At 63.9% G+C, this 57,671-nt stretch carries 47 protein-coding genes and 1 pseudogene (2 of these 48 cut by a window edge); 20 read left to right on the top strand and 28 right to left on the bottom strand.

The window, feature by feature from the left end; genetic code table 11:
* Both BLT86_RS23795 and BLT86_RS23790 read left to right on the top strand, forming a co-directional pair.
* Nucleotides 1–638, top strand: the 3' portion of a protein-coding gene (locus BLT86_RS23795) for an ABC transporter ATP-binding protein (protein WP_017678894.1). Its footprint begins 337 nt before the window's first position; only the last 638 of its 975 coding nucleotides appear in the window; the start codon falls outside the window, past its left edge; the stop codon is at nucleotides 636–638.
* Entirely contained in the window at nucleotides 638–1,609 is a 972-nt protein-coding gene (locus tag BLT86_RS23790; protein ID WP_017678893.1) for a peptide ABC transporter ATP-binding protein, read from the top strand. The genes BLT86_RS23795 and BLT86_RS23790 overlap by 1 nt, the downstream gene beginning before the upstream one ends.
* Before the next feature lie 229 nt (nucleotides 1,610–1,838).
* On the opposite strand, the gene BLT86_RS23785 is transcribed toward BLT86_RS23790, so the two are convergent.
* The gene (locus BLT86_RS23785) at nucleotides 1,839–3,011 is read right to left on the bottom strand and encodes an HD domain-containing phosphohydrolase (protein WP_017678892.1); all 1,173 of its coding nucleotides are present in this window, start codon (nucleotides 3,009–3,011) and stop codon (nucleotides 1,839–1,841) included.
* 171 nt (nucleotides 3,012–3,182) lie between these two features.
* Here BLT86_RS23785 and ada point away from each other — a divergent pair, with 171 nt between their 5' ends.
* Nucleotides 3,183–4,211 (top strand): bifunctional DNA-binding transcriptional regulator/O6-methylguanine-DNA methyltransferase Ada, encoded by a 1,029-nt coding sequence (gene ada / locus BLT86_RS23780; RefSeq protein ID WP_026088766.1) that lies wholly within the window; start codon nucleotides 3,183–3,185, stop codon nucleotides 4,209–4,211.
* Between the two features lie 156 nt (nucleotides 4,212–4,367).
* On the opposite strand, the gene BLT86_RS23775 is transcribed toward ada, so the two are convergent.
* Nucleotides 4,368–4,919, bottom strand: a complete 552-nt coding sequence (locus BLT86_RS23775) for a DJ-1 family glyoxalase III (protein WP_017678890.1) — start codon at nucleotides 4,917–4,919, stop codon at nucleotides 4,368–4,370.
* Nucleotides 4,920–5,118: 199 nt separating this feature from the next.
* On the opposite strand from BLT86_RS23775, the gene BLT86_RS23770 reads away from it, so the two are divergent.
* Nucleotides 5,119–6,411 (top strand): NCS2 family permease, encoded by a 1,293-nt coding sequence (locus BLT86_RS23770; protein ID WP_045734107.1) that lies wholly within the window; start codon nucleotides 5,119–5,121, stop codon nucleotides 6,409–6,411.
* Nucleotides 6,412–6,737: 326 nt separating this feature from the next.
* Nucleotides 6,738–7,826 carry a tRNA (uridine(54)-C5)-methyltransferase TrmA gene (gene trmA / locus BLT86_RS23765; protein ID WP_092380014.1) on the top strand — a complete coding sequence of 363 codons (1,089 nt, stop codon included), beginning with the start codon at nucleotides 6,738–6,740 and terminating at the stop codon, nucleotides 7,824–7,826.
* Nucleotides 7,827–7,874: 48 nt separating this feature from the next.
* On the opposite strand, the gene BLT86_RS23760 is transcribed toward trmA, so the two are convergent.
* Complete coding sequence (locus BLT86_RS23760; RefSeq protein WP_017678887.1) at nucleotides 7,875–8,258, bottom strand: DUF4345 family protein; 384 nt, start codon at nucleotides 8,256–8,258, stop codon at nucleotides 7,875–7,877.
* A gap of 131 nt (nucleotides 8,259–8,389) precedes the next feature.
* Here BLT86_RS23760 and BLT86_RS23755 point away from each other — a divergent pair, with 131 nt between their 5' ends.
* Both BLT86_RS23755 and ypfJ read left to right on the top strand, forming a co-directional pair.
* A complete protein-coding gene (locus tag BLT86_RS23755; RefSeq protein ID WP_017678886.1) occupies nucleotides 8,390–8,824 on the top strand; it encodes a DUF411 domain-containing protein in 435 nt (144 codons plus the stop codon).
* 53 nt (nucleotides 8,825–8,877) lie between these two features.
* Entirely contained in the window at nucleotides 8,878–9,738 is an 861-nt protein-coding gene (ypfJ, locus tag BLT86_RS23750) for a KPN_02809 family neutral zinc metallopeptidase (protein WP_017678885.1), read from the top strand.
* A gap of 9 nt (nucleotides 9,739–9,747) precedes the next feature.
* Here ypfJ and BLT86_RS23745 read toward each other — a convergent pair whose 3' ends face one another.
* The 3 genes and pseudogenes from BLT86_RS23745 to BLT86_RS23735 form a co-directional block, all read right to left on the bottom strand.
* A complete protein-coding gene (locus BLT86_RS23745; RefSeq protein WP_092380012.1) occupies nucleotides 9,748–10,917 on the bottom strand; it encodes a multidrug effflux MFS transporter in 1,170 nt (389 codons plus the stop codon).
* A 90-nt stretch (nucleotides 10,918–11,007) separates the two neighbouring features.
* A pseudogene (locus BLT86_RS23740) lies at nucleotides 11,008–13,876 on the bottom strand (efflux RND transporter permease subunit).
* 5 nt (nucleotides 13,877–13,881) lie between these two features.
* Nucleotides 13,882–15,033 (bottom strand): efflux RND transporter periplasmic adaptor subunit, encoded by a 1,152-nt coding sequence (locus BLT86_RS23735; protein WP_092380010.1) that lies wholly within the window; start codon nucleotides 15,031–15,033, stop codon nucleotides 13,882–13,884.
* Nucleotides 15,034–15,157: 124 nt separating this feature from the next.
* On the opposite strand from BLT86_RS23735, the gene BLT86_RS23730 reads away from it, so the two are divergent.
* A complete protein-coding gene (locus BLT86_RS23730; RefSeq protein ID WP_075745545.1) occupies nucleotides 15,158–15,778 on the top strand; it encodes a TetR family transcriptional regulator in 621 nt (206 codons plus the stop codon).
* Nucleotides 15,779–15,790: 12 nt separating this feature from the next.
* On the opposite strand, the gene BLT86_RS23725 is transcribed toward BLT86_RS23730, so the two are convergent.
* Nucleotides 15,791–15,988: a heavy-metal-associated domain-containing protein gene (locus BLT86_RS23725; protein ID WP_004424888.1), complete on the bottom strand. Its 198-nt coding sequence runs from the start codon at nucleotides 15,986–15,988 to the stop codon at nucleotides 15,791–15,793.
* Nucleotides 15,989–16,101: 113 nt separating this feature from the next.
* On the opposite strand from BLT86_RS23725, the gene BLT86_RS23720 reads away from it, so the two are divergent.
* The 8 genes from BLT86_RS23720 (at nucleotide 16,102) to cueR (ending at nucleotide 26,301) form a co-directional block, all read left to right on the top strand.
* Nucleotides 16,102–16,494 (top strand): hypothetical protein, encoded by a 393-nt coding sequence (locus BLT86_RS23720; protein WP_017678879.1) that lies wholly within the window; start codon nucleotides 16,102–16,104, stop codon nucleotides 16,492–16,494.
* Nucleotides 16,495–16,558: 64 nt separating this feature from the next.
* The gene (locus BLT86_RS23715; protein ID WP_017678878.1) at nucleotides 16,559–18,931 is read left to right on the top strand and encodes a heavy metal translocating P-type ATPase; all 2,373 of its coding nucleotides are present in this window, start codon (nucleotides 16,559–16,561) and stop codon (nucleotides 18,929–18,931) included.
* A gap of 108 nt (nucleotides 18,932–19,039) precedes the next feature.
* Nucleotides 19,040–21,124, top strand: a complete 2,085-nt coding sequence (locus tag BLT86_RS23710) for a type VI secretion system Vgr family protein (RefSeq protein WP_092380008.1) — start codon at nucleotides 19,040–19,042, stop codon at nucleotides 21,122–21,124.
* 58 nt (nucleotides 21,125–21,182) lie between these two features.
* Entirely contained in the window at nucleotides 21,183–22,052 is an 870-nt protein-coding gene (locus tag BLT86_RS23705; RefSeq protein ID WP_017678876.1) for a DUF4123 domain-containing protein, read from the top strand.
* Nucleotides 22,053–22,054: 2 nt separating this feature from the next.
* Nucleotides 22,055–22,798, top strand: coding sequence for a hypothetical protein (locus BLT86_RS23700; protein ID WP_017678875.1), 744 nt, complete (start codon nucleotides 22,055–22,057; stop codon nucleotides 22,796–22,798).
* 7 nt (nucleotides 22,799–22,805) lie between these two features.
* Nucleotides 22,806–23,552, top strand: coding sequence for a hypothetical protein (locus BLT86_RS23695; protein WP_092380006.1), 747 nt, complete (start codon nucleotides 22,806–22,808; stop codon nucleotides 23,550–23,552).
* A gap of 414 nt (nucleotides 23,553–23,966) precedes the next feature.
* Complete coding sequence (locus tag BLT86_RS23685) at nucleotides 23,967–25,721, top strand: lipase family protein (RefSeq protein WP_017678872.1); 1,755 nt, start codon at nucleotides 23,967–23,969, stop codon at nucleotides 25,719–25,721.
* A gap of 148 nt (nucleotides 25,722–25,869) precedes the next feature.
* The gene (gene cueR, locus BLT86_RS23680; protein WP_092380004.1) at nucleotides 25,870–26,301 is read left to right on the top strand and encodes a Cu(I)-responsive transcriptional regulator; all 432 of its coding nucleotides are present in this window, start codon (nucleotides 25,870–25,872) and stop codon (nucleotides 26,299–26,301) included.
* A gap of 152 nt (nucleotides 26,302–26,453) precedes the next feature.
* Here cueR and BLT86_RS23675 read toward each other — a convergent pair whose 3' ends face one another.
* Together BLT86_RS23675 and BLT86_RS23670 are read right to left on the bottom strand one after the other, a co-directional pair.
* Entirely contained in the window at nucleotides 26,454–27,341 is an 888-nt protein-coding gene (locus BLT86_RS23675) for a PA4780 family RIO1-like protein kinase (RefSeq protein WP_017678870.1), read from the bottom strand.
* Between the two features lie 87 nt (nucleotides 27,342–27,428).
* Nucleotides 27,429–28,316 carry a LysR family transcriptional regulator gene (locus BLT86_RS23670; protein WP_021488027.1) on the bottom strand — a complete coding sequence of 296 codons (888 nt, stop codon included), beginning with the start codon at nucleotides 28,314–28,316 and terminating at the stop codon, nucleotides 27,429–27,431.
* 100 nt (nucleotides 28,317–28,416) lie between these two features.
* Between BLT86_RS23670 and BLT86_RS23665 the strand changes: the two genes are divergently transcribed.
* Together BLT86_RS23665 and BLT86_RS23660 are read left to right on the top strand one after the other, a co-directional pair.
* Nucleotides 28,417–29,058 (top strand): NAD(P)-dependent oxidoreductase, encoded by a 642-nt coding sequence (locus tag BLT86_RS23665; protein ID WP_092380002.1) that lies wholly within the window; start codon nucleotides 28,417–28,419, stop codon nucleotides 29,056–29,058.
* Between the two features lie 63 nt (nucleotides 29,059–29,121).
* The gene (locus BLT86_RS23660; protein WP_092380000.1) at nucleotides 29,122–29,412 is read left to right on the top strand and encodes a DUF2218 domain-containing protein; all 291 of its coding nucleotides are present in this window, start codon (nucleotides 29,122–29,124) and stop codon (nucleotides 29,410–29,412) included.
* Between the two features lie 4 nt (nucleotides 29,413–29,416).
* On the opposite strand, the gene BLT86_RS23655 is transcribed toward BLT86_RS23660, so the two are convergent.
* The gene (locus tag BLT86_RS23655; protein ID WP_092379998.1) at nucleotides 29,417–30,160 is read right to left on the bottom strand and encodes a 5-oxoprolinase subunit PxpA; all 744 of its coding nucleotides are present in this window, start codon (nucleotides 30,158–30,160) and stop codon (nucleotides 29,417–29,419) included.
* Between the two features lie 228 nt (nucleotides 30,161–30,388).
* Between BLT86_RS23655 and BLT86_RS23650 the strand changes: the two genes are divergently transcribed.
* Nucleotides 30,389–32,635 (top strand): TonB-dependent receptor domain-containing protein, encoded by a 2,247-nt coding sequence (locus BLT86_RS23650; protein ID WP_092379996.1) that lies wholly within the window; start codon nucleotides 30,389–30,391, stop codon nucleotides 32,633–32,635.
* A 186-nt stretch (nucleotides 32,636–32,821) separates the two neighbouring features.
* On the opposite strand, the gene BLT86_RS23645 is transcribed toward BLT86_RS23650, so the two are convergent.
* The 11 genes from BLT86_RS23645 to BLT86_RS23595 form a co-directional block, all read right to left on the bottom strand.
* Nucleotides 32,822–33,934 (bottom strand): alpha-hydroxy acid oxidase, encoded by a 1,113-nt coding sequence (locus BLT86_RS23645; RefSeq protein ID WP_197676083.1) that lies wholly within the window; start codon nucleotides 33,932–33,934, stop codon nucleotides 32,822–32,824.
* A gap of 57 nt (nucleotides 33,935–33,991) precedes the next feature.
* On the bottom strand, nucleotides 33,992–34,660 hold the full coding sequence (locus tag BLT86_RS23640; protein WP_011920963.1) for a Fe2+-dependent dioxygenase: 669 nt from the start codon (nucleotides 34,658–34,660) through the stop codon (nucleotides 33,992–33,994).
* A gap of 135 nt (nucleotides 34,661–34,795) precedes the next feature.
* Nucleotides 34,796–37,090, bottom strand: coding sequence for a TonB-dependent receptor (locus BLT86_RS23635; RefSeq protein WP_092379994.1), 2,295 nt, complete (start codon nucleotides 37,088–37,090; stop codon nucleotides 34,796–34,798).
* Between the two features lie 287 nt (nucleotides 37,091–37,377).
* Nucleotides 37,378–38,541, bottom strand: coding sequence for a type III PLP-dependent enzyme (locus BLT86_RS23630; RefSeq protein ID WP_017678861.1), 1,164 nt, complete (start codon nucleotides 38,539–38,541; stop codon nucleotides 37,378–37,380).
* A gap of 382 nt (nucleotides 38,542–38,923) precedes the next feature.
* Complete coding sequence (locus tag BLT86_RS23625) at nucleotides 38,924–39,988, bottom strand: DUF2218 domain-containing protein (RefSeq protein ID WP_092379992.1); 1,065 nt, start codon at nucleotides 39,986–39,988, stop codon at nucleotides 38,924–38,926.
* A complete protein-coding gene (locus tag BLT86_RS23620; protein WP_231976559.1) occupies nucleotides 39,985–41,031 on the bottom strand; it encodes a FecCD family ABC transporter permease in 1,047 nt (348 codons plus the stop codon). The genes BLT86_RS23625 and BLT86_RS23620 overlap by 4 nt, the downstream gene beginning before the upstream one ends.
* A complete protein-coding gene (locus BLT86_RS23615; RefSeq protein ID WP_092379990.1) occupies nucleotides 41,028–42,131 on the bottom strand; it encodes an ABC transporter substrate-binding protein in 1,104 nt (367 codons plus the stop codon). Before BLT86_RS23615 ends, BLT86_RS23620 begins: the two co-directional genes overlap by 4 nt.
* A complete protein-coding gene (locus tag BLT86_RS23610; protein ID WP_092379988.1) occupies nucleotides 42,131–44,080 on the bottom strand; it encodes a TonB-dependent receptor domain-containing protein in 1,950 nt (649 codons plus the stop codon). The genes BLT86_RS23615 and BLT86_RS23610 overlap by 1 nt, the downstream gene beginning before the upstream one ends.
* An 88-nt stretch (nucleotides 44,081–44,168) precedes the next feature.
* Nucleotides 44,169–45,503, bottom strand: a complete 1,335-nt coding sequence (locus tag BLT86_RS23605) for a sensor histidine kinase (RefSeq protein ID WP_092379987.1) — start codon at nucleotides 45,501–45,503, stop codon at nucleotides 44,169–44,171.
* Nucleotides 45,500–46,198 (bottom strand): response regulator transcription factor, encoded by a 699-nt coding sequence (locus BLT86_RS23600; protein ID WP_092379985.1) that lies wholly within the window; start codon nucleotides 46,196–46,198, stop codon nucleotides 45,500–45,502. Before BLT86_RS23600 ends, BLT86_RS23605 begins: the two co-directional genes overlap by 4 nt.
* Nucleotides 46,199–46,289: 91 nt before the next feature.
* Nucleotides 46,290–48,821 carry a PepSY domain-containing protein gene (locus tag BLT86_RS23595; RefSeq protein WP_197676082.1) on the bottom strand — a complete coding sequence of 844 codons (2,532 nt, stop codon included), beginning with the start codon at nucleotides 48,819–48,821 and terminating at the stop codon, nucleotides 46,290–46,292.
* A gap of 236 nt (nucleotides 48,822–49,057) precedes the next feature.
* Between BLT86_RS23595 and BLT86_RS23590 the strand changes: the two genes are divergently transcribed.
* On the top strand, nucleotides 49,058–50,641 hold the full coding sequence (locus BLT86_RS23590; RefSeq protein ID WP_092379981.1) for a peptide chain release factor 3: 1,584 nt from the start codon (nucleotides 49,058–49,060) through the stop codon (nucleotides 50,639–50,641).
* A gap of 82 nt (nucleotides 50,642–50,723) precedes the next feature.
* Here BLT86_RS23590 and BLT86_RS23585 read toward each other — a convergent pair whose 3' ends face one another.
* The 7 genes from BLT86_RS23585 to urtC form a co-directional block, all read right to left on the bottom strand.
* Nucleotides 50,724–51,758 (bottom strand): AAA family ATPase, encoded by a 1,035-nt coding sequence (locus BLT86_RS23585; RefSeq protein ID WP_092379979.1) that lies wholly within the window; start codon nucleotides 51,756–51,758, stop codon nucleotides 50,724–50,726.
* A 94-nt stretch (nucleotides 51,759–51,852) separates the two neighbouring features.
* The gene (locus BLT86_RS23580) at nucleotides 51,853–52,893 is read right to left on the bottom strand and encodes an aliphatic amidase (protein WP_092379976.1); all 1,041 of its coding nucleotides are present in this window, start codon (nucleotides 52,891–52,893) and stop codon (nucleotides 51,853–51,855) included.
* A 205-nt stretch (nucleotides 52,894–53,098) separates the two neighbouring features.
* A complete protein-coding gene (locus BLT86_RS23575; protein WP_092379974.1) occupies nucleotides 53,099–53,446 on the bottom strand; it encodes an FmdB family zinc ribbon protein in 348 nt (115 codons plus the stop codon).
* A gap of 96 nt (nucleotides 53,447–53,542) precedes the next feature.
* The gene (gene fmdA / locus BLT86_RS23570; protein ID WP_092379972.1) at nucleotides 53,543–54,772 is read right to left on the bottom strand and encodes a formamidase; all 1,230 of its coding nucleotides are present in this window, start codon (nucleotides 54,770–54,772) and stop codon (nucleotides 53,543–53,545) included.
* A 276-nt stretch (nucleotides 54,773–55,048) separates the two neighbouring features.
* Entirely contained in the window at nucleotides 55,049–55,738 is a 690-nt protein-coding gene (urtE, locus tag BLT86_RS23565) for an urea ABC transporter ATP-binding subunit UrtE (RefSeq protein ID WP_017678854.1), read from the bottom strand.
* 240 nt (nucleotides 55,739–55,978) lie between these two features.
* Nucleotides 55,979–56,740 carry an urea ABC transporter ATP-binding protein UrtD gene (gene urtD / locus BLT86_RS23560; protein ID WP_092379970.1) on the bottom strand — a complete coding sequence of 254 codons (762 nt, stop codon included), beginning with the start codon at nucleotides 56,738–56,740 and terminating at the stop codon, nucleotides 55,979–55,981.
* Nucleotides 56,737–57,671, bottom strand: partial view of an urea ABC transporter permease subunit UrtC gene (gene urtC, locus BLT86_RS23555; protein ID WP_092379968.1) — the 3' portion only. Its footprint extends 235 nt past the window's final position; the window shows 935 of its 1,170 coding nt (coding positions 236–1,170); its start codon lies off the right edge, out of view; the stop codon is at nucleotides 56,737–56,739. The genes urtD and urtC overlap by 4 nt, the downstream gene beginning before the upstream one ends.

Raw genomic sequence — 57,671 nt, 5'->3', positions numbered from 1 at the left:
AAGTGTTGCATCAGCACCTCGGCCTGAAAGGCAAAGCGGCGCGCGCTCGCGCCCTGGAGCTGCTCGAAAGGGTCGAGATACCCGGCGCCGCCAGTCGCCTCGATGCCTACCCGCATCAGCTCTCCGGTGGCATGAGCCAGCGCGTGGCAATCGCCATGGCGATTGCCGCCGAGCCCAAGCTGCTGATCGCCGACGAACCCACCACCGCGCTGGACGTGACCATCCAGGCGCAGATCATGGAGCTGCTGCTGGATCTGCAGCGCGACCAGGGCATGGCCCTGGTGCTGATCACCCACGACCTGGCCGTGGTGGCTGAAACCGCTCAGCGCGTCTGCGTGATGTACGCCGGGCAAGCGGTGGAGCTGGGCCAGGTGCCGGCTCTGTTCGACGCCCCCAGTCATCCCTATACCGAAGCCTTGCTCAAGGCGATCCCCGAACACAGCGCCGGCGCCCACCGCCTGGCGACCCTGCCCGGTATCGTGCCCGGCCGTTATGACCGCCCACAGGGCTGCCTGCTGTCGCCACGCTGCCCGTACGTGCAGCCGCGTTGCCGCGACGAGCGCCCAACCCTGGACGCACACGAGCGAGGCGCCGCGCGCTGCTTCTTTCCTCTTGTACCCGCGGCGGAGGTGGCCTGATGAGCACCGTACTTCAAGCCCGTGAGCTGACCCGCCACTACAGCGTCTCGCGCGGCCTGTTCAAACCGGCAGCCTTGGTGCAGGCGCTCAACGGCGTGTCGTTCACGCTGGAGTCAGGCAGGACCCTGGCGGTGGTTGGCGAGTCCGGCTGCGGCAAGTCCACCCTGGCCCGCGCCCTGACCCTGATCGAAGAGCCCAGCGCCGGTAGCCTGCAGATCGCCGGACGGGAAGTGGCCGGCGCCAGCCATGCCGAGCGCAAACAACTGCGCCGCGACGTGCAGATGGTGTTCCAGAACCCCTACGCCTCGCTCAACCCGAGGCAGAAGATCGGTGACCAACTGGCCGAACCGCTGCTGATCAACACCAACCTGTCGCGTGCCGAACGCCGTGAGAAGGTGCAGGCGATGATGCAGCAGGTGGGGCTGCGCCCCGAGCACTACCAGCGCTACCCGCACATGTTCTCCGGCGGTCAGCGCCAGCGCATCGCCCTGGCCCGCGCCATGATGCTGCAGCCCAAGGTGCTGGTGGCGGACGAACCGACCTCGGCGCTGGACGTGTCGATCCAGGCGCAGGTGCTCAACCTGTTCATGGACCTGCAGGAGCAGTACCAGACCGGCTACGTGTTCATCTCGCACAACCTCGCCGTGGTGCGTCATGTCGCCGACGACGTGCTGGTGATGTACCTCGGCCGCCCGGTGGAGATGGGCGCGGCCGAGGCGCTCTACGCCCGCCCGCTGCACCCCTACACCCGTGCCCTGCTGTCGGCGACGCCGGCGATTCATCCCGATCCGGACAAGCCTCGGATGAAGATCAGCGGCGAGTTGCCCAATCCGCTGAACCCGCCATCCGGCTGCGCCTTCCACAAGCGCTGCCCGCATGCCGACGAACGCTGCCGCGGCGAACGCCCTGAGCTGCGCCTGATCGATGCGCGGCAGGTGGCCTGTCATCATGTGGAGCGGATCATCGATTGACCCCTGCAAGGGCCACGCAGGTCGCTAGTGTCTCGTCAACCATGGAGTATCGGTTCAGCGTCCGGCTTTCGTGGGAGGGGCTTTAGCCGCGAGCGACTTTGAATGCGCCAAAAGCGTCGCGGCTGAAGCCCCTCCCACGGTTCAAGGCAGCGACAGATCATCCGTGTCGCGACACTAGGGTGCCGTGGGTCGAATCGGTCGTGCACGGCAGACGTGGTGCAGCGGTGCGTCAGGAGGTCGGCGGCAGCGTCAACTCGATGCTTTCGGCCAGCGAGTCCTCCAGCCGCTGCAACTCCACGCCGACCGCGGCGGCGTCGTCGGCCAGGGTTTCGGCGATATGCAGGAACTCCGTCGTGGCTTCGACGAAGGCTAGCACCACCATGGGGTCGAAGCGTGTACCGCTGGCCGCGCTGATCTGCGCCACCGCCTGCGCCGGGCTGATGGGCGGCAGGTAGGGATGCCGGCAGCTCAGCTCTTCGAAGTGCCCCACCAGCGCCATCAGCCGCGCCGAAAGCGGAATCTGCTCGCCGAGCAGCCCCTGTGGATAGCCTTTGCCGTCCCAGCGCTCATGCTGGCCGTAGACGATATCCTTGGCATCGGAGAGAAAGTTGGTGACGCTGCCCAGCTTGCGCTCGGCTCGCTCCAATGCATCCCGGCCGGCGATCACCCCCTCGCTCAGCAGGCGCAGGTCATTTTCATCCGGCTCGCCATGGTTGAGCAGCACGCGATCCGGCAGGGTCAGTCGGTCGATCACATGCAGCATGGCCGACTTGCCCAACTGGGCGATGCGCTCCTCGTTCAGAGACTCCGACAAGGCCGGCTGCTGCCGCGCTAACGCAGCGGTCAGACAGGTCATGTAGCGTTCGATACGCTCCAGGCGACGACTGCTCGGGTTGTCACGCATGACGGCAACGCTGGCCATGGCCTCGATGGTGACATCCTGCAGATTCTGGATATCGCGCGTACGGCGCTTGACCTCGAGTTCCAGATACTCGCTCTTGTCACGCAGGTAATCGGTGGCCGCCTTGAGCTGCAGCTGCGCTCGAACACGCGCGAGCACGATGGGCGCACTGACCGGTTTGGTGATGTAGTCGGCAGCGCCGAGGTCGAAGCCCAACTGCTCGTCGGCGGCATCGCTGCGGCCGGTGACCAGGATCAGCGGGATATGGCGGGTCTGCGGATCGGTCCTGAGCCCGCGACAGAGCGCGTAGTCGTCCTGCCAGCCCAGCAGAATCAGGTCTGGCTGCGGTCGCGACCTGGCAGCGTGCAGCGCCTCCTCGCTGCCAACCAGCCTTACCTGGTAGCGGTCGGCCAACAGCGCGCCGAGGCGCTGGCGCGCGTCGACTGCATCCTCCACAACCAGAATCAGTTCCTGCTCCGGCCTATCGAGCATCCCGCGCATGGCGATCTCCGTTGGCACTTGCCTATCCATCATTAAAGGCGCTGGGCCGCATTTGCGCTCAGGCCGTCGTACAAATGACCTCGACAGGGCTTTGAAAGTGCAATGCGGATTGGCAGAGCGGTGAACGCAGTCGACAATCGTCAGCAAGATCGTCAGCAGAAGGGCTGCTCCATGCTTGACCAGGAACGCTGTTGGCAGGCCGTCTGCGAACGTGATGAGGCGTTCGACGGGCGCTTCGTTTTCACCGTACGCAGCACCGGCATTTACTGCCGGCCGAACTGCCCTGCGCGGCGGCCACGGCGCGACAACGTCAGCTTCCATGCCGATGCAGCCAGTGCCGAGGCTGCCGGCTTTCGCCCGTGCAAGCGCTGCTCACCGCAGGGGCAAAGCCCAGCGCAGCAACTCGACGCGCTGGTCGCGGCCGCCTGTGCACTTCTAAGTGGCGAGCAACGCCTGACGCTGCCACAGCTGGCGGCACGCATCGGCCTGTCGCCATCGCATCTGGCCCGGGCGTTCAAGGCGCGCACCGGGATGACGCCCAATGCCTGGGCCGCTGCGCAGCGCCGCCAACGCCTGGATGCTCAATTGCCAGAGGCAGACAACGTGCTCGAGGCCGCCCTGGCTGCTGGCTATTCCGGCACCCGCGCGCTGTATGAAAAGCCCCAGGCCATGAGCCCCGCTCAGCGCCGTCAACGTGGCGCCGGCGAGCGCCTGCGTTACAGCATCGCCCCCTGCCCGCTCGGCCAGGTGCTGCTGGCCACCAGCGACAAGGGCGTTTGCGCTCTGCTGTTTGGCGATGAGCCGGCAGCACTACGTAGCGAGCTGCAACAGCGCTTCGCCGCCGCCCAGCTCGAAGAAGATGAACAGGGTCTGCGCAGCTGGCTGCAGCAGGTGCTGGAGCAACTCGAAGAACCCGAGCGAGCCGCCCATCTGCCCCTGGACATTCGCGGCACGGCCTTTCAGCAACGGGTCTGGCAGGCGCTGCAGAACATTCCCAGCGGCGAGACCCGCAGCTACGCCTATCTGGCCGGACAACTGCACAGTCACCCAAGGGCGATTGCCCGTGCCTGCGCCAACAATGCCATCGGCCTGCTGCTGCCCTGTCATCGGGTGGTGGCCAGCGATGGTAGCCTCAGCGGCTACCGCTGGGGACTGCAGCGCAAACGGCGGTTGCTGGAGCAGGAAAGCCGGGAGACGTAGCCCGTGCGGGCGCTTCAGCTCGTGGGGTGGGTCGGGCGGCGATCCGCTTTAGCCCACGAGTCTTGGCCGGCGCTTTGCGTAGCCCGGATGCAATCCGGGGAAAATTATGGCCAGCGCCCCGGATTTCATCCGGGCTACAGAGTCAGGCCGCGCCCTCTACACCAGCATCGCCTTGGCCACCTCGGTGCGCGTGCCGCGCCCGACCAACTGCTCCACCAGGGTCAGGGCAAACGCCAACGCCGTTCCCGGGCCCTGACTGGTAATGCAGTTGCCATCTACCACCACAGCCTCATCGACGAAGGTGCAACCGCTCAGTCGATCACTGAACGCCGGATAGCAGGTCATGCGCCGCTGCCTGAGCACCCCGTAGCTTTGCAAGGCCAACGCGGGCGCAGCGCAGATCGCGGCGAACAGCTCGCCCGCCTTGGCCTGCTTGCGTACGCGCTCGGCCAGCGGTTCGAAGTCAGCCAGATGCTGTGCACCCGGCATGCCTCCGGGCAGGACGATCAGGTCGAAGTCCTGCGCCAGCACGTCCACCAGCATGGCGTCTGCAGTCAGACGCGTACCGCGGGCGCAGGTGATCATCCTGCGCTCTTCGATACTCGCTACCAGTACCTCGATATCGGCGCGGCGCAGCACGTCGATCAGCGTCACGCATTCGAGATCTTCGACACCATCGGCGACTGCAATCAGTGCTCGCTTGCTCATCTCACCACTCCTTCAGACAGAAAATGAAACTGTCCACCTGGTCATAAAAAGACACGACAGACCGTAAATTCACCCGGCAAAACCTTGCTGGTATGATGCGCGGCTTTTGCCAGATCGAGCAATTTTCCGGCCTGCATGGACGGATGTGCTTTGCTTTGTGCAGATCAATTTCGGCGCGCTCGCGCCTCGGGGAGCCACCATGCTGGAAAGACTGTTCCAACTCAAAGCCCATAACACCACGGTGCGCACCGAGGTACTGGCCGGGATCACCACCTTCCTGACCATGGCCTACATCCTCTTCGTCAACCCGGAAATGCTCGCCAAGACCGGCATGGACCACGGCGCGGTGTTCGTCGCCACCTGCCTGGCTGGCGCCATCGGCTCGCTGATCATGGGCCTGCTGGCCAACTACCCGATCGCCCTGGCGCCAGGCATGGGCCTCAACGCCTTCTTCACCTACACCGTGGTGATGACCATGGGCTACAGCTGGCAGACCGCTCTGGGCGCAGTGTTCCTCTCCGGCGCGATCTTCTTCCTGCTGTCGATCTTCAAGATCCGCGAGTGGATCATCAACAGCATCCCCCTGGCGCTACGCGCCGGTATCGCCGCCGGCATCGGCCTGTTCCTGGCGATCATCGCACTGAAGAACGCCGGCATCGTGGTCGATCACCCGGCCACCCTGGTCGGCCTCGGCGACATGAGCAAGGGCGGCGCATTGCTGGCCTGCCTGGGCTTCTTCGTCATCGCCGCGCTGGCCTATCGCAAGGTCACCGGCGCGGTGATGATCGGCATTCTGCTGGTCACCGGCCTGTCCATCGTGCTCGGCCTGTCCGAGCTGCAGGGCGTGGTGTCGATGCCACCGTCGCTGATGCCGACCCTGCTGCAGCTGGACATTGCCGGCGCGCTGGATATCGGCCTGATCAGCGTGATTTTCGCCTTCCTCTTCGTCGACCTGTTCGACACCTCCGGCACCCTGGTCGGCGTGGCACAAAAGGCCGACCTGCTGGACAAGGACGGCAAGATGCCGCGCCTGGGCCGCGCGTTGATGGCCGACAGCACCGCGACCATGGCCGGCGCCGCGCTGGGCACCAGCACCACCACCAGCTACATCGAATCGGCTGCCGGCATCAGTGCCGGCGGGCGTACCGGCCTGACTGCCTGCGTGGTCGCCGCGCTGTTCCTCCTGGCCCTGTTCTTCGCGCCACTGGCTGGCGCCGTGCCGGCCTATGCCACCGCGCCTGCGCTGCTGTTCGTCGCCGTGCTGATGATGAGCAGCCTGGCGCAGATCGACTGGGACGACCTGACCGTCGCCGCCCCGGTGGTGGTCGCCGCCCTGGCCATGCCGCTGACCTTCTCCATCGCCAACGGCATCGCGTTCGGCTTCATCGCCTGGACCGCGGTCAAGGTACTGGCCGGGCGCTGGCGCGAACTGAACCCGGCGATGTGGGTGCTCTCGGCCCTGTTCGTGGTCAAGCTGGCCTACTTCGCCTGATCAACCCTGACGGCGTACTGCTTCGCGAGTACGCCCTACGCCGTGCTGGCTCTGTTCTGAAGTGTTATCGGTGGGCTGAAGCCCACCCTACGCGGCTGCTTCGCAAGTACGTCCTACGCCGCGCCCTGGATACTCTGCGCAGGGTGGGCCGGGCGGCGTTCCGCTTCAGCCCACCGTCGGCGCTCATCATGATCGTTCCCACGCTCCGCGTGGGAACGTCTCCCCGGGACGCTCTGCGTCCAGCGCCACCAATGATCGACGACAACGGCACGCCAGCAACGGAATCGCTACAATGGCGCCCCGTTTTCCTGCCCCATGAGTGACCGATGAGCCGCCCCGCATTCGACCCCGCCACCTACGACGCCCAACTCGCCGAGAAGAGGGCCCGCCTGGTCGAACTGCTGGCACCCTTCGCCGCGCCGGAGCCTGTGGTGTTCGACTCGCCTCGCGAGCACTACCGCATGCGCGCCGAGTTCCGCCTGTGGCGTGAAGACGGCCAGCGCCACTACGCGATGTTCGCGCCGGGCGACAAACACACGCCGATCCTGCTCGACGACTTCCCCATCGCCAGCCTGCGCATCAACGAGCTGATGCCACGTCTGCGTGCCGCCTGGCAGGCCAGCGAAGCGCTGTCGTTCAAGCTGTTCCAGGTGGAATTTCTCACCACCCTGGCCGGCGATGCCCTGATCACCCTGGCCTACCACCGCCCGCTGGACGAGGCCTGGCAGGCGGAGGCGGAAAAGCTGGCGGCCGAGCTGAACGTCAGCCTGGTCGGCCGCTCCCGTGGCCAGCGTCTGGTGATCGGCCGCGATTACGTGGAAGAAGAACTGAACGTGGCCGGACGCAGCTTTCGCTATCGCCAGCCGGAAGGCGCCTTCACTCAGCCCAACGGCCGGGTCTGCGAGAAGATGCTGGGTTGGGCCTATGACGTACTCGGCGAGCGCGACGACGACCTGCTGGAACTGTACTGCGGCAATGGCAACTTCACCCTGCCGCTGGCCACCCGCGTGCGCCGCGTGCTGGCCACCGAAATCAGCAAGACCTCAGTGAACGCCGCCCTGGCCAACCTGGCTGACAACGGTGTGGACAACGTCGAGCTGGTGCGCCTGTCCGCCGAAGAGCTGACCCAGGCGCTGAATGAGGTGCGCCCGTTCCGCCGCCTGGCCGGTGTCGACCTGAAGAGCTATGAGTTCGGCAGCGTCTTCGTCGACCCACCGCGCGCCGGCATGGACCCGGACACGTGCGAGCTGACTCGCCGTTTCGAGCGCATCCTCTATATCTCCTGCAACCCGGAGACCCTGGCCGCCAACATCGCCCAGCTGAACGACACCCACAAGGTGACGCGCAGCGCCCTGTTCGACCAGTTCCCCTACACCCACCATATGGAAGCGGGTGTGTTGCTGGAGCGGCGCTGAACCGCCCCTCGTAGCCCGGATGCAATCCGGGTTTGCCTGCTGAACGGCTCAGCGTGACAGGCCGCGCAACGCCCACCAGGCCAGCCCGGCCGACACCACTTCGAGCAGCAGCGCGTAGAGGTTGAAGGTCTGCTGTGCGCCGCCGTCCAGCCACAGCCCGGCAATACGTGCCAACGCCAGCGAGCTGTACAGCAGCACCAGCAAAAGTAGCGCCGGGCGCAGCAAATCCATACGCAGCAGCGCCATCGCCAGATAAGCCGCCAGGCCCAGTTGCAGGCCGCCGTAATAGGCGCGCACTTCGGTCACCGCCGCATTACCCATCAGCAACGCGCCGCTGAGGCTGGTCATTTCTTCGGGGCGGATGAAATAGGCCAGCCCCAACACGAGCAGGGCAGCGATCTGGATCGACAGGACGATTCGGGCGAACAGCATGGGCGGGTTCCAGACAATGAGTGGCTGCAGCCAGCATAGGCCGCCACTGGTCGCGACGCATAGCCGCAATGGCTTGGGCAGCGTCCGCCGCGGCGCTATGCTGGGCGCTCTCGTTCATCCGGAGTCCAGTCATGCGTCGTTCCCTGCTCGCCCTCTGCCTCTTCACCAGCCTGGCCCACGCCAGCGAGCCACTGACCATCGATGTACATCGCGATGCCAACTGCGGTTGCTGCAAGGCCTGGATCGACCATCTGCAGGACAACGGCTTCACCGTCAACGACCATGTCGAGGCCGACATGAGTGCGGTCAAGCAGCGACTCGGCGTGCCGCCGCGCCTGGCTTCCTGTCACACCGGCGTGATCGACGGCAAGTTCGTCGAGGGCCATGTACCGGCCGCCGACATTCTCAAACTGCGTGAGCGCGTGGACCTGATCGGCGCTGCCGTACCCGGCATGCCCGTGGGCTCGCCTGGTATGGAGTATGGCGACCGTGTCGATGCCTATCAGGTCATCGGCCTGGATCGCGAGCGCAAGGATCAGTTGCTCAGTGACTACCCGGCCAACTGAGTCGGGCACGGGCGCAGCTACACTGCAGCGATCAGCAACCAGGGAGTGCCGCCATGCGCTGGCAACGCGGTAGACGTAGTGACAACGTGGTGGATGCGCGCGGCCGTTCCGGCAGGCGCCTCGGCGGCGGCCTGAGCCTCGGCGGGGTGGCGGTGATCGTCATCGTCGGCCTGCTGATGGGCCAGGACCCGCTGCAGATTCTCGGTCAGATCGCCGGCCAGGCCACCCAGCCGCAGGTTACCCAGACGCAGAGCGCGCCAGCGGCGAACGACGAACAGAGCGAGTTCGTCCGCGCCATCCTCGGCGATACCGAAGACACCTGGCGCGAGCTGTTCCAGCAGGCTGGCCAGCAGTATCGCGATCCGCAACTGGTGCTGTTCTCTGGCGGCGTCAATTCCGCCTGCGGTTTCGCCAGCTCGGCAGTTGGCCCCTTCTACTGCCCCGGTGATCAGCGCGTGTATCTGGACATGGCGTTTTTCCGCGAGATGGAGCAACGCTTCTCCGCTGCCGGCGACTTCGCCCAGGCCTATGTGATCGCCCATGAAGTCGGCCATCACGTACAGACCCTGTTGGGCGTATCGGCCAAGGTCAACGCGGCGCGCCAGCGCGGTGAACGCGTCGAGGGCGACGGCGGCCTGCTGGTACGCCAGGAACTGCAGGCCGACTGCCTGGCCGGGGTCTGGGCCCATCACGCGCAACGCCGGCATGACTGGCTGGAGGCCGGCGACCTGGAAGAAGCCCTCAACGCCGCCAGCGCCATCGGTGATGACCGCCTGCAGAAGCAGTCGCGCGGTCAGGTGGTGCCGGACGCCTTCACCCATGGCACCTCGCAGCAGCGCGTACGCTGGTTCAGTACCGGCTTCGAGAGTGGTCAGCCGGGGCGTTGCGACACCTTCAAGGTCGCGCGACTGTAACCCGCCGGCTCACACCACGAAGCGCTTGCTCCACCAGGCAAAGCCGCAGGCAGCAGCGCCGCACAGGGCGATCACCAGCGCCATGGGCATGGCCGAACCATCGTGCAGGAAGGCCACCAGCGCCGAAGCGCTGGCCGCCACGCTGAACTGCATGCTACCCAGCAGCCCGGAAGCGCTGCCGGCATGCCGGCCCTGCCCGGCCATGGCGCAAGCCGTGGCATTGGGCAGCACGCAACCGAGGCTGGCGACGCAGATGAACAACGGAATCAGCAGCGGCCACAGCTGCGCCGGTTGCCACAGCGCCAACGCCAGCAGGCACAGGCCGCTGGCCAGGTATACCAGCACCATGCGCCGCAGCCACAGCGCCGGGCCGCCGCGCAGCACCAGACGCGCATTGACCTGCGCCATGATCACGAAGCCTGCCGCGTTGCTGCCGAACAGCCAGCCATAGTGCTCGGCCGGCACGCCGTACAACTCGATGAACACGAAGGGCGAACCGGCGATGTAGGCGAACATGCCGGCCATCGCCACACCGCCGGCCAGGCTGTAGCCCATGAACGGTGCATTGCCCAACAACGCGCGGTACTGGCCGAAGGCGCCGCTCAGCGGCGCCGGCTGCAGATGCTGCGGACGGGTCTCCGGCAACCACAACAGCACGGCCAGCAGGCACAGGCCGGAGAAAATCGCCAGGCTATGGAAGATCCAAGGCCAGCCCAGGGTGCCCAGCAGCAGCCCGCCCCCCAGGGGCGCGAGAATCGGCGCCAGGCCCATCACCAGCACCAGTTGCGAGAACACCTTGGCCGAAGCCAGTGGATCGCACAGGTCGCGCACCACCGCACGGGTGATCACCATCCCGGCGCAGCCGCCGAGGGCCTGGACGAAGCGTGCCGTCACCAGCCATTCCAGGTTCGGTGCCAGGGCACAAGCCAGCGATGCCACGGTGAACAATGCTACCCCGACCAGCAGTGGCACGCGGCGACCGAAACGATCCGCCAACGGCCCGTAGAACAGCTGGCCAATGGCGATGCCGACGAAATAGGCCGCCAGCGACAGTTGAACATGTTCGACGTCGGTGCCGAACTGCTGGGCCAGCGTGGGGAAACTTGGCAGGTAGAAATCGATGGCCAAAGGGCCAAAGGCGCACAGCGCGCCCAGGATCAGCAGGGTTCGCAGATTCATGAACATTCCGGAAAATTGTTAGCCGGCTAATCATCTCACCGACCAGGGCGCAGATGAAAGCGCGGATCGCCGAACGACGGTTCGCGCTTATCAATGCGGCGGCTGTTCTTCCCTGGCCTTGCCGCGCTGGCTCACCCGCTGCGCCGCCGATTCCACCAGCAGGTAGAACATCGGGATGAGGAAAGTGGCCAACAGCGTGGCCGCGAGCATGCCGCCGATCACCCCGGTGCCGATGGAGTGGCGACTGGCCGAGCCCGCACCGGAGCTGATGGCCAGCGGCACGCAACCGAGAATGAACGCCAGCGAAGTCATCACGATGGGGCGAAAACGCAGCTTGGCCGCCTCCAGCGCCGAGTCGAAGATGCCCTTGCCCTCGGCGCGCAGCAGCACGGCGAACTCGACGATGAGGATGGCATTCTTCGCCGCCAGGCCGATCAGGGTGACCAGGCCGACCTGGAAGTACACGTCGTTCTGAATGCCGCGCAGCCACACCGCGAGTATCGCCCCGAACACCGCAAACGGCACGGCGGTGACCACCGCCAGTGGCAGCGTCCAGCGCTCGTACTGCGCGGCAAGAATCAGGAAGACCAGAATCAGGCCGAAGACGAAGGCCTGGGTGCCCGACCCCTGAGTCGCCAGTTCCTGGTAGGCCGAGCCGATCCAGCCCAGGCTGTAGTCCTCGCCCAGCACCTCATCGGCCACTTCCTGCATCGCCGCCAGTGCCTGCCCGGAGCTGTAGCCCGGCGCCGGGCCACCGAGGACCTTGGCCGAGGGATAGACGTTGAAACGGTCATAGGAGTCCGGCCCGAGGATGCGCCGCACACGCAACAGGGTCGATAGCGGCACCAGATCACCACTGCTGGAGCGTACGTAGACCTGGCCAAGATCTTCCGGCTTGCGGCGGAACTCCGATTCCGACTGCAGGCTGACCTGCCAGGTGCGCCCGTAGAGGGTGAAGTCGTTGACGTAGTAACTGCCGAAGGTCGCCTGCATCGCGGTGAACACGTCACTGACGCTGACGCCCAGTGCCCGCGTCTTGGTCCGGTCCAGATCAATGTAGTACTGCGGTACGTTGGCGCTGAAGGTGCTCTGAATGCCGGCCAGCTCCGGCCGTTTGCTGGCGGCCTCGACGAAGGCCTGGACCTTCTCGCCGAGCTGCTCGACGCTGCCACCGGAACGATCCTGAATGAAGGATTCGAAGCCACCGGTGGTGCTCATGCCGGTGATCGGCGGCGGGTTGAACGACAACACCAGGCCATCCTTCTGCGCAGCGCCCATGCCCATGAACTCGCGCGTCAGATTGCGCGCATCGAGCTCGGGCGTGGTGCGCTCGCTCCAGTCCTTGAGCGGCACGAAAGACACCCCGGCGTTGCTGCGCACGCCGAAGGTAAGCACGTCGAAACCGGCGAAGGTCACTACGTCTTCGACTGCCGGATGCTCCATCAGCTGCTGACTCACCGCCCCACTCAGCGCCTCGGTGCGATTGAGCGAAGCGGCTGGCGGCAGGTAGTAGGCGTTGATCACGTAGCCCTGATCCTCATCGGGCACCAGCGAGCCGGGCACCCGTGAGAACAGCAGCATGATCAGCGCAATCATGCCGCCGAACAGTAGCAGGCCGACCAGCGAACGCTTGAGAAAGAAACGCACCCCGGCGCCGTAGCCCTCTGTGGCCTTGTCGAAGAAGCGGTTGAAGGCGCGAAACGGCGCCGCCGGTTCATTGTGGCCGGGCTTGAGCAGCAGCGCACAGAGTGCGGGAGAAAGGGTCAGGGCGACGATGCCGGAAATCACCACCGACACCGCGATGGTGATCGCGAACTGCTTGTACATCTGCCCCGCCAGGCCGCCAAGAAAACCCACCGGTACGAACACCGCGCAAAGCACCAGGACGATGGCGATGATCGGCCCGGTGACCTCCTCCATCGCCTTGATCGAGGCCTCGCGCGCATTCAGCCCCTGAGTGCGCATCACCCGCTCGACGTTCTCGATCACCACGATGGCATCGTCCACCACGATGCCGATGGCCAGCACCATGCCGAACAGGGTCAGCAGGTTGATGGAGAAACCCAGCATGTACATGCCGGCAAAGGTGCCAACCAGCGACACCGGAATGGCCAGCACCGGAATCAGCGTGGCGCGCCAGTTCTGCAGGAAGATGAACACCACCAGCACCACCAGCACCACCAGCACCATCGTCGGTACGCAGAATGACGCTCTCGAACTCCTTCGGGTCGGTGAAACGTCCTTGCGTGGTGACCGTATAAGTGAAGTCCTGCGGCTCCTTCAGCGGCTGCTGGCCGAAGCTGCCGGCGGCGAACTGCGAATTCTGCTCGCGAATGGCGTTGACCACATCGGTCGGTGTCAAGTTGTACTGCGCCAGCTTGTCCGGGCGCAGCCAGATGCGCATGGAATAGTCCTTGGACCCGAACTGACTGGCATCACCCACGCCCTTGAGGCGCTTGAGTTCGTCGATGACGTTGATCAGCGCGTAGTTGCTGATGAAGATCGGGTCGCGCGAATCATCCGGCGAATAGAGAGTGATCACCTGAAGAATGTCGGACGACTTCTTCTCCACCTTCACGCCCTGGCGGCGCACTTCCTCGGGCAACTTGGCCAGCGCCGCCTGCACCTTGTTGTTGACGTTGATGGTGGCCTGGTCCGGGTCGGTGCCGACCGCGAAGTACACCGTCAGACTCATCGCCCCGCTGCTGGAAGAGTTGGACAGCTGGTAGATCATGTTCTCGACGCCATTGATCTCCTGTTCCAGCGGCGCCGCCACGGTTTCAGCGATGACCTGCGAACTGGCGCCAGGGTATGCGGCGCTCACCGACACCTGCGGCGGCAGGATTTCCGGGTACTGGGCAATGGGCAACGCGCGCATCGCAGCCAGGCCGGCGAGCACGATGACGATGGAGATGACGGTGGCGAATACCGGACGGTCGATGAAAAAGCGCGAGATCATGGTCGTTACTCCTGCGCCGGGCTGGCTGGCGTGGCTGCCTTCGCCTCCTCGACCTGCACCGGGCTGTCCGGTCGTACCTTGGCCAGACCGTCGACTATCACCCGCTCACCATCGCTGACGCCGGCCAGAATCACCCAGCGGCCGCCGGCCGTATCGCCCGTGGTGACCTGGCGCATGCGCGCGACACTCTGCTCGTCCACCACATAGACGAAGGTGCCACGCGGCCCCTGAGCCACGGAGCGCTCCGGTACGGTGATGGCGTTGGGACGGGTCAGGCCCTTGACCTGCACGCGCACGAACTGCCCGGGCAGCAGTTTCTGCTCGGGGTTCGGCACCACGCCACGGGCGCTGACGGTACCGGTACCACGGTCGATCAGGCTGTCGGTGAAATCCACCTCGCCCGCTGTCGGATAGGCCGAGCCATCACCGAAATACACTTCCACGCTGAGTTTGCCGCTGCTCGGTGGCACCAGGCTGCCTTCGGACAATTCGCGGCGCAGGCGCTCGGCCTCGGCGTCCGGGTAGGCGAAGTTGACGAAGATCGGGTCGAGCTGGGTGATCTGCGTCAGCAGGCTGGCACTGGGATCACCGGCGACGATCAGGCTGCCTTCGGAGACGCTTTCCTTGCTGGTGATGCCGGTGATCGGCGCCTTGACCGTGGTGTAGTCGAGGTCGATCTGGCGCGACTGCACCTCGGCCTGGGCCGCCTCGATATTGGCCTTGCTCTGTTCGAAGTTGGAGATGGCATTGTCCAGCTCACTCTCGCTGGCAAAGCCCTTCTTCTGCAGTTCACGGATGCGCTTGAGGTCGCGATCGGTCTGGCGAAAACGCGCCTGCTCCTGTGCCAGGGTACCCTTGGCACGGGCCAGGGCGGCCTCGTAAGGGCGCGGATCAATACGAAACAGCACCTGATCCTTCTGTACCCGACTACCCTCCTGATAGGTGCGCTCCTGCAGGATGCCGCCGACCTGGGCGCGAACCTGCACCTCGCGGTAACCGGCAGTTCGCGCTGGATATTCCAGCACGATGGGCAGTTCGCCGGCCTTGATCTGCTCGACCGTCACCGCTGACGGTGGCGCATCGGCGGCCTCGACGCTCGCGGCCAGCAGGACCAGGCTGAAGGGCAGGCAGACACCGACCAGACGAACGAAGGGCATGAGGCATTCCTCTCCTTGGCTAGACACGGGGCAGAAGCAGGACAACCAAGCCCGCCACCAGCAGGCGGGGCAAAATCGGTAAACTCGGCACAATCTGAGCCTAGTTCCAATTAACCGGATCGCCATGCGTAGAACCAAAGAAGATGCGGAGAAAACCCGCTGCGCCATCCTCGCTGCTGCGGAACAGTTGTTCCTCGAGCGTGGGGTCGCCCATACCAGCCTCGAGCAGATCGCCCGGCATGCCGGGGTTACGCGCGGTGCGGTTTATTGGCACTTCCAGAACAAGGCCCACCTGTTCCACGAAATGCTCAACCAGGTACGTCTGCCGCTGGAGCCGCTGGCCCAGCAACTGGCGGCGGTCGATGGCCTGTCATCGCTGCAGCTGCTGCGCGATCTGTGCATAGAGGCCATGGCCAATCTGGTGCTCGACGAGCAACGCCGGCGCATCCTCACCGTACTACTGCGGCGCTGCGAGTTCACCGAGGAGCTGCGCGAGGCCGAGGAGCGTCACGAGACCTTCGTCAATCAGTTCATTGACCTGTGCGAACAGCAGTTCGCCTTGCCGGCTGTGCAACCATACCTGCAGCCAGGCATCACCCCGCGCCTGGCCTCGCGCACGCTGCACGCGCTACTCGTCGGCCTGTTCAGTGACTGGCTGCGAGACCCCAACCTGTTCGATGCCCAGACCGATACCCCGACGATGATCGACAGCTGCTTTCGCGGCCTGCTGCGGCAGTGGCCTTAGCAGGCCCGAGCTCTACGCGGGGGCAACCTGGTAGCCCTCTTCGCGAATGGCGGCCTGTATCTGCGCAGCATCCAGGTTGCCCTCCACTCGTACCAGCCCCCCAGCCAGATCCACTTCGACTCTGGCCGTCTGCTCCAGCGCCTGGATCGCCTGGGTAATGGCGCGTACGCAATGACCGCATGACATTCCGCTAACCTTGAATTGTTGCATTGCTGACTCCTTGAATCAGTGGTCGATGGGTGTAGTCTCGACCTTGCCACGATGGCAAGGTCAAGCCCTTGCTTCATGTCACCCGCGCCGTTTTCTGCATGAGGACCCTTGCCATGCGCCTGCTCTGCTCCGCCCTTGCCCTGCTGCTGGCGCCTCTGGCTCAGGCCGAACCACTGGCACCGCTGCCCTCGACAAGTCAGGGCGAAGGCTACGCGGTGCTGATCGTCTCCCGCGAACGCCTTGAAGTGGCCACCACCTGCGAGGTCGCGCTGTATCTGCATGACCAGATGGCCGCCCGCCTGCATCAGGGCCAATCGGTGTCCTTCAACCTGCCGCCAGGCCGCGTCTCACTGCGCCTTGGCCTGACCGGCACCGGTCCCTGTCAGGACGGTATCAACCAGCTCGCCGGTCAGTCGCTGGAACTGCAGGCCGGCGAGGTGCGCCGCTATCGCATCGCCATGGGCAGCGATGGCCTGCGACTGCATGCCGCGCCCACACTGAACTGAAGGCTTGACCTTGCCATGGGGTCAAGGTTGATCCTGTAGCCATCAAGCTACAGGGAGCCGAACCATGACCACCTTCGACCTGCCTATCCAGGGCATGACCTGCGCCAGTTGCGCCGGTCGTGTCGAGCGCGCGCTGCGCAAGCTGCCGCAAGTAAGCAGTGTCAGCGTCAACCTGGCCAGCGAGCAGGCGCGCATCGAAGCACCTGCCGATAGCCTGCCGCAGCTGATCACCACCATCATCGACGCAGGTTATGCAGTGCCCAGCCAGCCGCTGGAGTTGGGCATCGAAGGCATGACCTGCGCCAGCTGCGTCGGTCGTATCGAACGCGCCCTGAGCAAACTGCCAGGCATCAGCCAGGTCGCCGTCAATCTCGCCGATGAGAAGGCGCGCCTGCAGGTACTCGCCGGTTTCGACCCGCAACAGGCGCTGAAGGCGGTGGCCGCCGCCGGTTACAAGGCCAGCCTGCTGGACGACCGCCCGGCCGCGGATCAGGCGCAACGCCGTTTGCAGCGGGAACGCCTGACTTTGCTGGCGGCCATCGCCCTGACCCTGCCGCTGGTGCTGCCGATGCTGGTCGAGCCCTTCGGCCTGCACTGGATGCTGCCGGCCTGGGCGCAATTCCTGCTCGCCACACCGGTGCAGTTCATCTTCGGCGCACGCTTTTATCGCGCTGCCTGGCAAGCTCTGAAGGCTCGTGCCGGCAACATGGATCAACTGGTGGCCATCGGCACCAGCGCCGGTTACGGCCTGAGCCTGTACCAGTGGGCCGTGACGCCAGCCGGGCAGATGCCGCATCTGTACTTCGAGGCCTCGGCGGTGATCATCAGCCTGATCCTGCTCGGCAAATATCTGGAAAGCCGCGCCAAGCGCCAGACCGCCAGTGCCATTCGCGCCTTGCAGGCATTGCGCCCGGATCATGCGGTGCGCCTGATCGATGGACGTGAGGAACGTGTCGGCATCGACGCGCTGGCACTGGGTGACCGGATTCTGGTCAAGCCCGGCGAACGCTTCCCGGTCGACGGCCAGGTGCTGGAAGGCCACAGCCATGCGGACGAGGCGCTAATCAGCGGTGAAAGCCTGCCGGTGGCCAAGCAGCCGGGCGACAAGGTCACGGCCGGCGCCATCAACGGCGAAGGCCGTCTGCTGGTGGAAACCACGGCCCTTGGCGCCGAAACCGTGCTGTCACGGATCATCCGCCTGGTCGAAGACGCCCAGGCTGCCAAGGCGCCGATCCAGAAGCTGGTAGACAAGGTCAGCCAGGTATTCGTCCCGGCGGTGCTACTGATCGCCCTCACCACTCTGCTGGGCTGGCTGGCGTTCGGCGCATCACTGGAAAACGCCCTGCTCAACGCCGTCGCCGTACTGGTGATCGCCTGCCCCTGCGCGCTGGGCCTGGCCACGCCGACCGCGATCATGGCCGGCACTGGAGTCGCCGCGCGTCATGGCATCCTGATCAAGGACGCCGAAGCGCTGGAAGTGGCGCACGCCGTGCAGCACATCGCCTTCGACAAGACCGGCACCCTCACCGAAGGCAAGCCGCGCATCGTCCATATCGGCCTGAGCGAAGCCGGCGAGGACGAACTGCTGCGCCTGGCTGGCGGTCTGCAACAGGGCAGCGAGCACCCGCTGGCCAAGGCCGTGCTGCAGCGCTGCGCCGAACAGCACATCACGCTGCCGGCGCTGAGCGACAGCCGCGCGCTGGCCGGTCGTGGCATCGCTGGCGATGTCGAGGGCCGCAGCCTGCAACTGGGCAGCAGCCGCCTGCTGGAGGAAAACCAATTACAGGCGGGGGAGCTGGCCGAATCCGCCCGCACCTGGGAGGCCGAGGGCCGTACCCTGTCCTGGCTGATCGAAACCGGCAACGCCCCTCGCCTGCTTGGCCTGCTGGCGTTCGGTGATCAGCTCAAGGACGGCGCCACCGACGCCATCGCCGAACTGCGTGCACAAGGCATCACCAGTCACCTGATCAGCGGCGACAACCAGGGCAGCGTGGCGGCGGTGGCCAGCGTTCTGGGCATCGACGAACCCCACGCCCAGGTATTGCCGGCGGACAAGGCGCGACTGATCGGTGAACTGCGCCAGCACGGCACCGTCGCCATGGTCGGCGACGGCATCAATGACGCACCGGCGCTGGCCGCTGCGGACGTCGGCATCGCCATGGGCGGCGGCACCGATGCCGCCATGCACGCGGCCGGCATAACCCTGATGCGCGGCGACCCGCGTCTGGTGCCGGCCGCGCTGGAGATCAGCCGGCGCACCTACGCCAAGATCCGCCAGAACCTGTTCTGGGCCTTCATCTACAACCTGATCGGCATCCCGCTTGCCGCCGCTGGCCTGCTCAACCCGATGTTCGCCGGCGCCGCCATGGCGCTATCCAGCGTCAGCGTGGTGAGCAACGCACTGCTGCTCAATCGCTGGAGACCGAAGGGATCGTAACCGGTATTTTCTTGAACCGGCGCATGGTATGGGAATGCCATCATTGAACCGACGCGCGCTGTCCGGCACCCTTCAGGCCTCGCCCAACTCACGGATGGAGGCCACGGCATGCTGGATGCCAACCAGGCGCATATCACCCTCACCATTGCCGCGGTCGAAAATGACCTGCAGGTTTTGAGCTTCGAGGGGCGCGAAACGCTTAACAAGCCCTACCGCTTCGATATCGAACTGATCAGCCAGAACGCCAGTCTCGACCTCGACGCGCTGATCAATCAGACCGCCTACCTGGCCTTCGGCCCCTCCGGTAAAGGCGTGCATGGCGTGGTCTACGCCATCACGCAAGGCGACTCCGGCAAACGCCTGACCCGCTACCGCATCAGCCTGCGGCCGCAACTCGCCTACCTGGCTCACCGCTACAACCAGCGCATCTTCCAGCACCTGACGGTGCCACAGATCATAAGCCAGGTCCTCGAAGACCATGGTATCCAGAGCGACGCCTATCAATTCCAGCTCGGTTATATCTATCCCGAACGCGACTACTGCGTGCAGTACGACGAAAGCGACCTGCACTTCATCCAGCGCCTGTGCGAGGAAGAAGGCATCAGCTTCCACTTCCAACACAGCGAAGACAGCCATCGCCTGGTGTTTGGCGACGACGCCAGCGTCTTCCCCAAGCTCGCCCCGCTGAACTACCAGCAGGGCAGCGGCCTGGCCGCTGACCACGAAGTGGTGCGCGCCTTTGGTGTGCGCCTGGAAACCCGCAGCACCCACGCCACCTGGCGCGACTATGACTTCGAGCAGCCCAAGCTGCAGATGGAGGCGGACTACCGCAGCGAGTTCAGCCCGGCACTGGAGGTCTATGACTACCCTGGTCGCTTCACCGACCGCACACGCGGCAAGCACCTGGCCAAACGTAGCCTGGAGCGTCTGCGCAGCGACTACGAACTGGCTGAAGGCCAGAGCGACGCCTACCTGATCAGCGGCCACTTCCTCGCCCTCGCCGGCCACCCGCGCCAGCAGTGGAACGACCTCTGGCTACTCAATGAAGTCATCCATGAAGGCAAGCAGCCACAGGTGCTGGAAGAGTCGGTGACCAGCAACACCAAGCCTGGCGACGGGTTCCAGCAGGGCTACCGCAACCGCTTTACCGCCACGCCCTGGGACATCCCCTACCGCCCCGCGCTCGAACATCGCAAACCCCAGGTATTGGGCAGCCAGACCGCCGTGGTCACCGGCCCGGCTGGCGAGGAAATCCACTGCGACCAATACGGCCGGGTGAAAGTGCAGTTCCACTGGGACCGCGAAGGCCAGGGTGACGACACCACCAGCTGCTGGCTGCGCGTGGCCTCCAACTGGGCCGGCGACGCCTATGGCGGTGTGGCCATTCCGCGCGTGGGTATGGAAGTGCTGGTCACCTTCCTCGAAGGCGACCCCGACCAGCCGCTGATCACCGGCTGCCTGTATCACGCCGAGCACGTGGTGCCCTACGACCTGCCGGCGAACAAGACCCGCAGCGTCTTCAAGACCCTGAGCAGCCCGGGCGGTGGCGGTTACAACGAATTTCGCATCGAAGACCGCAAGGGCGCCGAGCAGATCTACATCCACGCCCAGCGTGACTGGGACGAAAACATCGAAAACAACCAGAAGATCCGCGTCGGCAACGAGCGCCACGATACGGTCGAAGCCAACAGCTACACCGAACTTCAGGCCGAAGAACACCGTACCACCGACCTCGACCGCAAGGTGGAAGTGCGCGCCAACGACCACCTCACCGTCGCCGTCACCCAGCACAACAAGATTGGCACCGGCCTGTTCATCGAAGCCGGCAACGAGATTCACTACAACGCCGGCAGCAAGGTGGTGATCGACGCCGGCATGGAGCTCACCGCCGCAGGCGGCGGCAGCTTCCTCAAGCTTGACCCGAGCGGCGTGACCCTGAGCGGGGCGACGATCAAGATGAATTCGGGGGGAGGGCCGGGTAGTGGAACGGGATTAAAGATTTTGATGCCGGTGATTCCGTGGGCAGCCGATCAGGACAAGGCCGGCGCCAAGCCTGAACGGGCGCTGGCCAACGTACAGCTGCAGATCGCGCGCCAGGCCCGGGAACTGGGCGCCAGCCGCTGCCCGATCTGCGAAGCCTGCCGCGAGGGCATATGCGACCTACCGGCTCCGGCCAGGGATTCCCGCCCATGATCGCCGCCATCAAGACCGACGCCCGGCAATGCAAAACGCTATTCATATGGAGGTTCGCATGAAACGGCATGACGACCTCCAACTCGACGCCTCATCGAATCAGGCTCGCGAGTGGATAACAGGGCAGTTTTCCCTGCAGCGCGACCTGCTGATCGTCCTCGACCCTCTCGCCGAGCCAGATCCGGTCGTGGCACTATTCGGCGCTGGCCTGGCGCAGGATCATCTCAACCTCTACCTGGGTACGGAATTCGCCGACCTGGCGCCGGTCGCCCCCTGGCTGGCACGTCTGCCCGATGGCGAGTCGGACTTCATCGACGACCTGCTGGCCAATCCTCAGCGCAACTGGGGCTGGCTGGCCAGCGTCGAGCGCTTCGACCGGGAGCTGCTCACCCAGCACTGGCGGGAACGTATGCTGATCGAAAACGACGGCCAGCGTGCACTGTACCGCCTGCAGGACAACCGGGTGATAGCGCACCACCTGGCTCACTTGCCGCCCGAGGATATCTCCCTGCTCCTGGGCCCTCTTACCAGTGCCCTGTGCTGGGATGGAGCAGCCTGGAGCAGTTTCGACAATCCCGCTCCCGGCCCCTGCCTGCGGCCATTTCCGACCCCATGGCAGGAGATCGCCGAACGGCAACCCGTCGCCGAGCGGATCGTGCGTCACAACCTGCTGCAATGGCTCTGGCAACGACATGCGACCGACACCGCTCGGCTGGCGGACTCAGAACCGCTGGACGACTGGCTGGACGGGCAACTGGCCAAGGCCAAAAACTGGCAATGGCAATCCCCCGAGCAGGTACGTTTCCTCATTCGCCACCAACTGACTCCCGAACTGGCGTCGCACCCGGCCTGGCCGGCACGGGAGGGGGAAACGCCCGAGCAGCACTTCATCCGCTGCCAAAGCCTGATCGATTCCGCGGAGGCCTGACCATGATGCGGCACGGCAACCCCACCTGGCTGCTTATCGGCACACTGCCCTTCGCCCTCAGCGCCTGCAGCTCGCTCGCGCCGCTTACCGGCGAGCGTTTCACCTTGGAGGGCGAACTGCCGGCCGATTTCGCCCTAAAAGCCCAGGCCCATTACGACGTGGCCAATAATTGCAATGGCCGCAGCCAGGCCCGTTCCTTCGAGAGTGATTTCCAGAGCACACCGCAGCAATATCGTTTCAATATCCCCGTCAGCTACCGCGACGGACTCTGCGCAATGCGCCTGGGGCGGGTCGGGCTGTTTATCCATGGTCGCTATGGCGACAAGGACTGGCAGCGTACCTACGACAACGGCGGCCTGACGCTGGTAGAAACCCTGCCACCGGGAGCGCCGAGCTTCGGAGCCGATGGCACCGTGACCAAACAGGCCGAGTGCACATGGCTGTTTCAGCTCAGCAAAGCTCATTCCAGGCAAGGTCAAATTAGCAAGCTCCTTAACTGTAAAGGTGCAGGCGCCTATCTGGTAGCCGATGAACTGCCAGGTAAGACGGTTCGCCTAGATTTCCAAATGACTGGAGAAGAACGCCCTTACATGCGGGGCTACTGGATCAAGACCCCGTCAGGCTGGAAACCCTGTACCGGACGTTGGGGCACACAATTCGAAGAACTCTGTACAGAACCACCACAGTTTCGAACCTTCCAGATGAACGGGCAGGAATGCACCGTCTACCCCAACTGCACGGAGTGAATCAGGGATGAACAAGCCCATTATCCATGTGTTATGGCTGCCGCTGCTGGGGCTGCCGCTGCTGGGGCTGTCACTGAGTGCCTGCAGCTCGCTCGCGCCGCTTACCGGCGAGCGTTTCACCCTGGAGGGGGAACTGCCGGCCGATTTCGCCTTGAAGGCCCAGGCCCACTACGACGTGGCCAATAACTGCAATGGCCGCAGCCAGGCTCGTTCCTTCGAGAGCGATTTCCAGAGCACACCGCAGCAGTACCGCTTCAACATCCCCGTCAGTTATCGCGATGGACTCTGCGAGATGCGCCTGGGGCGGGTCGGGCTGTTTATCCATGGTCGCTATGGCGACAAGGACTGGCAGCGTACCTACGACAACGGCGGCCTGACGCTGGTAGAAACTCTCCCACTGGGGGCGCCGAGCTTCGAAGCCGATGGTACCCTGACCAAGCAGGCCGAGTGCACATGGCTGTTTCAGCTCAGCAAAGCTCATTCCAGACAAGGTCAAATCAGCAAGCTCCTGAGCTGCAAAGGTGCAGGCGCCTATCTGGTAGCCGATGAGCTGCCAGGTAAGACGGTTCGCCTGAACTTTCGGGAAAACCCGGAGGAAGAGCCCTCTTATGATAGGCGTTGGATCAAGACCGATGCAGGTTGGCGCCCATGCCAGGGAACGGAATCATCTGATCGCTGCCAGAACCCACCTGCGTTCAAAACCTTCCAGATGAACGGGCAGGAATGCACCGTCTACCCCAACTGCACGGAGTGATCAGGGATGAATGACTCGACTAAAACGAACAGGGTGGAAATGCTGGATTGCCCCCTACGGGGAAATTGGGTCAGTTTCCGGCTGGTCGACGAACATGGCGAAGGAAACCCTTATGCCGGCCTGCCCTACATGCTGCATGACAGCCAAGGTCAACAGTACGAAGGAGCCTTGGACGAGGATGGATATGCGCGTGTTGAAAATATCTACTGCGGCCCATCGGTTCTTTCTCTTCTGACTGACTATCGTGGCGGTGACAAATGGTACGAACATTTTCTTGACCGAAAATCCTTTCAACTCCCTCTGACAGCCCTACAAGTCGCCGCCGAACATTCCCCATCCGGCCCTCGCAACCCCGATAGCAAAACCTACCTGGCGGAGGGACGCGCGACACGGGAAAACGCCCGTTTTCTGAGGGTGGAGGTCAGGGACTTCGTCGAGGCCAAGGAGCATCTGCCGGATGCCGACAGTGACTGGTGGCCACGCCCATCCACCGTGCTCAAGCAGAACGCTGGCCTGGCCGCCGAACGCACCGGCGTGGCACTGGCGCCCAACCTGCACCACCTGCTCGAAGTCAAGGCGCTGCGCGCCTACAGCCCGCTGCTGTCGCACGACAAGGCCTTCTGCGCGCTGAACGCCTATCACCTGGCGGTGATGAGCACCTTCGTCTACGCCCCCTTCGGCAAGGCCAAGCAGCCGAAGGAGCGCTATGTGTCGACAGCCCCGCCCTATACCCTCCAGGGCAGCATCGGCCATGTACTGCGCGAGCAGCTTGCACGCCTGGCCAGGCCCACGCTTTTCAATACCGCCAGCTACCACCTGCTCTGCGAGGAAGTACCCTACTCCAAGCGCCTGGAGGTCATGCCCCACGACCCCGAACGCTACAAGGCCGAAGCGGAAAATGGCTGGAACAACCCGGAGGACGTGCACTTTCTCTATGACGAGAAGACCGAGACGCAGGCCTTCATCACCCACAACGACAAGGTGCTGCTGATCTCGGTACGCGGCACCCAGGAAACCCCGGATATCCTGCGCGACCTGGATGCCCGCCAGGTGCCCTACGCCGAAGGGGTCGGCCAGGCTCACCGGGGGTTTTACGGCGCCTTCCAGGCGGCCAAGGTATTCGTCGAGCGCTATATGGAGGCGTTCTATACGGATGAACAGACCGTAATCGTTTGCGGACACAGTCTTGGCGGAGCCATCGCTCTGCTTTTAGCTGAGTGGCTAAGAACGAACTGGTCTCAGAATATCCAGCTCTACACCTTCGGCGCCCCTCGCGCAGGCGACCGCGCCTTCGTCCAGGCCGCCGCAGCCCTGCCGCATCATCGCTTGGTCAACCATAACGACCCGGTGCCCGCCGTGCCCTTCACCTGGATGGACGCCGAGTGGAAATTGGCCAGTGCAGGCACCGTGGCGCTGTTCAGCTCTCCGCTGCTGGGTATCGCACTGCTGTTGGGTGGCCTGCTCAATTTGAAGGGCGACCCTTACGAGCACCACGGCGAGCAACGCCACTTCGTGCCGCGCAAACCGGGGGCCGGAAGCGAGACAGCCATTCTCTGGCAACCCGGCTGCGCAATTCTCGATGAGCGGGCCTGTGCAAGCTATACCGGAGCCGTCGATCTGCAGGGCGACATGCCAAAGCGCATGTCGCTGGTGAACCAGGCATTCTCCGCCGCGGAACACTCCAGCGACGGCGGTTACAGCCGCGCCATGCTCACCACCCTGCTGCGCTGGCATGCCGGCGTGGAAAATCGCGAAGGTGCGCTGTTCTCTCCCGCCGAGATTCAGGACATCCACAACCTGATTCAGCGTGCCGAAGAACAATTGGCTAGCTGGCAACCACGCAGCTTCGTCGAATTCCGCCATGAAATCAGAAAGCGTCACGACACGCGCTTCTACAACAAATCCGATCTGCAGCTGAGGCAGATGTATAACGAGGGCATCACCCTGGCGCGAACCCTGGGCCGGCAACAGCGTGAAGCACTGGAGCGTGCCAAGATGCGCCTGCTAAACCAGGCAGAACGACCGCTGACCGCCCAAGACGTTTTTGGCGACTTGATCGAGAGAGAGGATCTGCATGAGCTGGTAGCTCAATGGCGCTCCCTGGATGAGAACCGAGAGGCAGAACAGCTGGCCAAAATTTCCAGCCCTCCAGCTCGCCAGTACGCATGACCGGTTTGCTCATCTCTCCTGAGGTCAGGCGCGAAAAAGAGGTAGACCGCAGCAGTGAAATGGTACGACTGACTACTCCGCCGGAGGGGAAGACCCTTGGATATTTCTGAGATACTTCCCCGTCATTCCATTCGATGCGAAATCAACCATGAACATCGGCCAAGCCGCCAAACACACCGGCCTCAGTGCCAAGATGATTCGCTACTACGAGTCCATCGACCTGCTGCCCCATGCCGGGCGGTCGGAGAGTGGTTATCGGCAGTACAGTGCATCGGACCTGCACCGCCTGGCCTTTATCAAGCGGGCGCGGGATCTAGGGTTTTCTCTGGAAGAAGTCGGCAAGCTGCTGGCACTGTGGCAGGACAAGCAGCGCGCCAGTGCCAATGTGAAGGCGCTGGCCGAGGAGCATATCGCCACGCTTTCACGCAAGATCGCCGAGATGAGCGCCTTGCGCGATACGCTGGTGGAGCTGGCGAACAGTTGCCAGGGCGATAGCCGGCCGGATTGTCCGATTCTGCAGGGCCTGGAGGAAGGAGTGAGTTGCGGCGCGGCGGGATGTTCGTCGCACCGTCAGCTGTAGGGCGGGTGAAACCCGCCAGACCGACAACGGCGGGTTACACCCGCCCTACGTCAGTGGCACCGCCAGTTCTAAAGCCCCTCCCATGGCACCGGGCGCAGCGTGAGGATGTGCGCACGGCGCACCCTACGGAGCAGAGCCCGGCAAAAGCTTTATCAGCGCATCCAGGGCGGTATCGGCTCGGCGTCCTTGGGTTCGTCTTCGGCGTTGAGCAGGGCCTGCTTCTTCGCTTCCTCGGCCAGCGCGGCCTTGATCTCGCGCATCACCGCGTCGATGTCGGCAGCGTCCTCGGGCTCAGCGAACTCGCCGGTCAACGCCGTATCGGGCAGCAGTTTGCCAGCTTCGTACAGCGCCCACATTTCCTTGGCGTACTTGGTGTACTTGAGCTCCGGGGCAAACTGGCCGAAGTACTCGGCCATGTTGCGCACATCGCGCTCGAGCATGCTGAACGCATGGTTATTGGCGGCGGCATCCACGGCTTGCGGCAGATCGATGATCACCGGGCCCTCAGGGCCGAGCAGCACGTTGAACTCCGACAAGTCGCCGTGCACCAGGCCGGCGCAGAGCATCTTGACGATCTCCTGGATCATGAAGGCGTGAAATTCACGGGCGTCGTCCGGGTGCAGGTCGACGTCATTGAGACGCGGCGCAACATCGCCCTCGCCGTCGCCCACCAGTTCCATCAGCAGCACGCCGTCGAGAAAGTCGTAGGGCTTGGGCACCCTCACACCGGCATTGGCCAGGCGGAACAGCGCGGCGACCTCGGCATTCTGCCAGGCCTGCTCCTGCTCCTTGCGCCCGTACTTGCTGCCCTTGGCCATGGCCCGCGCCTGGCGACTGCCACGCACCTTGCGACCTTCCTGATATTCGGATGCCTGGCGGAAGCTGCGTTTGTTGGCTTCCTTGTAGACCTTGGCGCAGCGCAGCTCGTCGCCACACCTCACCACATAGACCGCTGCTTCCTTGCCACTCATCAGTGGTCGCAGCACCTCATCCACCAGGCCATCCTCGACCAGGGGTTCAATACGTTTGGGCGTCTTCATCGGTGTGGATCACGGGTCCTTTCTGACGGAGAAAATGATTATGGCGCCATCCTCGCATAGCCAGAGGCGTATGCCGACTATTGATCATCATGCACTGACCAGATGACGCCTGAGCGCCTCGATGGCATAGCGCACTTTGGCCGGTTGCGCATCGCGCCGTGGCGTGACGATATGCAGGCCGATAGGCTCGAGTTGCCAATCCGGCAGCAGCGGCAACAGCTCGCCGCGAGCCAGCAGTTCACGGACTTCCGGCTCCGGCTGCAGCGACACGCCCATTCCCGCCAGGGTGAATTGGCGTGCGGCCAGGATGTTGTTGCAGCTGATGCGCGTCTCCAGCCGCAGGCGCTGCTGCACTCCACCGGGGCCAAGCAAGGTCAGGTGCTGGCTGCGTTCCAGATGCAGGCCGATCCAGTCGAGCTTGAGCAATTGCGACGGTTCGATTGGTAAACCGACGCGTGCCAGGTAGGCCGGAGCGGCGCACAGGATCATGCGCCAATCGGTCACGTAACGGGCCACCAGGCTGGAGTCCTCCTGGCGGCCGACACGGATGGCGAGATCAATGCGCGACTCGATCAGGTCGATCTGTTCATCGTGAAAGAACAGGCTCAGGCTCAACCCCGGATGAGCACTGAGCAACGGCGCCAGCGCTTCGCTCAGCAGTGGCCCGGAAAACCCGACCGGGGCGGCGACACGCAACTCGCCCACTGGCGCATCACGCTGCTCGGCCAGGCGCTGCTCCGCTTGCTCGGCCAGCTCGACTATCTGTCGGCAGCTTTCATAGAACTGCGCACCCGCCTCGCTAAGGGTCAGCTTGCGTGTGGTGCGGTGCAGCAGCGTCACACCAGTGGCCTCCTCCAGTCGACGTATCTGCTGGCTGACCGCCGAAGCCGTCATGCCCATGGCTTCGGCAGCCGCGACCATCGAGCCCTTCTGCACCACGGTGGCGAACAACGCCATGCGCTTGAGCTGTTCCATTATGAAGCCCTGCTTAACTATCCATGTGCATCAGGCCACTTTTTCCGGGGTTTATCCAGCAGCGATCATGTGTTCATCGTCACTATTGGAGATTACCCCAATGAGAATCGCACTGATCGGTGCCACTGGTTATGTCGGCGCGCCGCTGCTGCAAGAGGCACTGAGTCGCGGTCATCAGGTCACCGCACTGGTACGCCAGCCACAAAAGCTGAACGCACACCCGCAACTCACCGTCGTTGAGGCGGACGTTCACGACAGCGCAGCACTGACCCGGCAGTTGCACGGCCACGACGCGGTAATCAGCGCCTTCAACCCAGGCTGGGGCGTGGCGGAGATTCGCGAGCAGTTCATCGCCGGCAGCCGCTCGATCATCGAGGCGAGCAAGCAGGCAGGCGTCAAACGTCTGCTGGTGGTCGGTGGTGCCGGCAGCCTGTACGTCGCCCCCAACGTGCAATTGATCGATACACCGGACTTTCCTGCCGAGTACAAGGAAGGCGCCGAAGGTGCGCGCCAGACGCTGGAAATCCTGCGCGGCGAACAGGATCTGGAGTGGACCTTTCTCTCGCCAGCCGCACTGCTCGTTCCAGGCCCACGTACCGGCAAGTTCCGCCTGGGCCGGGACGAGTTGCTGATGAACGGTAATGAGCCGGGCAGCATTTCGGTGGCCGACCTGGCCGTAGCACTGCTGGACGAAGTCGAGCAGCCGCAGCACATTCGCCAACGCTTTACCCTGGCGTACTGAAACCACGCCGCGCTGTCGCAATACGGCAGCCACCAGGAAAGACACAGCCCAAGAGGATTTTGCATGACCCTATTCAGCAGCAGTGCCTTCGTCGCAACCGATACCCCGGCGCGCTATATCAGCCGGCTGTGCAAGCATTTCGCGCACAAGATTCCGGTCAACTTCGACGAGCAGCAGGGCCGCATCGAGTTCGGCGCTGGTGTGGCGACCTTGAAGGCAGAAAACCAGGGCTTGCGTCTACAGGTGGAAAGCGCCAACAGCGAAGACCTGCAACGCCTGGAAGGCGTCGTCGGCAGTCACTTCGAACGCTTTGCCTGGCGGGATGAGCTGACTCTGGACTGGCAGCCCAACTGATCCCTCACAGCGCGTCCAGACGGGCGCGCAAGCGGCGCAAAACCGCCAGCGACTCTGGATTGTCGCCGTGGACGCACAGGCTGTCGGCGCGCAGCCGCAGCGGCTTGCCATCTATGTCGGCAAAGGGCTCGCCACGGGCGATGGCCAGCGCCTGGGCGAGAATGCGTTCGGGATCCTGATGTACCGCGCCACTGAGCCGGCGTGGCGCAAGCTGCCCATCCGAGAGGTAGGCGCGGTCGGCGAAGGCTTCGAACATCAACGGCACATCCGCCTCGTCGGCCAGGCGCAGCTCCCGGTCGTTGTCGGCCAGCGCCAGCACCATCAACGGCAGGCCCTTGCGGTAGCAGTGGCAGGCATCGAGCACCGCCATCAGCAGCGCATCGTCACGCACCAGATCGTTGTACAGCGCGCCGTGCGGCTTGACGTAGGCCAACTGGCCACCGGCGGCGCGGCAGAAGGCATCCAGCGCGCCGATCTGATACAGCACCAGCGCCCGCACCTCTTCGGCCGAGCATTGCAGATGGCGGCGGCCGAAACCCTGCAGATCCGGATAGGAAGGATGCGCGCCGATACTCACGCCCTGCGCTAAAGCCAACTCGACGCTACGCGCCATGATTAGCGGATCACCGGCATGGAAGCCGCAGGCGAGGTTGGCCTGATCGATCAGCGGCATGGCAAGCGCATCGTCGCCCATACGCCAGGCACCGAAGCCTTCGCCCATGTCGCAATTGAGAAGAATACGGTTCATGTCCGCAGCTTAGAGCGCCGGAGCAGCATCCGCAAAGCCATACGCGCATTCGAGAACTTATCGCATTTACAAAATTTACACCTGGCTACAACCCAGTCGCCACGGCACCTCCAGCCGAACTCACCGGTCGCAGATATCATCCGCAATTGAACCTTATATGCAAATCACTATCATCCCGGCCGTTCGCAAACCGTTCCGCCTGCACTCTCTTACGCCAGGAGTAGATAGATGTCCGCCCTCAGTTCCCGTACCGCCTTGGCTAGCGCCATTGCGTTGGCTGCCAGCTTCGGTGCCCAGGCCAACGAGCCCATCGCCCTGGGCGATGTGGTCGTCAGCGCTTCCGGCTTCGAACAGAAGATCACCGAAGCCCCCGCCAGCATCAGCGTGATCAGCCGCGAGGAGTTGCAGCAGAAAAGTTTCAGCAATCTCGCCGAGGCACTTGAGGATGTCGAAGGCATCGACGTGCGTCAGGGCACCGGCAAGACTGGCGGGCTGAACATCAGCATCCGTGGCATGCCCAGTCAGTACACTCTGATCCTTATCGACGGCCGCCGGCAGAACGCAGCCGGTAACGTCACCCCCAACGGTTTCGGCGAAACCTCCACCAGTTTCATGCCGCCGCTGTCGGCCATCGAGCGTATCGAAGTGATTCGCGGGCCGATGTCGACCCTGTATGGTTCCGATGCCATGGGCGGGGTGATCAACATCATCACCCGCAAGGTCGGCAAGGAGTGGTCCGGCTCTTTGACCCAGGATTACACCTACCAGGAAAATCGCGACTTCGGTGATACCCGCAACACCAGCATCTACGCGAGCGGCCCGCTGATCGACGACCTGCTCGGCCTGCAGGTACGGGGTAGCCTGTTCAATCGTGAAGAGTCCGACCTGAGCTACGGCAACGGCGTGGATATCAGCAAGCGCGGCCCCTCTCCAGTCGATGGCCGTACCAACAATCTGGGAGCACGCCTGACTCTAACTCCGCACGAGAATCACGACTTCGGCCTGGATATTGAACGCGGCCGCCAGAAGTACAACAACGATGAGTGCCAGCTCGGCAGTCTCGATGGCTTGAACCGCGACTGCACTGCCAATGCCACCACCGCCAATGGTTATGCCGACGAGTTACGTTTCGAACGCGAGCAGATCGCCCTGACCCACACCGCGCGTCTGGACTTCGGCACTCTGGATTCCAGCCTGATGCACAACCGCACCGAAACCATCGGCCGTACCATTCCAGGTAACGTTATCGGCAATAGCTCCGGCATCCCAGGCACGCTGATTGGTGATGATCGCGATCTGGAGACAACCAACCTGGTTTTCGACAGCAAACTCGTAGCACCAATAGGTGAGTCGCACATTGCCACCCTCGGCGGTCAGTGGTGGAAAGCCGAAATGACGGACGGCATCGCACTGGACGAGTTCGAGCAAAAAACCTGGGCACTCTTCGCCGAAGATGAATGGCGCCTGCGTGATGATCTGGCCCTGACGTTGGGGGCTCGTTATGACGACCACGAAGCCTTCGGCGGCCACGTGAGCCCGCGCGCCTATCTGGTGTGGAATACAACTGACAGCTGGACACTCAAAGGAGGCATCAGCCGGGGGTACAAGACTCCGGATCTGAACGACCTGCATGGCGGCATCAACGGTGTCACCAGCCAGGGACAGGTCGTCACCATCGGCAACCCAAACCTGAAGCCTGAGACGACCACCAGCACCGAATTTGGCGTCTACTTCGACAGCCTGTCCGGCTTCAATGCCAACGCCACGCTGTTCCACAACAAATTCAAGGACAAGATCGCCACCGGTGATCCGGTCGCCGATCCTCTGTGCAGTGGTAACGCAGCAAGTGGTGGTCTCCCGGCTGGCACCTGCTCACAGCAGATAAACATCGACGAAGCGGTCACCCAAGGCCTGGAACTCGCTGCCAGTTGGAACTTCGCGCCAGCCTGGACACTTTCGGGTAATTACACCTACACCGACAGCGAACAGAAAAGCGGCGACAACAAAGGCGAACCGCTGACCAATACTCCCGAACACCTGGCCAATGCCAAGCTCGCCTGGCAGACCACTGATCGCCTCAACCTCTGGCTCAAGAGTGAATACCGTGGTGAACGTGCTCGCTTTACCTCGAGGTACGAGAACCTGGCCAACACCAACGGAAGTTACTCAACCAATCAGTCGATCTATGACACCTTGGGCAAGAACACCAAGGCCTATACCCTGCTCCACCTCGGCGGCTCGTTCAAAGCCTCGGAAAACGTGACGCTCAATGCGGCAATCTACAACTTGCTGGACAAGGACTTCGTCAAAGGCAAGGCCTACAGCACCTACAGCACTCCAAACAACGCGGGCGTTGGTGGTGGCGTAGCCAACGGTACGGCTTATGGTACGGACTATATCCAGAGCACCCAGTCCACCACCGGCGTAATGGAAGAAGGTCGGCGCCTGTGGTTGTCGGCAGTAGTCGAATTCTGACTGTCACCCCACAACGCAAAACGCCAGCCCCAGGGCTGGCGTTTTGTTTTCTAGCAATTGCCGTCTTTGCAGGCGGGTAACCACACCACTGCAGTCATTAGCGGCAGATCATCGAGCAGTAAGTCGTAGCCAACTCGACATGGCGCGAAGATTGGCCGTAGAAGCCATCTGCCAAAGAATGTTCGTCTAGCGAGTGGCAGGACGCCAGATCACATCCGGCCCGATGCTGGCCAGGTCGGCGCAACCGGTCAGAGCCATGGCCACCTCCAGCTCAGCGCGCAGCAGTTGCAGCACATGCGCTACCCCGACCGCACCGGCGGTCGCCAGAGCGAAGACGTAGGGCCTGCCGACCAGCACGGCGTCCGCGCCCAGCGCCAGCGCCTTGAGGATGTCGCTGCCACGCCGGATACCGCCATCGAGCAGCAGCGGCACGCGCCCCTGCACAGCGGCGGCGACTTCGGGCAGCACGTCGATGGTCGCAGGCAGACCATCAAGCGTGCGTCCGCCATGGTTGGAGACGATCAGCCCGTCCATCCCCGCCGCCAGCGCCTGTTCGGCGTCGGCGCCGCTCATGATGCCCTTGAGCAGGATTGGCAAGCGCGTCTGCTCACGCAGCCAGGTGAGGTCGGCCCAGGTCGGCGCCGCGGCCAGCAGCGGGCCACCCAGCAGCAGACTGCTGCTGTGCGGCTCGGCCTGCGCCTGCAGTGGCCGCATTCCGCGCAGATTGACCGCCTCGACGCCTGCCGGCAGGGCGAAACCTGCGCGCTGCTCGCGATTGCGCACGCCATTGACGGGGGCGTCCACGGTCAGCACCAGCGCCTGGTAGCCGGCGCTTTCTGCACGGCGGATCAAGGCCGCGGTGAACTCGCGATCAGGCTGGATATACAGCTGGAACCACAGCGGTGCCTGCGCCTGCGCCGCGATAGCCTCCAACTCGACGCTGGCCTGGGTGCTGACCACCATGCCGGCCCCCAGCGCAGAAGCCGCGAGTACGCTGGCCAACTCACCCTCGGGGTGGGCGAGTTGCTGATAGGCCACCGGGGCGAGAAGGATTGGATGAGCGAACGCCTGACCGAACAGGCTCAAACGCGTATTGCCGCCACTTAGATCCTGCAACACCCGGCTGCGCAGGCGCAGGCGCTCGAATGCCGCTCGATTGTCGGCCAGGGTTAACTCGTCGGCGGCGCCTCCAGCCAGGTAAGCCCAGGCCTGCTCACTCATGCGTTCACGGGCATAGGGTTCGTAGTCGGCGACGGCGGCGATGGCCGGCGGGATCTGCTGCAGCTTGGGCAAGGGCATGGTTATCTCAGCATTCAATGCGTGGGCATAGCGAAACATCTTCGCCGTAGAAGTGCGTCAAGTCTGCGTCCACTGCCGCAACAGGTTGTGATAGATGCCAGTCAGCCGTACCAGCTCGGGGCTGTCCGGCACCTGCTGGCGCAGCGCCTGGATGCTGTCGTCCAGCTCCAGCAGCACGCTGCGCTGCTCGTCCTGACGCACCAGGCTCTGCACCCAGAAGAACGAAGCCAGACGCGCGCCGCGAGTCACCGGCTCGACCCGATGCAGACTGCCGCTGGAATAGAGAATCAGATGGCCGGCCGGCAGCTTGATGCGTTTGTCCTGCACCACCAGCTCGCCGCCTTCGTACTCCTCCGGCTCGCTGAAGAACAGGGTGGCCGAGAGGTCGGCGCGAATCCGATGCGGCGTGCCCGGCACGCTGAACACCGCGTTGTCGATATGGTCGCCATAGGTGCCGCCCTCGGCATAGCGATTGAAGCGCGGCGGCACCACCTTCAGCGGCAACGCGGCGGCCATGAAACGCGGATGCTGGGCCAGGCAGGCCAGGATGAAATCACCCAGTTGCTGCGTCAGCGGGTCATCCTGGGCCAGCTGCTGATTGGCCTTGACGTTCACCGCCTGATGCCCGGCGGTGAGCCGACCGTCCTGCCAGTTGCCGCCCTCGAGCGCCGCGCGGCACTGCTGCAGTTGTTCGGCATTCAGCACGTCGGGAATGCTCAGCATCATGTTCGGGGTTCTCCAGGGCAAGCGCCGTTGCGAATAATTCTAAAGGGCAGCCGCACCCGGAAAGAAGTCCGACCGGCTGCCACCCAATGAAACGCCCCGACTGCATTGCAATCGGGGCGTCTGGGCACAGCGTGCTTAGAAGTGGAAGTTGGTGCTCAGGGTGAAGGTACGTGGATCGCCGAGCATCACGCGACGCCCGTTCCAGTTGCTGGACACGGCGTATTCCTCGTTGGTCAGGTTGTCGATGTTCAGGCGCACGTCGACATTCTGGTTGACCTCGTAGCTGGCCATCGCGGCGAAGGTGGTATAGCTCGACAGCTTGCCGTACAGACCATTGGCGACGATGCGGCTGGCGTCATCCGGACGTCCGAGGTAGGACGAACCGACATGCTGCGCACCCAGACCCAGGGTCAGCCCCACCGGCAGACGGTAGGTGGTCCACAGGTTGCCGGAAACCTTGGGCGTGAAGGCCAGCTCGTCGCCATCGGTACGCTGGGCGGTGCCGTAGTCCCCCGGATTGGCGCGACGACGCACCTCGTCCAGGTAGGCGCTGTGCTTGCGCTCGCTGTCCATGAACACGATGCCGGCGAAGACATCCCAGTTGTCGGTGATCTTGCCGCTGGCGCCGAGCTCCAGCCCTTTGACCACCTGCTCGCCGTAACCCTTGAGGCTGTCGCTGGTCTCGCCGACGTCACGACCGGTGATGGCGACCTTCTTCTTCTCCGTGTAGAACAGCGCCGCGGTGGTGGACAGGCGCTTGTCGAAGAAGTCCCACTTGGTCCCGATCTCGTAGTTGTGCGCACGCACCGGATCGGCTCCATCGACGAACCCGGGGAAGGCCTGGCCGTTTACCCGCGAAATGTCCGGGTTGGACAGGAAAGAGCCTGGGGGCTGGGTGGAGACGCCATAAGCTGCGTAGACACTGCCGTTCTGCGCCGGTTTGTAGACCAGACCGAGCTTGCCGCCGATGCTGAACTCACGGTCATCGAAGCCATCGGCACCGACGGCCGCGCCGGTCTGAACGTTACGGCTGCGAATGTCCACGTCGTACTGCTCCAGGCGCAGGCCGCCGGTCAGTTGCCACTGCGGCGTGAACTCCAGGGTGTCGTAGACGTACAGCGCTACGGTATCGACGTTTACGTCGCTGCGCTCACGCAGACGGCTACGCTTGGAGACCGGCCCGCTGCGTTCCCAGTCCGGGTCGAAGATGTTGGTGTTGCCTGGGTTGACCTCGGCATAGGTCCCCGCCTCCGCCTCCTCACGAGTGAGTTCGAGACCGGCCGCAAGGTTGTGCTTGATCGAGCCGGTGGCGAACTGCGCCGAAAGGTTGGTCAGGTTGCTCAGGCTGGTGTTGACCCGATCGTAGAACTGGGTATCGGTGCGCAGCTGCGTACCGCCCAGATACTGGAACGGTACGGTGTAGCGCGCCTGACGGTCGACGCGGGCCCAGCGGGTCTGGTTGCTCAGGGTCATGCCGGTGGACATATCGTGCTCAAGACGTACCAGCAGCGCGTCGCTGGTGGTGTCGTCGAAGTCCGATTTGAGGCCGTAGAACTCATCGCGGTCGACCCCGGAGAGCGCCGGATTGTAGGGAGTGTCGCCCTTCATGCCCTTGACCGAGGCACCCGAGACGCCCCAGTCCGGGCGATCGTTCATCTCGACATGCTCGTAAGCGACGATGGCGCGAGTTTCCGTACCCAGGCCGAAGGCCAGCGACGGCGCAAAACCCCAGCTGTTCTTCTCGGCATGCTCACGGCCGGCGACGCCGCTGTCCTCGACCAACAGGTTGAGGCGCAACGCGGTGCTGTCATTGATGATCTGGTTGGTGTCGAGCGTGGCACGGCCGCGCGGCTCGGAGTCGTACTGATCGAAGCCGAAGCTGGCGCCACCGGCGATAAAGCTTTCTAGCGTCGGCGTCTTGGTCACCTGGTTGACGTAGCCACCGGCGCCACCGCGGCCATTGTCGGCTGCCGGGCCTTTGAACACCTCGACCTGCTCGACGTTGAACACGTCGCGGGTATAGCTACCGTTGTCACGCGCGCCATCGACGAAAATGCTGCCACTGGTATCGAAACCGCGCAGGCTGAAGTTGTTGGTGCCGCTGGCAAAGCCGTTTTCGCCCGCGTTGAAGCTGATGCCGGGGGTGTTCTTCAGCACATCGGTCAGGGTGCGGGCGTTCTGCTGACGGAACAGGGTTTCCGGAATGACGTTGACCGTTTGCGGCGTATCGAGCAATGCGGCGGTCTGTTTCGGCGAGGATGCCTTGTCGACCTTGAGCCCGTTCTCCTGCTGCCCCTGGACGGTTACATCGCCCAGTTCGACTGCTGACTCCTTCGCCACGGCAAAGCCGGACAGCAGGGCCAGGCTGACGGCCGAGGCCAGCAGATGCCGCTGGGGAAAGGGTGCACGCTTGTTATGTTTATCGCTCACGAGAATCACTCCAGATGAAAACTGCGCGCGATAGTATTTGAGATTCAATCGTAATCAATCTTTACGAATGATTTACAGGAAACTTATTTGTAACAAAATTGTCTGCGCCCTTTCGCTCCATCTAGCGGACCGCTCTAGAACGCTGAACAACCGGAATTAACCGGCTCTGGCCGGCAGAAATGACAACGCCCACACAAGGTGGGCGTTGATCGAGCAGCCGTGACATCAGCCGTAGGGTGCGCCATGCGCACCGCTACTAGCGGGCAGGCGCAACCTACGCGGCGGTGTCACAAGTAATAGGACTTCAGCGGCGGGAAGCCGTTGAACTCCACGGCGCTGTAGCTGGTGGTGTAGGCACCCGTGGACAGCCAGTACAGGCGGTCGCCGCTGGCCAGGTTGAGCGGCAGGCCGTACTTGTAGTTCTCGTACATGATGTCGGCGCTATCGCAGGTCGGGCCGGCGATCACCACCTCTTCCATCTCGCCCTTCTTCTCGGTCCAGATGGGGAACTTGATGGCTTCGTCCATGGTTTCGATCAGACCGCTGAACTTGCCCACATCGGCATACACCCAGCGCTCGACCGCAGTACGCGACTTGCGCGCCACCAGCACCACTTCGGAGACCAGCACGCCGGCGTTGGCGATCAGCGAGCGGCCCGGCTCGAGGATGATTTCCGGCAGCTCGTCACCGAAGTCTTCCTTGAGGAAGCGGGTGATTTCTTCGGCGTAGGTTTCCAGGTCATTGGTGCGCTGGATGTAGTTGGCCGGGAAGCCGCCGCCCATGTTGATCATCTGCAGGGTGATGCCGTCCTCTTCCTTCAGACGCTCAAAGATCACCTTGACCTTGGCGATGGCGGCGTCCCAGACATCGATATCGCGCTGCTGGCTGCCTACGTGGAAGGAAATGCCGTAAGGCACCAGACCCAGTTGCTTGGCCAGGATCAGCAGGTCCAGGGCCATGTCCGGCTGGCAGCCGAACTTGCGGCTCAGTGGCCAGTCGGCACTGGTCGAGCCTTCGGTGAGGATGCGCACGTAAATCTTCGAACCCGGCGCGGCCTTGGCGATGTTGCGCAGATCGGCTTCGGAGTCGGTGGCGAACAGGCGCACGCCCTTGTCGAAGAAGTAGCGAATATCACGGGACTTCTTGATGGTGTTGCCATAGCTGATGCGCTCCGGGCCAACGCCGGTGGCCATCACCTTGTCCAGCTCGTAGATCGAGGCGATGTCGAAGCTCGAGCCCTTGTCACGCAGCAGCTCGATAATCTCGGTGGCCGGGTTGGCCTTGACCGCGTAGTAGATCTTGGCGAACGGGAAGCAGTTGCCCAGTTGATCGTAGGCATCGGCAATGATCTGCCGGTCGATCACCACGAACGGGGTTTCGTGCTGATCGGCGAACGCCTTCATGCGCTGGAAAGTGGCGGGTGCGTAGTAGTCTTCGACCTTGATCGACATGCTGGGGACTCCAATGGCAAAACCGGGAACACATTGATTCGGGCAGCAGAACCGCTTACAGGTTCCGCCACGTGTCGGGGGTGGCCGCGCTAAACGCTGGCCTGAACGTCTGACAGTTTCCCCACTTTGGTTCGCCTACTTCCCAAGGCATGTCGCCGAGCATCACCGGTACCGACCATTCGCCGGCCGGCAACCTCTCGTCGTCAGTACTTGAGCCGGATGGATCGTTTCCAGCATGGACGTTCGGGCGCGGACTTTAAGACCATGCGCCCCTCAGATCAACCGGAAATTCTGCCTAATTTCATCTCGTTCCGGATATCACACAAAACGTTCTGAAATGCTGAACAGGCGGGGCTTTCAGCCAGTTTGGCGCAGCCGTGTTTCAGTGCCATTGCAGCACCAGATCGTCCACCTGGGCGAAGCCCTGCAGATGGCGCCGGATCACCTCCTGCAACTCGTCCAGTTCGGCTGCGCTCGGCGCGGTGCAGGCCAGCTGCAAAGCCTGGTCATCGGCCTGCAGCACGCACTTGCCGATGGAGAAACGCAGCAGCCCTTCGTGCTCGCTCCAGCGCGCCTCGATCTTGTGCGAAAAGTGCTTGCACAGGCGGCCAAGTAGGCGCGATGCCTGGCTGCTGGGGAAACGGCTATGGCTGTTCGGCATGAGGGGGGCTTCCTTGAGCAGAGGGCTATCGGCCAGCACCAACGGCTGGCCGAGCGAGCAGTGTTCGATACGTGCTTCGATGGCGTAGGTGCGGCGCAGCCAGGCGGCGTCCAGCACCTCGGCAGGCGCGCCGAAGCGGTATGCGCCATCCGGCGCCAGCAACAGCAGATGGCTGCAGAAACGCAGCGCCAGGTTGAGGTCATGGCAAGCCACCAGGGCGATGGCGCGTTCAGTGCGGCAACGCTCGGCGACGCAGTCGAGCACGCGCAGCTGCCAATGCAGGTCGAGCGCACTGGTGGGCTCGTCGAGCAGCAACAGTTGCGGCTCACCGACCAGCGCCTGCGCCAGGCCAAGCAGCTGCCGCTGCCCGCCGGACAGGCGATCCATACGCTGCAGGGCCAGATGCTCGATGCCCAGGCGCTGCAGGATGGATTCCACCCGCGCAGTCAGCTCGTGCGATACGAGTTGTGGACAACGCGCCCGCGCCGCCGCCAGCAAGCTTTCGTAGGCCAGCAGCGACACCGCCTGCGGCAATTGCTGCGGCAGGTAGGCCACCTGCGCCTGCTGACGCCACGGAGGCACGCCGCTCAGCGCTGCATTCCCCAGCCGCGCCATGCCCTGGCACGCCTGTAAGCCGGCGATGGCGCGCAGCAGCGAGGACTTGCCGACGCCGTTCGGGCCGAGCACGCCCACCAGGCTGCCAGCCTCAACGGCCGGCAGGGTCAGATCCTGCAAGATGCTGCGTGCGCCATAGCTCAGCCCCAGCCCTTCAATCAGCAGGCTCATAGGCTGCGCCCCCGCGCCAGGATCAGGCCAATAAACAGCGGCACCCCAACCACGGCGGTGACCAACCCCACCGGCAGTATCACCCCGGGCAGCAGCGCGCGGCTGGCCAGTGACGCCAGTGACAGCAGCAAGGCACCGGCCAGCGCGCTGCCGGGCAGATAGAAGCGGTGATCCTCGCCCAGCAGCAGGCGCGCCACGTGCGGGCCGACCAGGCCGATAAACCCCACCTCGCCGACGAAGGCCGTGGCCACGCCGGTGAGCAGGCTGACCCGTAGCAGTACGAAGGTGCGCAGGCGGCCGACGCGAATACCCAGGCTGCGCGCCTGCTCCTCGCCGCCGCGCAGGCTGGTCATCGCCCAGGCCTGGCGCAGCGCCAGGGTCAGGCACAGGACAAGCACCACCGTCACCAGCGCCACCCGCTGCAGATCGGCACGCGCCAGGCTGCCGAGGGTCCAGAACACGATCTGCTGCAGTGCATCGGCATCGGCGAGAAACTGCAGCAGCCCGACCAGCGCATTGAGCCCGAACAGCAGGGCGATACCGAACAACACCAAGGTATGCAGCGCCTCCCCCAGCACCCGCGCCACCAGAAGCAGCAGCAGGCAGGAGATGAAGGCGCAGACAAAGGCCGCCAGCGGCAGCAGCAGATCGGCGCCGAGCCCGGCCAGATTGGGCCGCAACAGGATCACCAGTGCCGCGCCGAGGGTCGCTGCCGCACCGACGCCCAGAGTGAAGGGGCTGGCCAAAGGGTTGTTCAGCGCCGTTTGCATCTCCGCGCCAGCCAGGCCCAGGCTGGCGCCCACCACCAGCGCCATCAACGCGTAGGGCACGCGGATCTCCAGGATGATCACCGCCTGCGCGGCGTCCAGATGCTGCGGCTGTAACAGGCCACGCGCCACGTCCCACCAGCTCAGGCCAGCCGGGCCGGTAGCCAGATCGGCGATAAAGCTGGCCAGCAGCAATGCCGCCAACGCACCCAGGCAGGCCCAGCGCCGCAGCAGGGTTCGCCGATAACCGAGGCGCAACACCTGCTGCGCACTCACAGGCTGATCCAGTACTGGCCGTCCAGCGCCACTGGCTGGAACTCACTGTAGAAGCGCTCCAGCGTGCGCTGCGGGTCGAGATCGGCGAAGGCTTCGGGGTGCAGCCACTTGGCGAATACCTGCACCGCCACCACGTTGAACGGGCTGTTGTAGAAACCATGCCAGATGGCATGCGCCCTGCCCTCGCGCACGGCGCTCAGATGCTGCAAGCCGCCACGCCCAAGCAGGCGCCTGAGCGAGGCCTGCGCCGCATCCGCCGCCACACCCGGCCCCAGGGCGATATAGGTCGCGCCCTCGGCCAGGCTGTCGGCCGAGCCCACGGCGCTGGCGATGTACAGCTCGGGCGGCTGGCTAAGCAGCAGCTCCAGGCTGAGGGTGCCGGCATGGCCGGGCAGGCGCTCGCGGGCGATATTGTCGCCACCGGCCTCGGCCAGTAGATCGGCGAACATGCCGCGCGCCATGCTCTCGCAGCAGCCATCACCGAGGCCGGCGCGACTGTGCAGAAACACCTTGGGCGCTGTTCCTTGCGGCAAACGCTCACGCACCGCAGCCAGGGCCTCGGCGTGCGCCGCGTTGAAGGCTTCGGCACGCGCCTCGCGACCCAACACCCGGCCAAGCAGGGTCATACTGCGCGGCGTGTTGACCAATGGCTGCTCGCGGAAATCGACGAACAACACCGCCACTCCGGCGCGTTGCAACTGCTCGATCAGCCGACCCTGGGTGCTGTCCGGGCCATGCCCGGAGAGGCTGAATATGGCCAGATCCGGGCGCAAGGTCAGCACCTGCTCCAAGCTGAAGGTATCGGCGGCACCCTGGCCAATGCGCGGCACCTTGTCCAGCGCGGGAAAGGCCCGCTGGTATTGCCGCGCGCTGCCGGGATCGACCAGCGCCAGATCGGCCGGCATGCCCACCAGACGATCCAGAAACTGTTCGCCTTCGAGAATGGCCAGCACCGGCAGCAAACGGCCCTCGCCCAGCACGATACGTTCGACGCGCTCGGGCACCAGCACCTCACGCCCGGCCAGATCGGTCAGCACTTGTGCCTGTACCGGGGCCAGCAGCGCCAGCCCCAGCAGTACTGCAACGATTGCTCGTCCCATCAGATTCGCCATGCCAGCCCCAGACGCAGCTCACGACCTGGCTCGTAGGAGCCACGGATACCCTCGTAGTCCGGAATGTGCTCGAAGTCCTCGTTGCTGGCGTGATCCAGGTACTGCTTGTCCAGCAGGTTCTTCAGCGTCAGGGTCACCGTCAGGCTCTCAGGCACGGCCTGCCATTCGGCATACAGGTCATGCACGCCGTAGCCTGGCTTGGAGACGTCGCCGACACCGGTGTGCAGGGTGTCGATGCCGCGCACGAAGCGGCCCTGCCAGCCGAGCGTGAGGTTATCGCTGGCGCGGTAGTCGGCGAAGCTGGTCCAGGTGTCGCCGAGACTGGTACCCAGGCCGTTGTATTCGTAGACGTTGAGACGCTCGCCATCCAGACGCGCGTCGTTGCGGTGATAGCTCAGCCCCAGGCTCAGCTGCTGCCAGTGGTAGGCGGTGCTGAGCAGCACACCCTTGCTCTTCAGATCACCGACGTTCTCATACAGATTGGGCCGGCCGATGGGGTCGGCGATGGCATCCTTGATACGGGTGACGTAGGCCTTGCCGCTCAGCTCCCAACCACCGTCGCGGTGGTCGAAGCCGACCTCGTCGGTGCGCGCCTTTTCGGCTTTCAGGTCCGGGTCGTTGCCGGACACATCGAGCTTGAAGGCATCACGCACCTGCGGCCCGCGTAGCGCCCGCGCCTGGCCGGCGAATACGGCCAGTTCAGGCGTCAGCTGGTAGCGCAGACCCAGGTTGGGGCTGATGCCTTCCTCGATGAAGGTCTGCTTGTCGCGGTCGTCGAGCTTGTAGCGGTCGTAGCGCAGGCCAGCGTCGAGCTGCAGGCGCGAGGTGATCTGGTAGCGGTCCTGCAGATAAACACCGAGCACTTCGCCGTCTTCGTGGTCCAGCTCGCGGTCACCCTCAGGGCCAAGGGTGGTGCGATCATCACGGTAGTCGACGCCATAGGTCAGCTGATGCGCGCCAATACGGCTGGTGTTGCGCAGGTCGAACCCCGTGCTGCGGGTATCGCCGAAGTACAGACCGAAGCGGCCGTCCTGCTCCAGCTCATTGGTGGTGTGGTAGGTGGTCAGCTCGACATCCAGTAGGTCGTTGTTCACCGGCTGCCAGGCGTAGTTGAGGGTCCAGGTCTCGCGCTCGGTACTCAGCGGATACAGACGGTTGAAGCTACTCGGGATCCACTGCGGGCGTTGGCTGCGCTCACCCTCGTCGATACGTTTCTCGTAGCTCAGGCGCAGGGTCTGCTCGTCCGTCAGCTTGCCCACCAGCTTGGCGAAGCCGAGCTTTTGCCGCGCCGCGGTGCCGAGTACGTCGTCGTTGTTGCCGTCTTCAAAGTCGTTCTGATCCTGATAGGTGGTCATGGCCAGCGCCGACCAGTTCTCGTTGAAACGGCCGAACACACTGGCACTGCTCTTGTAGCCTTCGCCATTGCTGAAATAGCCGGTCTTGAGCAGCGCTCCGAGCTGCTCGCCGTCGCGCAGCAGGTCGTCCGGGTCCTTGGTGACGAAGCGGATCGCGCCACCCAGCGCGCCCGGCCCGGCGGTCGCATCGCCGGTGCCGGCCTGCACCTCGGCGCGCTTGAGCAGCTCCGGCTCGATGCCGATACGGCCGGTATGGTGGAAGGTCTGCCCCGGCTGGCTGGCGCCGTCGATGCTGATGTTCAGCAGGGTGTCTTCCAGGCCGCGTAGGTAGAGCTTCTGCGCCACGCCGGGGCCGCCGGCCACGGACACCTCGGGGTTGGATTCGAACACTTCCTGCAGGTCGCTGGCCTGGTAACGCTGCAGTTGCTCGGCCTCGACGCTTTCGTTGCGGTCGATGGCAGCGGCGGTGATCTCCTGCGCCTGCAACTCCAGCGCAGCATCGGCGCCGTACGCCTGCGTGGCGAGCAGACTACTAAAGGTAATGGCGCCGAGCAGACTCAGGCGATAAGGGCAGTGCGGCATGATCGATCCTCCCCAGGAAAGATGTGAATATTTCGCATTTGCGAATTCTCATCACAAGCACCTGAGCAGGGAATCACTTTTACAACTGTTACATCGCCGTGCGTGGCAGGCGAATCTCCATGAGCAAGCCACCGCCGACGCGATTGCTCGCGCGAATGCTGCCGCCGGTGGCGCTGACCTGGCGCTGTGCCAACGCCAGGCCGAGACCGAAACCGGCACGCTCGCTGCCGCCACGAAAGAACGGCTGAAAGATGCGCTCCAGCCACTGCTCGGCTACACCCGGCCCCTGGTCGGCAACCCGCAGCAGCCAGGCATCGCCCTCCTCGCTCAGGCTGACCTCGATCTGGCCGCCTGCCGGGGTGTGGTCCAGCGCATTGCGCACCACATTCTCGATGGCCTGGCCCAGCGCCCGGCTGCTGCTGCCATGCAGCGGCGCGCTGTCGGGCATCTGGCAGAGAACCTGCCGGTCCGGGTACTCGAAACGCGCGTCGTCGAGGATGCTGTCGAGCAGTTCGGACAGGTCCAGGTTCTCGTCACGCAGCTCGGGTCGCTCGTTCTCCAGCCAGCTCAGGGTCAGGGCATCCTCGACCAGACGGCGCATGCCGGCGCAGTCGTCGCGGATGCGTTCGAGCAACTGACGCTGGCCGCCATCCTGCTCGGCCAGGCTCACCGCCATCTCGATGCGCGTCAGCGGCGTGCGCAGCTCGTGGGACATGTCCGCCAGACGCTGACGCTGGTCGATGATCAGTTGCCCGGTGCGCGCGGCCATGGCGTCGAAGGTTTCGGCCAGGCGCGCCAGCTCGTCGTTGCGCGAGCCCAGCAGCGAGCGCACGCGCACGTCCAGACGGCCGTCGCTGAACTGTCGGGTGGCCTGCTCCAGACGACCGAGCGGCTGCATCAGGTGGCGGTAGAGCACCAGGCAGACGATCAGCATCAACACCAGTGGCACCACCAGTTGCAGCAGCAGCTTGGCGTAATGCCAATTGAGGCCGGGGCGCATGCGCTGCGGCAGGATGATCAGGAAATGGGTTCTGCCGTCGGCGAAGGGCAGATCCATGATGGGGTTTTCCTGGAAGTACAGGTGGATCTTCCAGCGCACGTCGCGTCCCAGGCCGAAGCCCTCGTAGAAGCGCTCGTTGAGCACGCTGCCAGCCAACGGACGCACCTCGGACTCGACCACTGCCGCCCAGGTCTGCTCCTGCTGCTGCAGGGTAGTCAGCCAGCGCGCCAGGGCTTCATGGTCGCCGGCACGGTACATCGCCTCGGCCTGCTCACCGTAGTGGCGCAGGGTGCGCTGGTGTTCGGCATCGATGAAGCTCATGCGCTCCTCGGTCTGCCAGGCGACGCGGGCGATGATCCAGAACAGCAGCACGCTGCCCAGGCCGATGACCAGGCACAGCTTCCAGAACAGGCGCCGGTTCATGTGAAGGCGTAACCGCGGCCGTGCAGGGTCTGCAGGCGGTCAGCGCCAAGGCCGGCTTCGGCCAGGCGGCGCCGGATACGGCTGACGTGCATGTCCAGGCTGCGGTCGTACTGGCTGTACTCGCGCTCCAGCGCCATGCGGTACAGGTAGGGCTTGCTCAGCGCCTCACCGCGATGACTGACCAGCAACCAGAGCAGGCGGAACTGCAGCGGCGTCAGCGCCAGATCGCAGCCTGCGACCCGCGCCTGCTGGGCGTGGCGATCCAGATGCAGTTCGTCGACCTGCAACTGCTGCGTCTGGCCGCCGCGCGCACTCTCCTGCGCGCGCGTGCGACGCAGCACGGCGTCGATGCGCAGTTGCAGTTCGGTGATGTTGAAGGGCTTGGGCAGGTAGTCATCGGCGCCATGGCGCAGGCCGCGAATGCGCTCCTCCTCCGCGCCGCAGGCGGTGAGCATGATCACCGGCGTCTGCTGTTGCTCACGCAGGCGGCGCAGCACAGAAAAGCCGTTGACGTCCGGCAGCATCACATCGAGCAACAGCAGATCCGGCGTCTCGCGCAGCGCCGTCTCCAGCCCGGCCTCGCCCAGATGACAGGCGCTGGTGGCATAACCCTGACCACGCAGCAGCTCGCCGAGCTGGGCGGCCAGAGTGCGATCGTCCTCGACGATCAGGATGCGAGCCAGGCTGGCGGTCATGGAGGTTACTCAGGAGTATTAAGGCGAATGATTCTCATATATAAAAATCACTTCGGCAACTTAATACCCGTGCGACGCGGCTTGCTCGGGGTCAATAGACATCGCGGCGATAGCGGCCTTCCTCGATCAGATCGTCCACCACCTCGTCGCCGAGCAAGTCGCGCAACGCCGCATCGACGCCGCCAGCCATGCCCTGCAGGCTGCCGCAGACGTAGATCGCCGCGCCTTCATCCAGCCAGGCACACAGGCGCTCGTGCCGCTCGCGCAGCAGATCCTGCACGTAGCGTTTCTCCGCCTGATCACGGGAGAACACCAGATCCAGATGCTGCAGCTCGCCTGTAACCAGCGCCGCCTGCAGCTCGTCACCACAGAAGAAGTCGCAGGCGCGGTTGCGCTCGCCGAACAGCAGCCAGTTGCGCCCCTGCCCCGCCAGTGCCCGCGCGCGCAACAGCGAACGCAGCCCGGCCAGACCGGTGCCATTGCCGATCAGGATCAGCGGGCGGTCGTCGTCCGGCAGGTGGAAGCCGCTGTTGCGCCGCACCCGCGCCAGCAGTTGCCCGCCTGCAGGCAGATGCTCGGTCAGCCAACCGGAGCCCAGGCCCAGGCTGCCGTCGGCCTGCACGGCCTGGCGCACGATCAGTTGCAGCACGCCATCGGCCGCCACCGAGGCGATGGAGTATTCACGCGAACCCAGCGGCACCAGCGCTTCGACCAGAGCCTGGGCATGCAGGCCGACCAGGTGCGCGAGGCTGTCCGGCAACTGGCGCTCAGCCAGGGCTTCGCTCAGGCTCATCGCTTGGCCATCGAGGGTCACCGGCTCGAGGCCATCGCAGCCGGAGTGCTGCAGCCAGGCCTGCACCGCAGCCGGCGCATGACGCGGACGAATTTCCAGGATGTCGCCGGCCTGCCAGGTGCTCTGCGCAGGCGGCGTCACGCCGAGGAAGAACACCGGCGCGCCCTGGCTGCCGGGGTTGAGCAGGCGCCGTTCGGCCAGCGTCCAGCTCTGCCAGGGCGCGTCTTCGAAGCGTCCTGGCGCGGCGCCGGTCAGCTCGCTCAGTTGCAGTTGCCAGCGCTGCAGCGCGGCCTGATCGGCGCCATCGACTTCGATGCTGTCGAACAGGCGCTGCGCGCCCTGCAAACCCAGCCAATCGTTGATACGCCGGGCGAAGCCGCAGAAGTGCTGGTACTGCCGGTCGCCCAGGGCCAGTACGGCATAGCTCAGTTGTTCGAGCGGCAGCGAGCCACCGAGCACCTTGCGCTCGAAACCCTGCGCAGCGTCCGGCGCCTCACCGTCACCGAAGGTGCTGACCACGAACAGCGCCTTGCGCGTCTGGCGCAGGCTGTCGGCATCGAGGCGCGACAGCGGCTCGACCCGCACCGGAATACCGGCGGCCTGCAACTGCCCGGCGCTCTGCCAGGCCAGTTGCTCGGCAAAGCCGCTCTGGCTGGCGAAACCCACCAACCAGCCTTCGCCTGAATCATCCGTTTTCAGCGCACCGCGCGCAGCCAGCGCCGCACGCTTCTTGCGTCGGCGATCCAGGTACAGCAGCCAGCCGGTAATGAAGAACAGCGGCATGGCCGCCGTGGCCAGCATCATCAGGATGCGACCGGTCAGGCCGAAGTATTCGCCGACATGCAGGGCGTAAACGCTGGTCAGCAATTGCGCCTTGAAGCTCTTGTCGGCGTAGCGCTCATGACGGCTGACTTCGCCGCTTTTTGGATCAATCTGGAACTGGTTGAAGGCGCGCGCATGCTCGGCCCCATCGAGCATGTAGAAGACCGTCGCCGGCTGCCCGGCCACCAGCGGCAGGCGCAAGTTCCAGGCGACCAGCTTGGGCCCGGCGGTCTGCTGGATGCTCTGCCACACAGCGTCGTAGTCGACTTCGGGGGCCGGGCCATTGGGTGCTTCACGACCACCGCGACCACGGCCTTCAGCGCGTTTTTCCGGCGGCGCGTCGGAGAGCATGCGAGTCAGCCCTTCGCGGTACCAGTCATAGGACCAATACAAACCGGTGAGCCCGGCACACAGATAGAACAGCAGCACCCAGGTACCGGCTACAGCGTGCAGGTCCCAATTGAAGCTACGCCCCTTCTTCTTCCAGTCCAGGGTCAGCCAGGTGCGCCAGCTCAGCGCCCTGCGCGGCCAACGCAGATAGAGGCCGGAGAGACAGAAGAACAGCAGCGCCAGAGTGCTGGCAGCGGTGATCTGCTTGCCCACTTCGCCCATGGACAGGAAGCGGTGCAACATCAGCATCAGGTGGAAGAAGTCCTGGCCAACGGGCTCGGCAAGGACTTCACCGGTATAGGGGTCGAAGACGATGCGCGGCCCACGCCGCTCGCCCGGCGGGGGTACGAGGAAAGCGGTGCCAGGTCCGTCGTGGCGACCATCAACCCACAGTGCGGTGACGCGATCGGCGGTAGCGGCCTCGATCTTCGCAGCCAGCTCACCTGGCGTGAGATGCCCCTGTGCGCTGGGCTGGATCTGCCAGCGCTCGGCGTTGAGCGCACGGGTGATCTCACCCTCGAAGCTGTAAAGGGCACCGGTGATACCCATGACGGCCAGCACCAAGCCGGCGCTGATGCCGAAGAACCAGTGCAACTGGAAGATGATTTTCTTGAACACGACGGAGCCACCCTTACCCTGACCCACTGCGACGGGCGGCCACTCTATATGGGAATAATTTTCATAACCATTCATTTACGCGTTATTTACGCATCTACGGCACGGCCCGGCAGCATCACCTACCGGCCCATCTGAAAACCGATAGCCGCTCTCCGCCAGAGCTCGCAGTTATCGGTATAATCCCGCGTTTTACGGGTGCCAAGGCACCCTCAACGACTCCATCCAGGCACATATTCATGACCACCCAGGCCGCCGAAGTCGCCAAGCGCCGTACCTTCGCCATCATTTCCCACCCGGACGCCGGTAAGACCACCATCACCGAAAAGCTGCTACTGATGGGCAAGGCCATCGAGGTCGCCGGCACCGTGAAGTCGCGTAAATCCGACCGTCATGCCACCTCCGACTGGATGGAGATGGAGAAGCAGCGCGGCATCTCCATCACCACCTCGGTGATGCAGTTCCCCTACCGCGAGCACATGATCAACCTGCTCGACACCCCCGGCCACGAAGACTTCTCCGAAGACACCTACCGCACCCTGACGGCGGTGGACAGTGCGCTGATGGTGCTCGACGGCGGTAAGGGCGTCGAGCCACGCACCATCGCCCTGATGGACGTCTGCCGCCTGCGCGACACGCCCATCGTCAGCTTCATCAACAAGCTCGACCGCGACATCCGCGACCCCATCGAGCTGCTCGACGAAATCGAGGCGGTGCTCAACATCAAGGCCGCACCGATCACCTGGCCAATCGGCTGCTACAAGGATTTCAAGGGCGTCTACCACCTGACCGGCGACTACATCATCGTCTACACCCCAGGTCACGGCCACGAGCGCACCGAAGCCAAGATCATCCAGAAGCTGGATTCCGACGAAGCCCGCGACCACCTCGGTGACATGTACGAGCGTTTCGTCGAAGAGCTGGAACTGGTGCAGGGCGCCTGCCACGCCTTCGAACCCGACGCCTTCCTCAAGGGCACGATGACCCCGGTGTTCTTCGGCACCGCACTGGGCAACTTCGGCGTCGACCATGTGCTCGACGCCGTGGTCGACTGGGCACCGCGCCCACTGCCACGCGCAGCCAACGAGCGCACGGTGGAGCCGACCGAGGAGAAGTTCACAGGCTTCGTGTTCAAGATCCAGGCGAACATGGACCCGAAGCATAGGGACAGGATTGCCTTTATGCGCATCTGCTCGGGCAAGTACACCCAGGGCATGAAGATGCGCCACGCGCGCCTGGGCAAGGATGTGCGCGTCGGCGACGCCCTGACCTTCTTCTCCAGCGAGCGTGAGCACCTGGAAGAAGCCTACGCCGGCGACATCATCGGCCTGCACAACCACGGCACCATTCAGATCGGCGACACCTTCACCGAAGGCGAGAACCTGGGCTTCACCGGCATCCCGCACTTCGCCCCGGAGCTGTTCCGCCGCGTGCGCCTGAAGGATCCGCTGAAATCCAAGCAGCTGCGCCAGGGCCTGCAGGAGCTGGCCGAGGAAGGCGCCACCCAGGTGTTCTTCCCCGAGCGCAACAACGACATCGTGCTCGGCGCCGTCGGTGTGCTGCAGTTCGACGTGGTCGCCAGCCGCCTGAAGGAGGAATACAAGGTGGAGTGCGCCTACGAGGCGATCAACGTCTGGTCGGCGCGCTGGATCGAGTGCAGCGACGAGAAGAAGCTCAAGGAATTCAAGGACAAGGCCTATGAGAACCTCGCCGTCGACGGCGGCGGCCACCTCACCTACCTGGCCCCGACCCGCGTCAACCTCAGCCTGATGGAAGAGCGCTGGCCGGAGGTGAAATTCCGCGCAACGCGTGAGCATCACTAAAGGTCTGCACGACTACCCGTTTGTAGGAGCCGGCTTGCCGGCGATGCTTTTTCGTCAGCTATGATCGCCGGCAAGCCGGCTCCTACGAAGAGCGCGGCCTTATCTGCAGGGCATCGTGCTCGCAGGTACAGAGCAGTCGCGTCGCAGTTGGCTCAGCCAACAGCCGCTCGGCAATTGCCGGCTCCAGCTCGATACGGATGCGACGCGCCAGCGCGCGAGCGCCGAAACGCACGTCATGCTCACGACACAGCCAGGCGCGGGCGCTCTGCTCCACCTGTAGCGAACGGCCCTGACGACCCAGGCGCTGGTTGAGCTTGTCCAGTTCGATATTCAGCAAGGCATCCAACCACTGCTCATCGACACGCTTGAACACCAGAATGCGGTCGAGGCGATTGAGCCATTCTGGCTCTAAGCGCTCGTGCAGCACCTGCTCCAGCAATGCACCCTCGCCCTTGGGCGCCAGCCCCAACCAGCGTCGCCAACCGCGGGTGAAACGCTCGCGGTAGCGCTGCGCCTGCTGCGCGCCGACGTTGCTAGTCATGAAGATCAGGCTGTTACGGAAATCCAGGGTGCGACTGCCGGCGGTCAATGTAAGGCGGCCATGTTCGAGAATGCCGAGCAGGCTGCGCAGCACTTCGGGGCTGGCCTTCTCCAGCTCGTCGAACAGCACGATGCCGGGCCTGCCGAAACTGCCGGCGATGGCCTCGGCATCGAACAGCGTGGTGCCTTCCTTGCTACCAACGTAACCAGGCGGCGCACCGGTCAGGGCGGCGGCGTAGTGTTCCTGGGCCAGGGTGTGCATGTCGATGCGGCACAGGGCATCGACACGACCATGGATGGCCTGCGCCAGCAAGCGCACGATCTCGGTCTTGCCGACACCGGTCGGGCCCATGAACAGATTGACCGCCAGTGGCCGCTCGCGCTCGCCGATATCGGCCTTAACCACCTTGAGCATGGCCTCGACCTGCGCCAACACCGCGTCCTGACCGACGATGCGCGAATGCAGCAAGGCCATCACGGTAACGGGCTCGAAGAGGAAGCGTGATTGCAGCCGGGTAACGCCCTGCTGCTCCAAGCGCTCGCGGTTGCTGTCGATCAGGTCGTTGGCGAAGGGCATAGACCGCCTCAGGTGTTGGAAAAGCTCGCGGCTAAAGCCCCTCCTACAACGGCGGTATCCCGTGGGAGGGGCTTTAGCCGCGACAGACGGAGGTTCAGGCCGTGCGTTCCTTGCCCGGATGTGGCAACTCACCCACGGGGCAGTCGGCCACGCCGATGGTCGAGCGGGTGAGTTTCTCCACGTCCTCCTGGGCCTTCTGCGCATCCAGCACCCAGGTGCGGTAGAACTCGAACGGGCAATCAGCCACGCCCTTGTCGCCATCACCGGAGTTATAGACGCCGGTGTAGCCGCGATGCAGCAGCTTGAACAGGTGGTTCTGCGACTGGTCGTTGGCGCGCGCATCGCGGATCTGCGACACCGACAGCTGGGCGTACTGGATGCCCATTTCCTCCTCGCCGCACTCGCCCAGGGTGCGGCCGTCGAAGCCGATCAGCGCGGAGTGGCCAAAGTAGCTGTACACGCCATCGAAGCCGGTAGCGTTGGCCACCGCCACGTAGCAGTTGTTGGCCCAGGCCATGGTCTTGGCCATCAGCACCTGCTGATCCTTGGCCGGGTACATGTAGCCCTGGCAGCGCACGATCAGCTCGGCGCCCTTCATCGCGCAGTCGCGCCAGATTTCCGGGTAGTTGCCGTCGTCGCAGATGATCAGGCTGATCTTCATGCCCTTGGGGCCTTCGGAGACGTAGGTGCGGTCGCCCGGATACCAGCCCTCGATGGGGCACCAGGGAATGCACTTGCGGTAGCGCTGGACGATATCGCCCTGGTCGTTGATCAGGATGAGCGTGTTGTATGGTGCCTTGTGCGGGTGCTCTTCGTGACGCTCGCCGGTGAGCGAGAAGATGCCCCAGGTCCTGGCCTCGCGACATGCGGCGGAGAAGATCGCGGTTTCCTCACCGGGGATGGTCGCTGCGGTGGCCATCATCTCGTCCTTGTCGTACATGATGCCCATGGTGCTGTATTCGGGGAACACCACCAGGTCCATGCCGGGCAGGCCGAGCTTCATGCCCTTGATCATCTCGGCGATCTTGCGCGCGTTGTCGAGCACTTCGGCCTTGGTGTGCAGGCGCGGCATCTTGTAATTGACGACGGCAACGCCGACGGTATCAGGGCTGCTGGAAATATCGCCGTGGCGCATGGCTGTAGATCCTCCGGTTGACTGCTTGTTTGTGGGAGCGGCTTCAGCCGCGAAATGCTCTCTGTTTCGCCTTTTATTGCGGCTGAAGCGCAATGCCACCCAGCCGCTCCGACAGGAACGTTCTGCGAACTGGATTCCCGCATTCGCGGGAATGACGGTGAAAACCCACGTCATCACCGCGCAGGCGGGGACCCAATAAACAGCCTCAGTGACTGATCATCCACGGCCGCGCCGAAGGGCTGGCCTTGAGGCCGTGGGGGTTGGCCTTGGTGCGCTCGACCGGTTTGCTCGGGCCGCAGCAACTGCAGCCGGCCGGGTGCTTGCGGTTGGCCTTGTACTCTTCGAGATTTTGCGGCGCGTGGGCGCTGCGCTCGTTGGTTTCATGGGCGCGGCGCTGGCTGCCGGCCATGCTGGTCAGGCCCGGTGCACTGAGAATTACCCGCTCGCTCGGCGTATCGCAGTACGGGCAGGCGCAGGCGGCGTCACGCTCGGCCATCGGCCGCAGCACGGTGAAATCGCCACAGCTCGGGCAGTCGTATTCGTAGATGGGCATGACTGGTTCCTCGCAAAAGATAGGACGACGGCGCATTGTGGGAGGCGCTTTAGCGGCGATTGTCGCGGCTGAAGCCCCTCCCACAGGCGGGTACGCTCACTTGTCGTAGGCGATGGGCAGGTCGATGCTGCCGTCGAGGAACTTGGTCGGACCGCTGGCGCTGGGGTTGATGTCGAACTCGAAGATATCGGTCGGCAGCCACAGCGTGGCGCAGGCGTTGGGGATGTCGACCACGCCGCTGATGTGTCCCTGCACCGGCGCCGAGCCAAGCAGCGAGTAGCCCTGAGCCGGCGAGTAGCCGAACTTGGTCAGGTAGTTGATGGCGTTGAGGCAGGCCTGCTTGTAGGCCAGGTTGACGTCCAGGTAGTGCTGCTTGCCGTCGTCGTCGACCGAGATGCCTTCGAAGATCAGGTAGTTGTTGTAGGTGGGCACGATCGGGCTGGGCTTGAAGATCGGGTTCTTGATCCCGTACTTGGCCATGCCGCCCTTGATCAGTTCGACCTTCATGTGTACCCAGCCGGCCATCTCGATGGCGCCGCAGAAGGTGATCTCACCGTCGCCCTGGCTGAAGTGCAGGTCGCCCACCGACAGGCCGGCGCCATCGACGTAGACCGGGAAGAAGATCTTCGAGCCACGCGACAGATCCTTGATGTCGCAGTTGCCGCCATGCTCACGCGGCGGCACGGTGCGCGCGCCGGTAGCGGCCGCCAGGTCGCGGGCCTCGCCCCTCATCTTGCCCATGTGCGCGGTGCTGGCGAACGGCGGGTTGGCCAGCGGCGGTACGCGGGTCGGGTTGGTATCGATCAGCGCCTGCTCGCGCTTGTTCCAGTCGGCGAGCATCTTGTGATCCGGCAGGCAGCCGATCAGCCCCGGGTGGATCAGGCCGGCGAAACGCACGCCGGGAATGTGCCGGCTCTTGGTGAACATGCCCTCGAAGTCCCAGATCGACTTCTGCGCCGAGGGGAAATGGTCGGTCAGAAAACCGCCGCCGTTGTTCTTCGAGAAGAAGCCGTTGAAACCCCAGAGCATGTCCTGCTTGGCGCCGATATCGAGCAGTTCGACGATCAGCAGGTCGCCCGGCTGAGCGCCTTTGACGCCTACCGGGCCGGACAGGTAATGCACGGTGGACAGGTCGACGTCGCGCACATCGCTGGCATCGTCGTCGTTCTTGATCGCACCGCCGGTCCAGTCGTAGGTCTCGAGAATGAAGTCATCGCCCGGGTTGACCCAGCAGGCCATGGGAATGTCCGGGTGCCAGCGGTTGTGCACCTGTTCGTTATCGGTAGCAGCCTGGTTGAGGTCGACCTTGATCAGGGTATCGGTCATGACTGAGCTCCATAAGACATGTGAGGAATGCCGGCCTGTGCCGGGGTACGCAGCCAGTCTCGAACGCGCGGTGAAATCGGCAAATACGTTGGATGACGTATGCCCGCATTGCAGGATTCATGAGGCCTGCAGGCATTTTTAGCAGGCACGAAAAAGCGGCCGCTGCATGGAGAACACAGTGGCCGTAAAGCGGGAATTTGTACCTGTAGGAGCCGGCTTGCCGGCGATTGATTGCAAACGACAGCATCGCCCGCAAGCGGGCTCCTACAGATTGCGTCACACCGACAGATAGCGACTGATGCTCGCCTCGTCGACCTTGTCGCGGGTTTCCTCGACCACGAACTTGCCCTTCTCGATGACCAGGAAGCGGTCGGCGATTTCCATGGTGAACGACAGCACCTGCTCGGACACCACGATGGTCAGGTCACGCATGTTGCGGATCTCCTTCAGGCTGCGGGCGATGTCCTTGATGATCGACGGCTGGATACCCTCGGTGGGTTCGTCGAGCAGCAGCACCTTGGGGTTGGTGGCCAGCGCGCGGGCGATGGCCAGCTGTTGCTGCTGGCCACCGGAGAGGTTGCCGCCCTTGCGGTGGCGCATCTCGAGCAGCACCGGGAACAATGCATAGAGATCGTCCGGCACCTTGCCGCCGGCGGAGGCCGGCAGGCCGGTCTGAATGTTTTCCAGCACGGTCATGCTGGGAAAGATCATCCGCCCCTGCGGCACGTAGGCGATGCCGCTTTCCACGCGCTGATGGGTCTCCAGTTTCGACACGTCCTTGCCGTCCACGCGAATCTGCCCGCCCCACTGCGGCAGGATGCCCATCAGGCTCTTGAACAGGGTGGTCTTGCCCATGCCGTTGCGGCCCATCACCGCGACGATTTCCTTCTTCGCCACGTCGAGGTTGAGCTCGTGGAGGATCTGGCTCTGGCCGTACCCGGAAGCGAGGTTGCTGATCTGGAACATAGATAACTCCTTGCTAAACACGTCCCGGATTTCATCCGGGCTACGCGGCTCGGTCGCATGGTGCGCACAGCGCACCCTACGGTCGGTGACGGGCACCTCTAAAAACGTAGGCGAGGCAGTCAGCACAAGGCAAAAACAAGCGAAAAAGCGGAGTTTACGAGCTGTAAATGAGCATTTTGAGCTTGTTTTTAACGCAGTGATGACAACGCAGGTAGTTTTTAGAAGTGTCCTGAAAGGGGATCAATGCCCCAGGTACACCTCGATGACCTTGGGATTGCTCTGCACCGCGTCCATGCTGCCTTCGGCCAGCACCTTGCCCTGGTGCAGCACGGTGACGCGGTGGGCAATGCTCTTGACGAATTCCATGTCGTGCTCGATGACCAGCACCGAGCGGCCCTGACTGATGCGCTTGAGCAGCTCGGCCGTGGCCACCCGCTCGCTGACGCTCATGCCGGCCACCGGCTCGTCGAGCATCAGCAACTGCGGGTCCTGCATCAGCAGCATGCCGATCTCCAGCCACTGCTTCTGCCCGTGCGAAAGCAGGTCGGCCTGCCGGTGCAGGTGATCACCGAGCATGATTTCCTGTGCCACCTGTTCGACCCGCTCGATCACCTCTTGCGTGCGCTTGAAGAACAGCGCGCCGAACACCTTGCGCCCGGCCGGGTAGGACATTTCCAGGTTCTCGAACACTGTCAGGTTTTCGTAGATCGACGGGTTCTGGAACTTGCGCCCGACGCCAGCACGGACGATGTCGAACTCGCGCATCTTGGTCAGCTCACGGCCGTCGAAATCGATGCTGCCGGCGGTGGCGCGGGTCTTGCCGCAGATCAGGTCGAGCACCGTGGTCTTGCCGGCGCCGTTGGGGCCGATCACCACATGCACCTCGTTGCGGTCGACATAGAGGTTGAGGTCGTTGACCGCCTTGAAGCCGTCGAAGGACACGGTCAGTCCCTCGATGGCCAGTACCGGCTTGGCGGCCTGAAAGCCTGCAGGGCTGCTCATGGCGTGGTCTCCAGTTCAGGGGTTGGGCGCTTGCTGGTGGCAACGGCAACGGGCTTTGGCGCAGCGGCCACCTGCGGTTTGCGCCGCAGCCTTGCCAGCCAGCGCTTGCCGTGGCTGTCCCAGAGGCCGGCCAGGCCATTGGGGAAGTACATGACCACGACGATGAACAGGCCGCCCATCAGGTACAGCCACAGCTCGGGGAAACTCTCGGAGAAGTAGGTCTTGCCGAAGTTGACCAGCAATGCGCCATACACCGCACCGAGCAGCGACAGACGCCCGCCGACCGCGGCGAAGATGACCATCTCGATCGACGGCACGATGCCGACGAAGCTCGGCGACATGAAACCCACCTGCAGGGTGAACATCGCCCCGCCGATACCGGCGAAGGCCGCGCCGACGCAGAACACGAAGATCTTGAAGCTGGCCACGTCGTAGCCGGAGAAACGCACCCGTTCTTCCTTGTCGCGCATGGCCAGGAGCAGGCGACCGAGCTTGGAAGCGATGATGAAACGGGCGATGAGAATGCAGCCGATGAGCAGCACCGCACTGATGAAGTAGAGGATCAGCTTGGCCTCGTCGCTGCGGATGTCCCAGCCCTTGAGCGTGCGCAGGTCGGTGATGCCGTTGACGCCACCGGTCAGCCCCTGCTGGCCGATGATCAGCACGGTGAGAATCAGCGCGATGGCCTGGGTGACGATGGAAAAGTACACGTCACCGACGCGGCGCTTGAACATCGCAATACCGATCACCAAGGCTAACAACACCGGCACCACCACCACCGCGATCAGGGTGAAGCTCAGGCTGTGGAAGGGTTCCCAGAACAGTGGCAGTTCGGTGATCTGGTTCCAGTCCATGAAGTCCGGAATACCCGGCGTGGACTGGATCTTGGTGCTCTCCGGGTCGGATGCCTCGAGCTTGAGGAACATCGCCA

Origin of the sequence: Pseudomonas sihuiensis (assembly GCF_900106015.1) — a bacterium.
GTDB lineage: Bacteria > Pseudomonadota > Gammaproteobacteria > Pseudomonadales > Pseudomonadaceae > Aquipseudomonas > Aquipseudomonas sihuiensis.
The sequence above is the reverse complement of the archived record's forward strand: the minus strand, read 5'-3'. Positions and strand labels throughout refer to the sequence as shown.

Excerpts from the sequence above, each read along its gene's own strand:
- ada (WP_026088766.1), top strand. The coding sequence starts at position 3,183 with ATGCTTGACCAGGAACGCTGTTGGCAGGCCGTCTGCGAACGTGATGAG.
- ypfJ (WP_017678885.1), top strand. The coding sequence starts at position 8,878 with ATGCGCTGGCAACGCGGTAGACGTAGTGACAACGTGGTGGATGCGCGC.
- BLT86_RS23790 (WP_017678893.1), top strand. The coding sequence starts at position 638 with ATGAGCACCGTACTTCAAGCCCGTGAGCTGACCCGCCACTACAGCGTC.
- BLT86_RS23710 (WP_092380008.1), top strand. The coding sequence starts at position 19,040 with ATGCTGGATGCCAACCAGGCGCATATCACCCTCACCATTGCCGCGGTC.
- BLT86_RS23610 (WP_092379988.1), bottom strand. The coding sequence starts at position 44,080 with ATGCCGCACTGCCCTTATCGCCTGAGTCTGCTCGGCGCCATTACCTTT.
- BLT86_RS23725 (WP_004424888.1), bottom strand. The coding sequence starts at position 15,988 with ATGCAACAATTCAAGGTTAGCGGAATGTCATGCGGTCATTGCGTACGC.
- BLT86_RS23585 (WP_092379979.1), bottom strand. The coding sequence starts at position 51,758 with ATGCCCTTCGCCAACGACCTGATCGACAGCAACCGCGAGCGCTTGGAG.
- BLT86_RS23670 (WP_021488027.1), bottom strand. The coding sequence starts at position 28,316 with ATGGAACAGCTCAAGCGCATGGCGTTGTTCGCCACCGTGGTGCAGAAG.
- BLT86_RS23645 (WP_197676083.1), bottom strand. The coding sequence starts at position 33,934 with ATGCCCTTGCCCAAGCTGCAGCAGATCCCGCCGGCCATCGCCGCCGTC.
- urtD (WP_092379970.1), bottom strand. The coding sequence starts at position 56,740 with ATGAGCAGCCCTGCAGGCTTTCAGGCCGCCAAGCCGGTACTGGCCATC.
- BLT86_RS23705 (WP_017678876.1), top strand. The coding sequence starts at position 21,183 with ATGAAACGGCATGACGACCTCCAACTCGACGCCTCATCGAATCAGGCT.
- BLT86_RS23655 (WP_092379998.1), bottom strand. The coding sequence starts at position 30,160 with ATGAACCGTATTCTTCTCAATTGCGACATGGGCGAAGGCTTCGGTGCC.
- BLT86_RS23650 (WP_092379996.1), top strand. The coding sequence starts at position 30,389 with ATGTCCGCCCTCAGTTCCCGTACCGCCTTGGCTAGCGCCATTGCGTTG.
- cueR (WP_092380004.1), top strand. The coding sequence starts at position 25,870 with ATGAACATCGGCCAAGCCGCCAAACACACCGGCCTCAGTGCCAAGATG.
- BLT86_RS23730 (WP_075745545.1), top strand. The coding sequence starts at position 15,158 with ATGCGTAGAACCAAAGAAGATGCGGAGAAAACCCGCTGCGCCATCCTC.
- urtE (WP_017678854.1), bottom strand. The coding sequence starts at position 55,738 with ATGTTCCAGATCAGCAACCTCGCTTCCGGGTACGGCCAGAGCCAGATC.
- BLT86_RS23775 (WP_017678890.1), bottom strand. The coding sequence starts at position 4,919 with ATGAGCAAGCGAGCACTGATTGCAGTCGCCGATGGTGTCGAAGATCTC.
- BLT86_RS23665 (WP_092380002.1), top strand. The coding sequence starts at position 28,417 with ATGAGAATCGCACTGATCGGTGCCACTGGTTATGTCGGCGCGCCGCTG.
- BLT86_RS23675 (WP_017678870.1), bottom strand. The coding sequence starts at position 27,341 with ATGAAGACGCCCAAACGTATTGAACCCCTGGTCGAGGATGGCCTGGTG.
- BLT86_RS23615 (WP_092379990.1), bottom strand. The coding sequence starts at position 42,131 with ATGGGACGAGCAATCGTTGCAGTACTGCTGGGGCTGGCGCTGCTGGCC.
- BLT86_RS23580 (WP_092379976.1), bottom strand. The coding sequence starts at position 52,893 with ATGCGCCACGGCGATATTTCCAGCAGCCCTGATACCGTCGGCGTTGCC.
- BLT86_RS23630 (WP_017678861.1), bottom strand. The coding sequence starts at position 38,541 with ATGTCGATCAAGGTCGAAGACTACTACGCACCCGCCACTTTCCAGCGC.
- fmdA (WP_092379972.1), bottom strand. The coding sequence starts at position 54,772 with ATGACCGATACCCTGATCAAGGTCGACCTCAACCAGGCTGCTACCGAT.
- BLT86_RS23640 (WP_011920963.1), bottom strand. The coding sequence starts at position 34,660 with ATGATGCTGAGCATTCCCGACGTGCTGAATGCCGAACAACTGCAGCAG.
- BLT86_RS23755 (WP_017678886.1), top strand. The coding sequence starts at position 8,390 with ATGCGTCGTTCCCTGCTCGCCCTCTGCCTCTTCACCAGCCTGGCCCAC.
- BLT86_RS23700 (WP_017678875.1), top strand. The coding sequence starts at position 22,055 with ATGATGCGGCACGGCAACCCCACCTGGCTGCTTATCGGCACACTGCCC.
- BLT86_RS23785 (WP_017678892.1), bottom strand. The coding sequence starts at position 3,011 with ATGCGCGGGATGCTCGATAGGCCGGAGCAGGAACTGATTCTGGTTGTG.
- BLT86_RS23695 (WP_092380006.1), top strand. The coding sequence starts at position 22,806 with ATGAACAAGCCCATTATCCATGTGTTATGGCTGCCGCTGCTGGGGCTG.
- BLT86_RS23735 (WP_092380010.1), bottom strand. The coding sequence starts at position 15,033 with ATGCCCTTCGTTCGTCTGGTCGGTGTCTGCCTGCCCTTCAGCCTGGTC.
- BLT86_RS23590 (WP_092379981.1), top strand. The coding sequence starts at position 49,058 with ATGACCACCCAGGCCGCCGAAGTCGCCAAGCGCCGTACCTTCGCCATC.
- BLT86_RS23720 (WP_017678879.1), top strand. The coding sequence starts at position 16,102 with ATGCGCCTGCTCTGCTCCGCCCTTGCCCTGCTGCTGGCGCCTCTGGCT.
- BLT86_RS23760 (WP_017678887.1), bottom strand. The coding sequence starts at position 8,258 with ATGCTGTTCGCCCGAATCGTCCTGTCGATCCAGATCGCTGCCCTGCTC.
- trmA (WP_092380014.1), top strand. The coding sequence starts at position 6,738 with ATGAGCCGCCCCGCATTCGACCCCGCCACCTACGACGCCCAACTCGCC.
- BLT86_RS23575 (WP_092379974.1), bottom strand. The coding sequence starts at position 53,446 with ATGCCCATCTACGAATACGACTGCCCGAGCTGTGGCGATTTCACCGTG.
- BLT86_RS23660 (WP_092380000.1), top strand. The coding sequence starts at position 29,122 with ATGACCCTATTCAGCAGCAGTGCCTTCGTCGCAACCGATACCCCGGCG.
- BLT86_RS23600 (WP_092379985.1), bottom strand. The coding sequence starts at position 46,198 with ATGACCGCCAGCCTGGCTCGCATCCTGATCGTCGAGGACGATCGCACT.
- BLT86_RS23745 (WP_092380012.1), bottom strand. The coding sequence starts at position 10,917 with ATGAATCTGCGAACCCTGCTGATCCTGGGCGCGCTGTGCGCCTTTGGC.
- BLT86_RS23715 (WP_017678878.1), top strand. The coding sequence starts at position 16,559 with ATGACCACCTTCGACCTGCCTATCCAGGGCATGACCTGCGCCAGTTGC.
- BLT86_RS23625 (WP_092379992.1), bottom strand. The coding sequence starts at position 39,988 with ATGAGCCTGCTGATTGAAGGGCTGGGGCTGAGCTATGGCGCACGCAGC.
- BLT86_RS23770 (WP_045734107.1), top strand. The coding sequence starts at position 5,119 with ATGCTGGAAAGACTGTTCCAACTCAAAGCCCATAACACCACGGTGCGC.
- BLT86_RS23605 (WP_092379987.1), bottom strand. The coding sequence starts at position 45,503 with ATGAACCGGCGCCTGTTCTGGAAGCTGTGCCTGGTCATCGGCCTGGGC.